The sequence below is a fragment of the Providencia sp. CIM-Carb-044 genome, assembly GCF_033901115.1.
GTDB lineage: Bacteria > Pseudomonadota > Gammaproteobacteria > Enterobacterales > Enterobacteriaceae > Providencia > Providencia hangzhouensis.
In genome coordinates this window covers 1-57,671 of sequence record NZ_JAXADV010000012.1, presented here as the reverse complement: position 1 = coordinate 57,671, position 57,671 = coordinate 1, and the positions used below count along the sequence as shown (strand labels likewise).

Annotated in this window: 55 protein-coding genes (1 of these 55 running past the window's edge); 24 read left to right on the top strand and 31 right to left on the bottom strand. The window is 40.3% G+C overall.

What is annotated here, in order from left to right; translation table 11 throughout:
- The 20 genes from SJ312_RS18900 to SJ312_RS18805 form a co-directional block, all read right to left on the bottom strand.
- Window positions 1-110 carry the 5' portion of an efflux transporter outer membrane subunit gene (locus SJ312_RS18900; RefSeq protein ID WP_110592556.1) on the bottom strand. The gene continues 1,303 nt to the left of window position 1, outside the view, so the window shows 110 of its 1,413 coding nt (coding positions 1-110); the start codon lies at window positions 108-110; the stop codon falls past the left edge of the window.
- Between the two features lie 2 nt (window positions 111-112).
- A complete protein-coding gene (locus SJ312_RS18895; protein ID WP_094962370.1) occupies window positions 113-2,086 on the bottom strand; it encodes an ABC transporter permease in 1,974 nt (657 codons plus the stop codon).
- A complete protein-coding gene (locus SJ312_RS18890; protein ID WP_004259542.1) occupies window positions 2,086-3,267 on the bottom strand; it encodes an efflux RND transporter periplasmic adaptor subunit in 1,182 nt (393 codons plus the stop codon). Before SJ312_RS18890 ends, SJ312_RS18895 begins: the two co-directional genes overlap by 1 nt.
- Window positions 3,264-5,465, bottom strand: a complete 2,202-nt coding sequence (locus SJ312_RS18885; protein WP_319868194.1) for a peptidase domain-containing ABC transporter — start codon at window positions 5,463-5,465, stop codon at window positions 3,264-3,266. Before SJ312_RS18885 ends, SJ312_RS18890 begins: the two co-directional genes overlap by 4 nt.
- A gap of 6 nt (window positions 5,466-5,471) precedes the next feature.
- Window positions 5,472-6,428 carry an ABC transporter gene (locus SJ312_RS18880; protein WP_036958073.1) on the bottom strand — a complete coding sequence of 319 codons (957 nt, stop codon included), beginning with the start codon at window positions 6,426-6,428 and terminating at the stop codon, window positions 5,472-5,474.
- Window positions 6,425-7,111, bottom strand: a complete 687-nt coding sequence (locus SJ312_RS18875; protein ID WP_036958248.1) for a thiol:disulfide interchange protein DsbA/DsbL — start codon at window positions 7,109-7,111, stop codon at window positions 6,425-6,427. Before SJ312_RS18875 ends, SJ312_RS18880 begins: the two co-directional genes overlap by 4 nt.
- A gap of 79 nt (window positions 7,112-7,190) precedes the next feature.
- The gene (locus tag SJ312_RS18870) at window positions 7,191-7,388 is read right to left on the bottom strand and encodes a DUF4762 family protein (protein WP_004259555.1); all 198 of its coding nucleotides are present in this window, start codon (window positions 7,386-7,388) and stop codon (window positions 7,191-7,193) included.
- 110 nt (window positions 7,389-7,498) lie between these two features.
- On the bottom strand, window positions 7,499-9,169 hold the full coding sequence (locus SJ312_RS18865; protein ID WP_319868193.1) for an O-antigen ligase family protein: 1,671 nt from the start codon (window positions 9,167-9,169) through the stop codon (window positions 7,499-7,501).
- An 11-nt stretch (window positions 9,170-9,180) separates the two neighbouring features.
- Window positions 9,181-9,744, bottom strand: coding sequence for a fimbrial protein (locus SJ312_RS18860; protein WP_071585866.1), 564 nt, complete (start codon window positions 9,742-9,744; stop codon window positions 9,181-9,183).
- Window positions 9,745-9,752: 8 nt separating this feature from the next.
- Window positions 9,753-10,874: a fimbrial protein gene (locus SJ312_RS18855; RefSeq protein WP_004259569.1), complete on the bottom strand. Its 1,122-nt coding sequence runs from the start codon at window positions 10,872-10,874 to the stop codon at window positions 9,753-9,755.
- Between the two features lie 2 nt (window positions 10,875-10,876).
- Entirely contained in the window at window positions 10,877-11,491 is a 615-nt protein-coding gene (locus tag SJ312_RS18850; RefSeq protein WP_181488749.1) for a fimbrial protein, read from the bottom strand.
- Between the two features lie 10 nt (window positions 11,492-11,501).
- Window positions 11,502-12,254, bottom strand: a complete 753-nt coding sequence (locus SJ312_RS18845; protein WP_004259578.1) for a molecular chaperone — start codon at window positions 12,252-12,254, stop codon at window positions 11,502-11,504.
- Window positions 12,255-12,295: 41 nt separating this feature from the next.
- Window positions 12,296-14,773 carry a fimbria/pilus outer membrane usher protein gene (locus tag SJ312_RS18840; RefSeq protein WP_094962364.1) on the bottom strand — a complete coding sequence of 826 codons (2,478 nt, stop codon included), beginning with the start codon at window positions 14,771-14,773 and terminating at the stop codon, window positions 12,296-12,298.
- Between the two features lie 74 nt (window positions 14,774-14,847).
- On the bottom strand, window positions 14,848-15,387 hold the full coding sequence (locus tag SJ312_RS18835; RefSeq protein WP_004259587.1) for a fimbrial protein: 540 nt from the start codon (window positions 15,385-15,387) through the stop codon (window positions 14,848-14,850).
- Between the two features lie 83 nt (window positions 15,388-15,470).
- On the bottom strand, window positions 15,471-16,013 hold the full coding sequence (locus SJ312_RS18830) for a fimbrial protein (protein WP_004259591.1): 543 nt from the start codon (window positions 16,011-16,013) through the stop codon (window positions 15,471-15,473).
- Between the two features lie 187 nt (window positions 16,014-16,200).
- Window positions 16,201-16,521: a helix-turn-helix domain-containing protein gene (locus tag SJ312_RS18825; RefSeq protein ID WP_004259596.1), complete on the bottom strand. Its 321-nt coding sequence runs from the start codon at window positions 16,519-16,521 to the stop codon at window positions 16,201-16,203.
- A 680-nt stretch (window positions 16,522-17,201) separates the two neighbouring features.
- On the bottom strand, window positions 17,202-17,810 hold the full coding sequence (locus tag SJ312_RS18820; RefSeq protein WP_153674152.1) for a sulfite oxidase heme-binding subunit YedZ: 609 nt from the start codon (window positions 17,808-17,810) through the stop codon (window positions 17,202-17,204).
- Window positions 17,810-18,817 (bottom strand): protein-methionine-sulfoxide reductase catalytic subunit MsrP, encoded by a 1,008-nt coding sequence (gene msrP / locus SJ312_RS18815; RefSeq protein WP_036958075.1) that lies wholly within the window; start codon window positions 18,815-18,817, stop codon window positions 17,810-17,812. Before msrP ends, SJ312_RS18820 begins: the two co-directional genes overlap by 1 nt.
- An 88-nt stretch (window positions 18,818-18,905) precedes the next feature.
- The gene (locus tag SJ312_RS18810) at window positions 18,906-20,270 is read right to left on the bottom strand and encodes a heavy metal sensor histidine kinase (protein WP_004259604.1); all 1,365 of its coding nucleotides are present in this window, start codon (window positions 20,268-20,270) and stop codon (window positions 18,906-18,908) included.
- Window positions 20,267-20,938 carry a heavy metal response regulator transcription factor gene (locus SJ312_RS18805; RefSeq protein ID WP_004259607.1) on the bottom strand — a complete coding sequence of 224 codons (672 nt, stop codon included), beginning with the start codon at window positions 20,936-20,938 and terminating at the stop codon, window positions 20,267-20,269. The genes SJ312_RS18810 and SJ312_RS18805 overlap by 4 nt, the downstream gene beginning before the upstream one ends.
- A gap of 442 nt (window positions 20,939-21,380) precedes the next feature.
- Between SJ312_RS18805 and SJ312_RS18800 the strand changes: the two genes are divergently transcribed.
- The 14 genes from SJ312_RS18800 to SJ312_RS18735 all read left to right on the top strand — a co-directional run bounded on the left by SJ312_RS18800 (window position 21,381) and on the right by SJ312_RS18735 (window position 32,612).
- A complete protein-coding gene (locus tag SJ312_RS18800; RefSeq protein WP_014657972.1) occupies window positions 21,381-21,929 on the top strand; it encodes a tyrosine-type DNA invertase in 549 nt (182 codons plus the stop codon).
- A gap of 419 nt (window positions 21,930-22,348) precedes the next feature.
- Window positions 22,349-22,663, top strand: coding sequence for a helix-turn-helix domain-containing protein (locus SJ312_RS18795; protein ID WP_004259612.1), 315 nt, complete (start codon window positions 22,349-22,351; stop codon window positions 22,661-22,663).
- Between the two features lie 10 nt (window positions 22,664-22,673).
- A complete protein-coding gene (locus SJ312_RS18790) occupies window positions 22,674-22,904 on the top strand; it encodes a helix-turn-helix domain-containing protein (protein WP_110591112.1) in 231 nt (76 codons plus the stop codon).
- Between the two features lie 168 nt (window positions 22,905-23,072).
- Complete coding sequence (locus SJ312_RS18785) at window positions 23,073-23,609, top strand: fimbrial protein (RefSeq protein WP_004259621.1); 537 nt, start codon at window positions 23,073-23,075, stop codon at window positions 23,607-23,609.
- A 67-nt stretch (window positions 23,610-23,676) separates the two neighbouring features.
- Window positions 23,677-24,213, top strand: coding sequence for a fimbrial protein (locus tag SJ312_RS18780; RefSeq protein WP_004259625.1), 537 nt, complete (start codon window positions 23,677-23,679; stop codon window positions 24,211-24,213).
- A 92-nt stretch (window positions 24,214-24,305) separates the two neighbouring features.
- Entirely contained in the window at window positions 24,306-26,975 is a 2,670-nt protein-coding gene (locus SJ312_RS18775) for an outer membrane usher protein (RefSeq protein WP_110591111.1), read from the top strand.
- Between the two features lie 58 nt (window positions 26,976-27,033).
- Window positions 27,034-27,822, top strand: coding sequence for a fimbria/pilus periplasmic chaperone (locus tag SJ312_RS18770; RefSeq protein WP_036958076.1), 789 nt, complete (start codon window positions 27,034-27,036; stop codon window positions 27,820-27,822).
- Window positions 27,823-27,861: 39 nt separating this feature from the next.
- A complete protein-coding gene (locus SJ312_RS18765; RefSeq protein ID WP_004259635.1) occupies window positions 27,862-28,470 on the top strand; it encodes a fimbrial protein in 609 nt (202 codons plus the stop codon).
- Window positions 28,471-28,480: 10 nt separating this feature from the next.
- Complete coding sequence (locus SJ312_RS18760) at window positions 28,481-29,017, top strand: fimbrial protein (RefSeq protein ID WP_228677414.1); 537 nt, start codon at window positions 28,481-28,483, stop codon at window positions 29,015-29,017.
- 10 nt (window positions 29,018-29,027) lie between these two features.
- A complete protein-coding gene (locus SJ312_RS18755; protein WP_243154724.1) occupies window positions 29,028-29,525 on the top strand; it encodes a fimbrial protein in 498 nt (165 codons plus the stop codon).
- A gap of 2 nt (window positions 29,526-29,527) precedes the next feature.
- On the top strand, window positions 29,528-30,040 hold the full coding sequence (locus tag SJ312_RS18750; protein WP_004259643.1) for a fimbrial protein: 513 nt from the start codon (window positions 29,528-29,530) through the stop codon (window positions 30,038-30,040).
- Window positions 30,041-30,058: 18 nt separating this feature from the next.
- A complete protein-coding gene (locus tag SJ312_RS18745) occupies window positions 30,059-30,589 on the top strand; it encodes a fimbrial protein (protein ID WP_110591110.1) in 531 nt (176 codons plus the stop codon).
- A 6-nt stretch (window positions 30,590-30,595) separates the two neighbouring features.
- Window positions 30,596-31,462: a hypothetical protein gene (locus tag SJ312_RS18740; RefSeq protein ID WP_319868188.1), complete on the top strand. Its 867-nt coding sequence runs from the start codon at window positions 30,596-30,598 to the stop codon at window positions 31,460-31,462.
- 616 nt (window positions 31,463-32,078) lie between these two features.
- Window positions 32,079-32,612 carry a MarR family winged helix-turn-helix transcriptional regulator gene (locus tag SJ312_RS18735; protein ID WP_004259653.1) on the top strand — a complete coding sequence of 178 codons (534 nt, stop codon included), beginning with the start codon at window positions 32,079-32,081 and terminating at the stop codon, window positions 32,610-32,612.
- A 74-nt stretch (window positions 32,613-32,686) separates the two neighbouring features.
- On the opposite strand, the gene SJ312_RS18730 is transcribed toward SJ312_RS18735, so the two are convergent.
- Complete coding sequence (locus tag SJ312_RS18730) at window positions 32,687-33,628, bottom strand: DMT family transporter (RefSeq protein WP_112307639.1); 942 nt, start codon at window positions 33,626-33,628, stop codon at window positions 32,687-32,689.
- 220 nt (window positions 33,629-33,848) lie between these two features.
- Here SJ312_RS18730 and dcuC point away from each other — a divergent pair, with 220 nt between their 5' ends.
- The 3 genes from dcuC to SJ312_RS18715 all read left to right on the top strand — a co-directional run bounded on the left by dcuC (window position 33,849) and on the right by SJ312_RS18715 (window position 37,636).
- A complete protein-coding gene (dcuC, locus tag SJ312_RS18725) occupies window positions 33,849-35,213 on the top strand; it encodes a C4-dicarboxylate transporter DcuC (protein ID WP_004259659.1) in 1,365 nt (454 codons plus the stop codon).
- Window positions 35,214-35,239: 26 nt separating this feature from the next.
- A complete protein-coding gene (locus tag SJ312_RS18720; protein WP_004259661.1) occupies window positions 35,240-36,514 on the top strand; it encodes an amidohydrolase in 1,275 nt (424 codons plus the stop codon).
- A 72-nt stretch (window positions 36,515-36,586) separates the two neighbouring features.
- Window positions 36,587-37,636, top strand: coding sequence for an asparaginase (locus SJ312_RS18715; RefSeq protein WP_004259666.1), 1,050 nt, complete (start codon window positions 36,587-36,589; stop codon window positions 37,634-37,636).
- Between the two features lie 205 nt (window positions 37,637-37,841).
- On the opposite strand, the gene SJ312_RS18710 is transcribed toward SJ312_RS18715, so the two are convergent.
- From SJ312_RS18710 to dpaL, 5 genes are all read right to left on the bottom strand, one after another.
- Window positions 37,842-39,188, bottom strand: a complete 1,347-nt coding sequence (locus SJ312_RS18710; protein ID WP_004259669.1) for a cytosine permease — start codon at window positions 39,186-39,188, stop codon at window positions 37,842-37,844.
- Window positions 39,189-39,215: 27 nt separating this feature from the next.
- Complete coding sequence (hydA, locus tag SJ312_RS18705) at window positions 39,216-40,622, bottom strand: dihydropyrimidinase (RefSeq protein ID WP_110591107.1); 1,407 nt, start codon at window positions 40,620-40,622, stop codon at window positions 39,216-39,218.
- Window positions 40,623-40,692: 70 nt separating this feature from the next.
- Entirely contained in the window at window positions 40,693-42,291 is a 1,599-nt protein-coding gene (locus SJ312_RS18700; protein ID WP_319868187.1) for a D-aminoacylase, read from the bottom strand.
- Window positions 42,292-42,343: 52 nt separating this feature from the next.
- Window positions 42,344-43,534, bottom strand: coding sequence for a YgeY family selenium metabolism-linked hydrolase (locus SJ312_RS18695; protein WP_110591105.1), 1,191 nt, complete (start codon window positions 43,532-43,534; stop codon window positions 42,344-42,346).
- Between the two features lie 14 nt (window positions 43,535-43,548).
- Window positions 43,549-44,766, bottom strand: a complete 1,218-nt coding sequence (gene dpaL, locus SJ312_RS18690; protein WP_096865086.1) for a diaminopropionate ammonia-lyase — start codon at window positions 44,764-44,766, stop codon at window positions 43,549-43,551.
- Between the two features lie 347 nt (window positions 44,767-45,113).
- On the opposite strand from dpaL, the gene SJ312_RS18685 reads away from it, so the two are divergent.
- Window positions 45,114-46,868: a sigma 54-interacting transcriptional regulator gene (locus SJ312_RS18685; RefSeq protein ID WP_110591104.1), complete on the top strand. Its 1,755-nt coding sequence runs from the start codon at window positions 45,114-45,116 to the stop codon at window positions 46,866-46,868.
- A 260-nt stretch (window positions 46,869-47,128) separates the two neighbouring features.
- Here the strand turns inward: SJ312_RS18685 and SJ312_RS18680 are convergent, their stop codons facing one another.
- Complete coding sequence (locus SJ312_RS18680) at window positions 47,129-47,344, bottom strand: YccJ family protein (RefSeq protein WP_110591103.1); 216 nt, start codon at window positions 47,342-47,344, stop codon at window positions 47,129-47,131.
- Between the two features lie 181 nt (window positions 47,345-47,525).
- Here SJ312_RS18680 and rhaB point away from each other — a divergent pair, with 181 nt between their 5' ends.
- The 6 genes from rhaB to rhaM all read left to right on the top strand — a co-directional run bounded on the left by rhaB (window position 47,526) and on the right by rhaM (window position 53,727).
- Complete coding sequence (gene rhaB / locus SJ312_RS18675; protein ID WP_319868186.1) at window positions 47,526-48,974, top strand: rhamnulokinase; 1,449 nt, start codon at window positions 47,526-47,528, stop codon at window positions 48,972-48,974.
- Window positions 48,975-49,018: 44 nt separating this feature from the next.
- Window positions 49,019-50,269: an L-rhamnose isomerase gene (locus SJ312_RS18670; RefSeq protein ID WP_136135313.1), complete on the top strand. Its 1,251-nt coding sequence runs from the start codon at window positions 49,019-49,021 to the stop codon at window positions 50,267-50,269.
- Between the two features lie 10 nt (window positions 50,270-50,279).
- The gene (gene rhaD / locus SJ312_RS18665) at window positions 50,280-51,101 is read left to right on the top strand and encodes a rhamnulose-1-phosphate aldolase (protein WP_004259698.1); all 822 of its coding nucleotides are present in this window, start codon (window positions 50,280-50,282) and stop codon (window positions 51,099-51,101) included.
- Between the two features lie 74 nt (window positions 51,102-51,175).
- A complete protein-coding gene (gene rhaT, locus SJ312_RS18660) occupies window positions 51,176-52,210 on the top strand; it encodes an L-rhamnose/proton symporter RhaT (RefSeq protein WP_004259701.1) in 1,035 nt (344 codons plus the stop codon).
- A gap of 39 nt (window positions 52,211-52,249) precedes the next feature.
- Window positions 52,250-53,401: a lactaldehyde reductase gene (gene fucO, locus SJ312_RS18655; RefSeq protein ID WP_136135314.1), complete on the top strand. Its 1,152-nt coding sequence runs from the start codon at window positions 52,250-52,252 to the stop codon at window positions 53,399-53,401.
- A gap of 11 nt (window positions 53,402-53,412) precedes the next feature.
- Window positions 53,413-53,727, top strand: coding sequence for an L-rhamnose mutarotase (gene rhaM / locus SJ312_RS18650; protein ID WP_096865089.1), 315 nt, complete (start codon window positions 53,413-53,415; stop codon window positions 53,725-53,727).
- Between the two features lie 36 nt (window positions 53,728-53,763).
- On the opposite strand, the gene SJ312_RS18645 is transcribed toward rhaM, so the two are convergent.
- The 4 genes from SJ312_RS18645 to SJ312_RS18630 all read right to left on the bottom strand — a co-directional run.
- Window positions 53,764-54,621 carry a helix-turn-helix domain-containing protein gene (locus SJ312_RS18645; protein WP_272574945.1) on the bottom strand — a complete coding sequence of 286 codons (858 nt, stop codon included), beginning with the start codon at window positions 54,619-54,621 and terminating at the stop codon, window positions 53,764-53,766.
- Window positions 54,622-54,663: 42 nt separating this feature from the next.
- Entirely contained in the window at window positions 54,664-55,473 is an 810-nt protein-coding gene (gene rhaS, locus SJ312_RS18640; RefSeq protein WP_165880652.1) for an HTH-type transcriptional activator RhaS, read from the bottom strand.
- A gap of 639 nt (window positions 55,474-56,112) precedes the next feature.
- On the bottom strand, window positions 56,113-57,087 hold the full coding sequence (locus SJ312_RS18635) for a hypothetical protein (RefSeq protein ID WP_272525328.1): 975 nt from the start codon (window positions 57,085-57,087) through the stop codon (window positions 56,113-56,115).
- Window positions 57,084-57,671: molecular chaperone (locus SJ312_RS18630; RefSeq protein WP_319868183.1), on the bottom strand; the 588-nt coding region annotated here is incomplete at its 5' end. The genes SJ312_RS18630 and SJ312_RS18635, both read right to left, overlap by 4 nt.

The window sequence follows — 57,671 nt, the reverse complement described above, 5'->3', positions numbered from 1 at the left end:
TCATCCCACTGCTGTGGCAAAGTGAGCTCAGGGCGTTGGTATTCCGTACGCGTAAAACTGCCGCAACCATTTAGCAAAAATAAAGCAGAAATAATATAAAGTGATTTGATATTCATTCGCGTGCCAATGCCTCCGTTGGGTTGAGTTTGGCAGCCCGACGAGCAGGAAAATAACCAAAAACCAAACCAATTAGAGCGGAGAAACCGCACGCTAATAAAACGGGGAACAGGGTAAATACCATCGTAAATTCAGTGGTGAAATAAGAGAAAACCCACCCCGCTAACCATGCACCGACAATACCAATTAACCCGCCAAGCGAACAAATCATCACGGCTTCTATCAAAAATTGGTTCATAATATCTTGAGGACGCGCTCCGACGGAAAGGCGGATCCCGATTTCATGAGTTCGTTCCGTCACAGAAACCAACATGATATTCATCACCCCAACGCCCCCAACCAATAAGGAAATAGCGGCAATCGAAGTGATCAGTAATGACATTGAGTCGGATGTTTTTTGTAATGCATTTGCGAGCTGGTCATCCGACTCAATAAAAAAGTCCTTTTTACCATGTTCGCGTAATAACAAACGCTCAACCTGTAATTCAGCTTGTTGAGAAGTTAAGTTTTCAGGGAAGCGCAACGAAATAAATTCAATGGGTTTGTCCCCGACCACACGTTGCTGTAACGATGAGTAAGGTACCCACCCCATAACAAAGCCGCTCGACATTTTGGGCCCCGGTTTACGGGCAATACCAATAATTCGCCATGGTGAATGACCAATCTGCACAATTTGCCCTAACGGCTCTTCTTCTGGCTGAAAAAGTACCTCTCGGCTTCCTTCATCCAACACAATAACGGGTTCGCTGTCTGCCATATCGAGCGTACTGAAGAAACTGCCATGTAAAAGCTGAAACCCTTGTGCCGCAAAATACTCTTCTGAAACGCCATTAAGCATGATGGAGTTATCCAAGCCTTTATTAACGACCATCGTCATGCTGCTCGCGACGGGGGAAACAGACTCAATCCATGGCAACTGCTTTAGACTTTTAACATCATTTAACGATAATGCACGCTCCATATCAGGCCGCTTAGCCCCCCACCCAGTACCAGGGCGAATTTCCAGAGTCGTGCTGCCAAGCTTCCCAATTTCATCCATGATGGAGCGTCTTGCCCCTTCCCCCACGGCCATTGATGACACCACAGAAGAAATACCGATGATAATTCCCAACATCGACAAAAATGCACGCATGCGATGACCGAGTAAGGCCCGCCATGCCATACGAATAGACTCAATAATATTGCGCCACACCGATGCACGGCCATTATCTTCAACAGAAGGAAGCTGGTTCCGTTGTTTTGTGTCTGTCTGAGCTTGGTTCTGCTTATCAGAAACAATTTTTCCATCACTAATTTCAATAATTCGCTGAGTTTGCTGAGCGATATTTTTATCGTGGGTCACAATCACAACAGTGTGACCATCGAGATGAAGTTGATGTAAAATATCCATCAATGCGTGGCCACTAGCGCTATCTAATGCCCCTGTAGGTTCATCCGCAAGAATGATTTGCGCACCATTAACCAAGGCGCGGCAGACACTGACACGCTGCTGTTGCCCACCAGATAATTGATAAGGTTTGTGATCCAAGCGCGTTTGTAACCCTAACTTTTCTGCTAATAAAGCAACTCGAGCGCTCCGCTCATCTTCTGGCATCGCCGTATATAAAGCTGGGATCGCAATATTTTCTTCTGCAGTCAGGTAAGGCATTAGGTGATAACGCTGAAAAATAAACCCAAGATATTGGCTACGTAATTCTGCCAACTGATCGCTATTCACCTCATGAACCGCAATCCCATTGATCAACACTTCTCCTTGAGAAGGCTTATCTAAACAACCAATGATGTTCATCAGAGTCGATTTACCTGAACCTGATGCGCCAATGATAGCGACCATTTCCCCTTGGTTAATTGATAGCGAAATATCATTCAAAACAGGAATAGTTTGCGTACCGGCTGAAAACTCACGGTAAACATGATGAAGTTCAATCAGAGGACGGGTAAAAGATACATTTCGTGTCGTCGCCATCATTAACTCGCCACATTATCTGATTGAATAACAACTTGTTCGCCCTCGCTAATGCCCTCAAGTACTTCGACGAAATGGCGATCATTAATCCCCACTTTGATGGTGCGAGTTTCCGGTTTTTCATTGTTGATCACGGTCACTTCATATTGGTTTGCACCTACAGCTCGCCCCAGAGCACTAACGGGGAGTCGTAAAGCATCTTTCGCTTGTGCAACACGAATAAATACTTGCGCTGTCATTGATGTCTTTAATGCACGATCGGCGTTATCAACCTCGAACGTTCCGTTGTAATAAATTGCACTGTTCTGTTGCCCCCCAGAATTATTATTACTTTCATCAAGTGCTTCGGGGGGAATGGGTTGAACATATCCCATCGTACTTTCGTAGTGCGTTTCAGGGTCCGCAATCACATAGAATGTGAGGGGTTGGCCTGGGTGGATTTTTTGAATATCTGCTTCCGAGATTCGTGTCTGAACCTGCATTTTATCTAGGTTCGCCAACACTAAAATGGTCGGTGCCGTCTGTGAAGAAACGATGGTTTGCCCTTCGTTCGCCACAATACCCAGTACTTCGCCACTAATCGGCGCGATGATTCGTGTAAAATTGAGGTTAGCTTGTGCAGTTTGTACATCCATTTCTGATTGTGTGATTAACGCCTCATTGACATTAACCTGCTGTAATTGCGCCTCATATTGTGCTTGCGCTTGTTCATATTCACTGCGAATACCAGAACCATCTCGCTGCATCACTACCTGACGCCGATAGGCTTTGATGTACTGTATTAAAGTTGCTTCCGCAGCCCGTTTTTGCGCCTGAGCACTGGATAACCGGGCGGTTGCATTTTTGAGCTCAGACTGCTGGATAGTTGGGTCGATTTCTGCTAATAACTCCCCTTTAACCACTTTGTCGCCTTGTTTTACATATAATTTTCTGATTTGCCCGTTAACCTGAGCACCTACGTTAACTTGCATTGAGGGCTTTAATGTCCCCGTTACCATGACGACTTTTTCAATATCGCCACGTTCCACCGATAAAATTACGTTTTCATGCAATGCTGGGGCGGGTGATTGCCACACAAAACGACCGATCACCACGACCAGCACAAGCAATGCCACTAACCCACCTAAAGTGCGTAATCGTTGGGTCGTTAAACCCAATTTTGGTGCTACATGGCGGGAGGTCATAAGGAAGTTCCTTCCATTGCCGCTAACAAAGAAGGTTCAGATTGAGGCGTGCCTGCTGTGACACAAGGGGCTTTATTGGTGCTGTTCTCAAGACTTAATTCCCCATCCACGATTCGGTAAAGTGCATCGAAATTAGCCGCCAACTCTTCACTGTGAGTGACAACAATCAATGTTTTACCTGTTTTCTGGCAATGTGACTGAATGGTTGCCATGACTATTTTCGCCGTTTCTTCATCCAAATTGGCGGTGGGCTCATCCAATAACAAAATAGGGCGGGCACTGTACAACGAACGAGCCAATAACAAACGTTGACGTTGCCCAAGTGACAGCGCCGCATGGCTTTCTCTTATTAACGCATTAACCCCACCAGGTAATTGAGTAATCACTGCGCCGAGTGCCAATTTATCAAGCAGCACTTCGACTCTTTTTTTATCTTTTTCGCGGAAGTTAGGGTCAAATAGCGTAATGTTATCTAAGACGGTCGCATTAAATAAAATATCTTCTTGGCTTTGCAAGCAAACCAATTGCGTAAGCTGCTGCACACTGACGGCTTCACCATTGGATTCGCATACTCCTTGCTGTGGGCTGAATAAACCCGCAATGGTACGTAATAACGTGCTTTTTCCTGCCCCTGACTCCCCAACAATGGCAACCTGCGTGCCTGAAGGTAAGTCTAATGACACATTATTTAAAATCGGTTTTGCAGGGTCATAACTGAAATGGATCCCCTTGAAAGATAAGTGTGGTGCTTTTCCTTGTACTGAGGTTTGTTTTTCGTGGAATGGTGCGGTGTCCTGCTCGCTTTTCTTAGGGAATAAAGAATGGGCGCGTGTATCAATAATATGCAGTTGCGACTTATGTATAATCGCATAAAAAATACGCGTCACATAATTGGTAAAGATTTGACGCAAGAAACTATAAGCAAAGAAATCCCCCAACGAAATTAACTCATTGGCCACCATGGGTAAAACCACCAACATAAAAATGACCATCTCCAAACTACCAGTTAATTGATAGATGCCATCTTTAATTTGTTGATACACATTTCTGCGTTGTATACAGGTAAACAATTCACGGCTTAGCCATGCAAATTGCGCCTTACGCTGATTTTCTATCCCTGCTGTTTTTATGGTCAGAATGCCTTGCAGCGTCTCCATAAAAAAGTCATTTAATTCTGCCGATTTTAGCTGTAACTGCTGGGTATACCACCGATCACGAATAATCGCCCATACACTAATTAAGCCCATCACGGTAACACCCACAGCTGAAATAGCCGCTAATACGGGAGCAATCCAAAACATGGTACCTAATGCTATCGCACAAATAACCCAATCCGTTCGTAGCCCGTTATCCAGCTCAATTTTTTCGGTTAATGCCCCCTGACAAGCGACAAAACGGCTAAAAACATCCCCGGGTGCGCGTTTTTCAAAAAATCGCAATGGATTACTCAATAAACGAGAGAAACCAACCCCACTTTTAATCAACACAAAGTGTTTTACGAATCTCTCACTCAGCATTCTCACACCAAGGGCTAATAGTGTTGCAACCACAAAGGCAACAATAAACCAGCCATAAGGGAAAATGGCATTTTTGGCGTCGGAAAAGGCTTGGTTGATTGCATTGCTCACCATGGCTGGCATTAAAAATAGCGTTAAAGAAACCAAAAAAGCGAATATCATCAACCAATAAACACCGCGAATCTCTGAGGTTTCTTTCAGGCTCATTGCATGAGGGGCTTTTTTCCCTGCCCCATCATTTTTGTCTTCCGGTGCTAATGATTCAATTTTTTCCAGCGCGGTATCCGGTTCTAAAATTAATGCATAACCGCTGATTTCCGCTTTTAATGCAGAGAAAGGTAGCCACTGCTGCCCAATTGCAGGGTTCATCACACACACGTTATTTCCCTTGCGATAAGCAAGCAGCACAAAATGGCTTGCTCCGTAATGTAAAATAGCGGGAAGTGGTAAACTATTGAGCTCTTGGTGCTCAAATAACACCGGTGTCGTCGCAATACCGTAATTGGCTAAAATGGACGAAAGGTCAATCAAAGAAGTTCCATGATCCGATGCTGGATAGACCTCTCGCAGAGTTTCAAGAGAAACGTTGAGACCTTGGGTTTGTGCTAACATCGCAATACATGCTAAGCCACATTCATTGGTTTCTTCTTGAGAAACAAAATTTGGAATAATATTTTTCATTATTATTTAATGGCTAATAAAATAAAGTGAATGGCTATGCCATAAAAGCCAATCATTGGGATAATGACGAACCGCATTTTCAATGATGGCTGGCATTTGAGTTGCAACGTCTTTTGCTGCAACAGGCGGATAAACTTTGATTTGTAAACCGTTTTGGTAGTACAGATGATAAAAAACTACCTGTGCCGAAATCGCACTAGACAAACGCACGACACCATTGTGTAGCTTTGCTGCACGGTTAAATAAATGGCACGATAATTTGCTCGACGCCCCTTCCTCTGTTTGAACCGTGTAATCAGGGGTAATATCAGGGAAAACAATCATATTTTTTTGCCCTGCCGCCGTTTCTGTCATCGCAGTCATTAATTGGCTAGCTAATACTTTATTTCCCTGATGAATAGAACAATAAGATAAATTCACCTGGCCTAACTCACGTGCCGAAGCGTTATACTTTTGCTGCTCTGCGCTCGACGAAACCACCACCGTCGCATTCCCAGGAGTCACCCCCGCCCCAACCATGGTGGCTAAAACATCAGAAACCATATGCAACGGAGCAAGTACAACGGGTTTATTTTGTTGGTGTAAGGGCGCAACGACGCTATCAAGTTCAAGTGTACAAACTCGAACTTGCGCCATGATTTTTTGGTTTTGTCCCCATGTGGCTGCCTCTTCCAAAATGAAGCGTCGAACGGCTATCCAGCCCATATTAATATGCCCTTTCGTTTCCATTAAACTACGAAAGTTTTCCGTGGCGACTTTATTCCGATTACGATATTGACGACCTAATAAACCTACACGACATAATAAATTAGAAACAAATAATACCGATGTGATATAGCCTCGGCGCAATAACAACCGTAAAAAGGCAAGTCCACTATGATTGAGTTTTTGATATCCTTTTTTAAACGGCATCAAACAGTTTTTCGCTGTAAATACCGTCCAGACAATGAAAAACCGGATCACCGTAACTCCTTATTACTTTTATCTAATAACTCAAGCATATAGGCAGTAAAGTCTGCAAAATCACGGTCTTGGTAAACAACATAGCGTTTATTGATAATAAAGGCAGGTGTTCCAGTAATTTGATAAAATTTGCTAATTTCAAGCATATTTTTTAGACGTTCTTGAACGGCTTGGCTTTCACTGGTTTTTAGGTATTGGGTTGAATCAATATTATGCCGTTTTAACCATTGGTTTAAGACATCTTTATTAGCTAAATCAAGCTTATCGTTGATAACGGCAGTATAAAGATCCTGACGTAATTGAGATTCCACCCCCATCTCTTCCAATGTCGCAAAAATAGGCGCATAGGCAGCCAGCCCCATATTATTATCCATGGCTAAATGAACGACTTTAAAGTTGACATTCTCAGGGAGTGTTTTTTCGAATTGGCTGACATTGTCATGATTTACTGCACAATAATGGCAACCATAAGAAAGGACTTCTATGATGCTATTATTTTCTTTTATTGGACTCAACAGAACTTGTTCACTATTAAATTCAATAAAAGAAGAGCCTTGTGCATCATCATTTGAGAAAGTATTAAAAACAAAAATATGATAGAACAAAACCGTCATGAGTGAAGAAGCAATAATAACAAATAGAGTATAAAGTGTGATAGTTATTGGTTTAAAACGAGTATTCATAACAGTTAATTCCATTCAGGTACGAAAAATACATGGGGATAACTCCCCATGTATCAATTAATAAAAATTAAATTTAATACTATGGAGCTGTTACATCACAGTTTGATGCACCAACAGCTTTCGCTTTGTATGTTTTGTTACCGTGCTTATCAGTACAAGTCGTTACTAATTGGCAAGATTTAACACCACCAACAGTGATGCTCTCGTAAGAATCAGTACAAACTTGTTTTGTTCCACCAACTACAGCAGCAGCTTCGATAGCATTTAACTTTTTCATGTTATTTCCTTTAATATAGATTTTAATTAATAAAACGCCCTATTTATTGATAATTAACACCAATAAATCCTTTAGATTTTTAATTAACACACGAATTACCACGTGAATAATTAAAAATTCAATCCTTCTAATTTCTCATTATTATCAAATAAAAAAATCGCTTTTCCTTTGACGCTTTTTGCTTTCTCTTTCTCACCTAATTCATTTAAAACAAGGATCCAAGAAAAATAAACATTAATATCTGGGCAAGAACGAGAATAGCTTTCTGCCCAAGACGAAAATAAATTCAAGTAATAGGGGTTCTGTGTCTCGTTATAGCGTAACAAATACCCCATGTTGAGATCCAATTTATAACGATCATTGATTAAGTAATATTTCCACTCGCTATAATCGGGCTCATTCATAGAAAGAAGAAACTGTTGCCCTGTTTTTTCGATATACGTTAAATATTGCTGCGTTTGCAAAGTAAAATACAGCAACCCCATGGATAACAAACCACCTAACGCAATAATTGTTTTCGAACAATACCCTACAATTTTATTTAAATGATATTTTTTAGTTGGAATATCGGCACAACGTATTAGTAGTATCAATACCACCCCATGAGGTATTGATAGCCACAATGGAAACTCTGTCATCATATGAAAAACAATTGGTAACGCAATAACTAAAAAAACATAATTATTATTTTTATTTTTTAATGAAGAATAAAGTAGATACCCACTACCAATAATAACTAACAATATCGCAGCAATGCCAACTACCCCACCTTCAACCATCCAACGTAATATCTCATTATGTGGATGTGATATGACCCTTTCACTGGTTCCAAGTAACCCACCACCAAAGCGCTCTAAAAATACAGATTCAAAACTACCAACACCCGTACCAAATAAAATATTTTCACTAAATAAATATAAACTATGCTGCCATAACACCCATCTAATGTGCGATGTCTGTAATTTACTTTCAGAAAAGTCAGAAATATTAAAACCAATTTTTATTCCATAGCCAATAATAAGACCGATAACAATCGACATTAAAGAATAAAAAATATATTTACGATGATACTTTGCAAAAAAATAAAAAACAATAACAATTAATAATAAATTTAAATATCCAGTTAATGATTGAGACAATGGCAATACCACGCTCATTAAAACGAGACTCACAATGATAATGGCTGACGCATACCATGTGACAGTTCTCATTAAAATAAACATACCTATTGCACTGGCAATGCCAACACAAATAAAACTAGAGAGAACATTAACTTGTTGGAATACGCCATATGGCCTATCCCCTGATATCGGAAAAAAATTAAAAATTTGTGCTATTGAAAATAGGCTCTCAACAATAGCAGAAAATAATATACTGCAAACAATTATTTTCAATACAGTTTCTGAAATATTTATTTGCAGTAAAGCTTGATAAAAAAATAACGCGCCCAATAACCAATATGCTGTCAAGTATGCATTAAACTGGTAATCTTTAGGCGCAAAAAAACACAAGCCTAATAATAAGACCAATCCAATCGTAATATAATTACTCGACTTAGAGTAATATAAGCTTGAATTTTTAATTTGTGTAATACTAACCACTACAATAAAAAAAGCAATAAAAAAACCACTAATTATATTGAATGGTAATGACAAACCTGTTCCGCCCATATTCGGCAGATAAATATGCAATATAATGCCAAAAAATATAACGACAAAACTTAAAAGAACCCATGGATAACGTTCTTTTTTATTATCTTTAATTTTGATTGCAAACATCATGTTTTCATTCGTTATTGATAATTTAATGTATAGTACGCAGTACTATAAAAATTCCCATAGGTAATCGTTTGGTTAATTCTCGCTTCAGGCTCAGCCTCGACATAAGCCTTAAATTGAATTTCCGTATTATTTGTTGCCAGATTTTGTGCTAATGATGGCGTATTCAATTCTATGGGTGTTTCATTTAAGTTTAATAACCCAATACCGATTCCGCTAGCTTCACTTTGGTCACTAATCGCAAGATGGTCAGGAAGATTCTTATTTTCAATTCCATTAAAAGTCACTGTCACCGATTTAAATATAGTCGTATTACAATTCGTTAAATGAATTGAGAAATTTAAAGGTTTCGATTTGCCTTCTTTATAAAGATCTTTGACCGAGATTTGTTGAAAATCAACAGGGACCTTCTCACTTCCAGGCGCTATCTGACATGGCGTAGCAATAACCATGCCTCTGAATGAATAGCTTCCCATATTAGTTGGGATCACACTCGCACTCATCGGCCCCGAGACTAATAAATATAAGCCAATCGACAATAAATATTTTGTACGCTTTATCTGATTATTATTTCGCATGATCGGCCTCATTGGAATTCAGCAAGGATTGTCCCGGTACTTGTAAATTCACCTTCTTCCACACTACTACCAGGCGCAGCTATTGGCGCAGCCGTTAGGTTCCAGGTACCTTGGTTATTAATAAAGTCAGGCACTTGGTATGCTTGATTTGGTTTTACCAATGTACCCGCCACATTATCAGTCACCACAATGCCAAGATTTGTGCGTTTCACGCCGTTTTTTAACGTACCGAAATAATCAGGGTTAAAATCCGCACTGCCTGACGCCCCCGGTAAGAGTGACAGCTTGATATTTAAATCACCTGTCGTAAAACTTCCACCGGTACATTTAACTGGGATCTTAAAGGGCTGAGCATAATTAATTCCATTTAACTGTTCACTCGTATTTGCTACATCAAGAAAATCAATATTAATTGGGTTACCTTCATTAATCGTACACTCATCAGCAACTGTGATAATCCCTGCTCCTAAAACAACCCGAGTTGAAGGGATTGGCGCATAAGCTGTACTGCCATTCGCTGGGCTGCCTTTTTTGGCAAAAACCTGTACCAGCTCAGCTTGGTTGATGGTAATGCCATTAATAATCGGTTTTTTCAGCCTAAACGTGATTGTTCCACTCGACCCTGTCCGTAGCTCGACACCATAATCACGGCTATTAACACTCGGTGGTGTACACTCTATTGGGTCAGATCCCCCATTCCACATATCCTTCACTGGGACAGTAACTTTCTGACCAACCCTTCCCCCTATTTGAATTTCAACTTTTACATCAAAATATTCATTAAGGTTCAGGTACCCTGGGTTTTGCATTGATGTAGGAATGGTTGACATTAAATCAAATGTCATTCCTGAATCAGGATCTGAATTTCCAGGACCTCCTGGCTTCATATAACTTTGGCAGTAAATATCGAAAAAAGGCCAGTTACCCACATCAAAATTGAATACTGTTTCAGCATCTTTCTCATTGACCAGTAGCTGATTATTCATTGTCGCTTCGAATGTGTAAGTCCCCCCATCAGGTATAGCGGAGCCGTGAGGAAAGCCTAAAGCAGATAACGGCATTAACCCTATTGTGAGTAGACCGGCCACAATAGTCATATCTTTTAGTTTTTTGTTGTTGGATACAAACATGGTTATAAATACTCCAGTTTTAGCCTAACTAATCCGCTAAAAGTTCCCGCTGAAACAGACTGTGCTGTAGATTCCAATGAGGCATTAAGTGTAATGTTGTTATCACCAGGTTTGATCACCCATGAACTTGTTGGCTGATTGACCATTAAGTTTTGATGATCTTTACTGGAAATACGTAATCCTGCGCCTCGAACATCGCCTGTAACTCGCACAAGTTCAGGGTTAAAAAAATCCGTATCTCCCGCAATACTCAATGAAACTGCGCTTTCTCCCGTCAAGTAATAACGCTGAGCATTTTGAGTTGCCTCTCCAGCAGCATTCACAAATGACTTGGATGCCCCGCGTTGGCAATCTTTGAGCCGAATATTAAATGCAACAGGAGTACTTCTATCGCCAATGCGGTGAAATTCTCTGGCATTGATGTCACCTAAATCGACATACTGCTCTTGTGTTTCTAATTCAAGAACACAAGGTGATGCATAAACGCTCCCTGTCAAATGCACAGTACTATGTACGTCTAGCAATGTTTGGCGAGACAGCTTTTCATCCGCAATTTCTGCAACTGCGGAGAAACTTCCTAATCCCAATAACACGATCCCTAAGCACCTAATGTTCATATCAATACTCCTAGCGAATCTGTTGCTCTGGTGGTAACGCTTTACACGTATTTCCGCTACAACTGTATTTAAGTTCTGGATGACCACCATAATCATTCACATACATCATGGTGAAACTCTCGCCTGAACTATTGACCTTAATATCGAGATGCGATTTAGGGGCAATCATCACCCCTGGGAAATCGGTTAGTTTTTTTCCACCTTCTGCCACTGGTTTATTATTAAGGCTAATAATGGTTACAAAATAAGGTGTTGGGTTTTCAGCACGCCAGTTATTTCCCTGTTTATAAAATATGACTTGGTCTTGCCAAACCGCACTTCTAGATTTAGGAATAATGGCTGTCGGCCGATAAAATAATTTAATACGCGATTGCATCGCTAACTGTAAAACATTCGGTTTATCGGGTTTTGGCGGAACTTCGCGCACATTTAAATAAAATAGACTTTCACGATCTTGAGGTAACTTATCTATCTCGGCTGTTTTTGAAACACGAGCAACCCCTTTTTGCCCCCCATTAATGCGCTGTAATGGTGGCAATACAACTAATGGCGATGTAATTTTTTTTCCATTGGCATCTTCAACCCATGACTGAGCAAGAAAAGGAATACTTGAGCTGGTGTTTGATAAATTAGCACTCGCAGAATTTTCATCGCCTGTAATAATCAGTCGCGTTCTATCCAGTGAAATACCTGCATATGATTGCCCTACGCCAACCATCATAACTAGCAAACCACCTACCCATTTATTTATACGAATCGCCATTTTCTCTACCTTATAGAATACTTTTTCAAACTGTCATTACATTATTGGCAAGGCAGCAAAACTGACATGCCCGAATTTATTTTTTCAGGCAGTTGAATTTTACATTGCGCTTTTCCACCCCAAGATACTGTTAACGTTTCTTTAGGATTTACTGCCATCAAGTACGCCAACCCATTTTCCATTAACATGGCAATGTTAATGCCATCCGCGTTTGTCACATCAGCACCAAACGGAGGTACTGTATCGTTATAACGAATGGTGGCAATGAGCTTTTCACCTTGTGCAACATCAAATCGCTGATAACCGATTGCCCCTTCTGTTAATGTCGAGGTTGCGATCGCCTTATTGGTATCAACGTTATTTTTTAACTTATCGACATCAATACGTGTGTCGAAGCTGTAATAGCTGACAATATCAGGCACAACAGAGATACCAGCCCAGTTAGTTCGCGTTTTTTCATGGTTAAACGGCACGCCACCAACACCGTTGGTATCGACCATAATTCTTGCTGTATCCGTTGTACCGGTGCTGTTATGCAATGCAGCACCATGCTTAGTAGCAGTGAAGCCACCGCGCAATGTCCCGTTGATCGATGCCGTTTGTCTTTCTTGATAGCTCACATTGGTATTAACTTCAGCAAGTTGCGTCCGTTTTTGATAATATCCATCAAACCGGACGCGATCATCGCTGCTTCGGCCGGCTCTAACTCGCCATAAATTATTCGTATCCCTGTTATCACTGTAAGACAGCATATGGCTGGTCTTACTACCACTATTTTGCAAGTCGTATCCAGCCCAACGGCTATCACCAACAGGCACTGAAACCGAAAGTGAAATGCTATCGTCACGTCGACCTCGATAGTCAGAACGGTAAGCCGCAATATTGGTTGAGACACCATTGATGCCCATTAGACGAAATGTTCGCCCCACGGATAAGCCATATCTATCTTGAGATGTTTGGTCCCAAAAGGTCTGATGGGTATAAGTTAAGAATACTGTCGTTCTCCAATCAGGATCATCCGCCCAAAAAGTTTTATTCCCTGTAACGGTATACATCTCTTTTTGACGGCCAATACCCAGATATTTGTTTTCACGCTCATCTAAATATTGCGACAGCGTTCTAAACTTATCCTGCGAGAAGCGGTAACCCGCAAAAGTAATCGTACTGTTAAGTTCATCAAATGACTTTGAATAACTCAGACGATAAGAAGAACCCGTTTGTGTGTTATCACCCGGCATTCGGCTAATGGATTGTGTGATATCTGCAGAAAGTGCACCAAATATAGATAAATCGCGCCCTAACCCAGCAGATATTGCGGTGTAATCCCTACCCGCAAAAAGTAGGCCTCCAATGAGTGACCAGTTATTGCTCAGCCCCCAAGAGAAATCTCCCGTGGCAAACATTGGCCCCTCAGGCTTGTGATTAAATCGAGATGGCTTACCGACCGAAGCGTTGTAACGCACATAACCCGGGCGAGTTAAATAAGGGATATTTGCCGTATCAACTTGAAAAGTCGATACCTCGCCGTCATCACCTTCAACTTTGACATCCAAGGTTCCACGGATTGAGCTTTGCAAATCTTGAATACTGAATGGCCCCGCAGGTACCGTCGTTTCATAAACGACACGCCCAGCCTGAGTCACAACAATTTTTGAATTGCTTTTCGCAATACCATTAATCTGTGGTGCATATCCTCGTAGATTCGGCGGTAACATACGTTCATCACTGGCAAGGTTAAAACCAGTAAAGCGAATCGTGTCAAAAACCTGAGAACTTAGATAAATTTCACCCAGTGTCAGCTTAGCCGCCATGTGGATCAGAGGACGATATGCATAAAACTGGTTCCAATCGAATTTTCTATCGCCACGCTCATTATAATTAGCTTGATAATCAGCTCTAAAACGCCATGCGCCCAAATTAAATCCCGTTTGGCCATATGCTGATAATGAGTGTTTATTTGTATGTGTCGTCAAAGAACGAGAAACTGACCCGGTCAGGTTATAATCAAATATAAGGCCTGAAACCCCAGAATCCCAACGCTCAGGCGGCACCCAACTAGGATCGGAATATTTCATCCATGCCTGTGGAATAGTGATATCCAGTTTGCCTTCATGATTATTAATTTTAACGCCTGAAATAGGTAAAATATTTGAACATTCAGGGGATATGGCTTGGATTTTTTTTAACGCATCTTCTTTGAGCGCTAACATTTCAATTTGCTTAGGGGTAAAACAAACTAATGATTTTTCACTATCGTGAGGATCGGTAATATAAGTGACCTTCTGCTGAGACAATGATTGTCCATTAATATAGAGATCTAATAAATATGTCCCAGGAAATACGAAATTATCTTTAGAGAATCGAGTTAAATCAATATTGTTACGGTCACCAACATCTAATACGTCAACATTAAACTCAACAAGATCATTTGCAGACATATTTGGTGAATAGCAAAGTACTGCAATATATATTGCAAATAGTTTTTTTATATTATTTATATTTCCATTTAAAATAATCATTTTAGTTACTCAGTATTCACTCATTAGGCTAGAGATTTAGCTCAATTCTCTTTTATATGTAATTATTATTAGCTTTAGAAATAATCCATTCTAAACCTTAGAACTCCAGCGAAATCACCTGCCTTAATATGCTTTTGATAAGCAACTAAAATTGCAGTAAAATCTAATCTATTGCGCCCTTCTAATAATGTGTAATCCGGCATTTTTCTATTAAGTTTAAGTATTTCGCCGTGAGAGTCTCTAAACTGAATTCCAAACCCCTCTGAATCGCCGCTTACTTGTAAAAGTTGATCATCATTAACAGATGTTCCCATCATGGTTATTTGCGCGCGTGATGCACTACCTTTATCATTAGAAGGCAACGTACATCCAACGAGCTTTATAGCAAAATTCTTACTCACCAGCATATTGACTTCAGGAGTGATCTCTCGGGCACTGATTTCACCAAAATTAACCCAAAGTTCTCGGCTTTCAGGATCAATCGTACATGAGGCTTCTATTAATTCACCTTGCATTACAATATCACCGGGGGTGTTATTGGCGGTCATTCCCCAACTTAATAGAGGCCATAGCAAACTAGAGCCTAGTGCTATTTTTGCAACCCGAATAGTCATGGATAATACCATTTAGTTATTGGTAGATTTTATTAATGCGGAGTATTTAACACTCCGCATCTTGGTATAAAATCAATTACAAATTATTGGTAATCAATTTTAAAATTGATGGTTGAATCAAAGCTACCTGGAGTTACTGCATTAGATGCATTATCAGATTTTAAATAAGCAACGAATGGAATTGCAGTTTTACCATCAGTTAAATTAACTGCTGTAGAAGCTTGTCCCCAAACAACATCTTTATTTCCATTGTCTCTTAAACCGATACCAGCACCACTTGCAGTACCTGAAGTGAACGCCGCTAATGTATTATCATTAGGGTTAATAGTTGATGGTGTATAAGTTACAGTTGCAGTTTGTGCAACGGTAGTATCACACCCTTGCAGAACGATATCTTTCTTGATATTACCTGCACGCTCACCATTTTTTAAATTAGAAACAGGGATCTGATAAAAGTTTACTTTTACAGGACTTGATTCTTCACTTAAACCACAAGCAGAATTCACTAATTCACCTGAAAATTCGATAGTACCGTTAGTAGGTGTACCAGTATAAGCAGCCATTGCTGCGAACGAAGCAAAGCCTGATGCAAATACAGCACCCATTACAAATTTATTCAATTTCATGATTATTTAATCCTGTATAATACTCGTATAATGTATGTTTCGCCAAATAGTTGTTAATAACAACTTTAGATAAAAATAATCATTATTTTTAATTAAATTAATGATTATTTTTAATAAAGTTATCATATATACAAGTTATATTTACTGATTACACTTTGTAAAATAGGTTAGATTTTTATTGACTGAATTAACGCCACATTTTTTTAGTGTCTTTATCTAAGATAGCAAAATAATTATTTTCATTTTTTATAATACATTGTAATCTTTCATTATCGTATCTATCTATTACATGATTAAAAAGGTCTCTCCATGACTTATTGAATATCAAAAGGATTGTGTCCATCATTTCAAATGTCAGTTTTGTTTTTCCCGTTTCATATCGAGATATCTGCTGTTGACTAATATTCAATCTTTTTGCCAACTCTTCCCCTGTTAAGTTTCGCTCTTTTCTAATTCCTCTCAGATACTGCCCTATTTCTTTATTTATCTCATTAGAAAAATAAGTCATTTAATTTAACCTTTATATTAAAAATTAATTATAGGCACCAATCTGAACCATAGATACCGTCCTAAAATTTTTGATTATTATATGTCTGATTATTTATTTTGTATAATCGATAGAGCAAATTGATTACTATTAAAAACATTTATCGCTCTATTAATATAGGAGAAATGTAACAAAAAAAAATCACACTTAAATTAATAATATAAATAACAATATGTTATAGATTAAAAATCAAAGCTTACCACCCAAAAAATTACATTTTGATACACTTAAAAATATTAAAACATATTTTTTACTAATGAGATGTATTTTATGGTTAAATTTCGACCACGAAATACAACTTAAAAAAGTAGCTTTACTCAGATTTTGTGTTTGTAAATTATATGAGATTTTTTTAAGATTTATCTTAACCTTGTTATTTACAAACACCAACAAATTAATTATAAATTACCGTAAAATTTATAATCGAAATTATATACCACAGAAATCATCACTAGCACCCAATAAATTCCAACACAGTCTAAAAATCAGGGGATTTATTACACTAATAATGAGTATTAAGAGATTATATTTCACACATGTAATTTTGTGCTTTGATAAAGTGAATGCCTAATACTGAGAAACTTCAGTACCGGCATTTGATAATATCAGGTAGGAATACAATTAAAGCACGTCAACCTTTATTAAGATTTTATTCGTTGTGTTTGCTGGCTCCGCATGCGATAAGTAAACGCACTTCCCACGATGGCTAAATAGATAAATGGTTCAGGTGTTAAGGTTTTTAATGACAAAGTATAGTGGCAAAGCGCCAATATGAGCGTAGGGTAAAGCAGCATATGAATTCTTTTCCACCATACGCCCAAATAAAGGCGTATACGGTTGAATGAACTGACTGCCATCAACAATAAACACAACCAAGCTATCGCGCCAATCACTAAATAGAGCCGCGAAAAAATCTCTTCGAAAAATAGCGCCAAATTATTTACGCCAATTTCAAGTAATAGATAGCTACTTAAATGCAGCACAGCCCAGAAAAAACACCATAACCCCAGTAATTTTCGCGTCTGAAACAAGGCAGTAAATCGCAATAATTTCGCAACCAGTGGGATCAGTACAATAATAACGAGCAAACGTAAAGCCGCTATTCCTGTAAAATGTTGGATATCTTTGGCAGGGTCGGCTCCAAGCCGTTGGGTATCGACTAAAAAAATCAGCCATACCAAAGGGAGCAAAGCAATAAGATGAAAGCTCCCTTTGGTTAATCCAACAATGAACTTATTGTCTTGGGGCATCAATAATATCTCCGCAAATCCATTCCTTGATACAAACTTGCCACTTGTTCGCCATATCCATTAAACAACAATGTTGGCTGGCGGGTCACTTGGCCTAAGCCCCCAGCACCAATAAAACGTTCGGTGGCTTGTGACCAACGAGGATGGCTTACATCTGGATTCACATTGGCAAAAAAGCCATATTCGCTCGGCGCTGATAAGTTCCATGTCGTGTCAGGCATTTGCTCAGTAAGGCGAATTTTGACGATAGATTTAATCCCTTTAAAGCCATATTTCCATGGTACGACCAACCGGATCGGTGCTCCGTTTTGGTTGGGTAATGTTTTTCCATAAACGCCGGTCGCCAGCAAAGTCAGTGGATTCATAGCTTCGTCTAAGCGTAGCCCTTCAACATAGGGGTACGATAAACCACCACCAATATAACGACTTTTTTGTCCTGGCATTTGTTCTGGTGCGTAGCGTGTTTCAAAAGCCACATATTTAGCTTTGCTAGTGGGTTCGACTAAAGCCAATAATTTCGCTAAAGGAAAGCCAACCCATGGAATGACCATCGACCAAGCCTCAACACAGCGCATGCGATAGATGCGCTCCTCTAAGGGAAACTTAGTGTTTATGTCATCTAAATTAAGCGTCAGGGGACGATTCACTTCGCCATCTATTGTCACCGTCCACTCATCCGTGACTAAAGTATGGGCATTCTCGGCAGGATCGGATTTACCGAGCCCAAATTCATAAAAATTATTATAACCAATCACTTTATCTTCAGGGGTGAGGGTTAAAGATGGCTGAAACTCTTCAGGTTGAATAAATGTCAGAGGTTTTCTTGGCGTCATCGGAGGTGTTGGCGTATCGTCATTGAACCAAGAAAACAGCCCTGCATTAGCCGTCGTCGCAACGGTTAAACCTGCAGCTCCAATGCCTAAAGCCTTAAGTAGCTGACGGCGTTTCATAAAAAAGAGGGTTTCATCCGTGATTTGAGATGCGGGAATTTTAGGTAACTTTTTCATCATGCGCTCCATAGCAAAAAGGATATGAAATTAGTTATACCGAAAGTACGACAAAAGTGGCTGACAGTAAGATGACAAATTTGTCATCTTACTTAATTGTAGGAAATTTCAGGGTAATGGTACTGGTTCCTGCATGGTGTTCAAAACTCGCTGATCCGCCATGTAATCCGACTATCGCTTTCACAATCGCTAACCCGAGTCCTGTTCCCTCTGTCGTTCGAGCATTATCCCCGCGCCAAAAACGGGTGAAAATTTCATCACTATTTTGTAGAGGTTCACCTTGGTTAGTAATTTTAATTTCTCGCTGTTGCGGCAGCGCAATAATTTGGGTAACGACGCGAGTGCCTGAGTGAGAATATTTAATCGCGTTGGAGACAATATTCACTAAAACTCGGCTGAGTAATACTGGGTCAGCATCCAGAGTCAGGGATGAGGGCTCACAATACAGCTCAATCTGTTTTTCTTCTGCATAGGCAGAAAAGAGTTCGTAAACATCGTTAACTAACGTATATAAAGAAAGTTTATCTCGATTTAAGGTAATATTTTTATTTTCCGCACGGGCAATAAACAAAGTACTTTGGATCATTTGTGACAGTTTATCGAGCTCTTCAATATTACTGACTATCATCCCTTCATATTCGCTAACACTGCGCGAGCGCTGAAGTGTAATTTCATTTTGTACCCGAATCGCATTAATTGGGGTTCTCAACTCATGCGCCAAGTCATCAGCAAATTGAGTAAGTTTGACAAAATCATGCTTTAACCGCTGGCGCATCGTATTCATTGATTCGCCCAGCTCTTTTAGCTCTTGTGGTAGCTGATCAATATCGATTGGATCATTTAATGCATGAACGTCTGTTTTGACCGTTATCTGGCTCAATGCTTGAATGTCGGATAACCCTTTTTTCAACAGCCATAAGCTAAGTAGCCCCATCAGCAAAATTGAGAGGACAGAAATCACCACGCTTTGGGTGAGATATTGAGCCAACACGCCACTACGGTCGACAGAAACTTTACCAAGTACCACATGGAGCGGCCCTATTGGAGAATTCATCGAAAAATAGACCGCAGAAATAGGGATGCCTTGAGCAGTTTGCCAATGGTTAATGGCATTGATATTTAGCTGCTCAAGATTGACTAACTGAAGAGGTTGGGAGCCCAATAACTCGCGATTGGTTGTGACCAATATTTGCCCTGCTGCATCAGAGATTTGGATCAAGTCTTGGCGCATGTCCATCATGCTTTGGAAATACATGGGAAGTGTTTTGATATCAATGCCACCAGCGATGAGTTTGGCAAGCTGCTCCGCACGGTTAACCAGTAAATTATTATCTTGTTGAGATAGTTCATTTTTGAGTGAATGATACAAAATCCATGTCACCACTCCAGCATTAGTAACCATAAGAATGATAAACAGAGAAATAAGTTTGAATCGAAGTGATTTCTTTTTCATTCTATTGGCCTATTTAAACGGTATCCCATCCCTCGAATGGTTTCGATGAGTTTAACGTCAAATTCATCATCGATTTTTTTTCTCAATCGACGGATAGCCACATCAATAATATTCGTGTCACTTTCAAAATCGATGCCCCAAACTTCGCTAGCAATTAAGGTTCTAGGTAAAATTTCATCGCAATGTAGAACGAAGAACAGCAATAAGGAAAACTCTTGCCGAGTTAAGGTGATTTTCTTTCCAGCCCGCTCAACATCGTGGCGAGTTAAGTCGATTTTTAAATCCGCAATAGTTATGGTGGTTGAGGCTGGCTGGTTAATTTTTAATTGGTTTTTAACCCTAGCTAATAATTCAGAAAACGAAAACGGCTTCACGAGATAGTCATTGGCACCAAGCTCTAAACCTTTAATTCTGTCATCAACGGCATCCCGCGCAGTGAGGCAAATCACCGGTATGTTTTTAGCTGTGCGTAAGATTTTTAAAATTTCCCAGCCATTCATACCAGGCAGCATGATATCGAGGATCACCAATTGATAACTGTTTTCTAAGGCAAAATAGAGACCATCGCGACCATCATTAGTCACATCAACGAGAAAACCCGCTTCTTCTAACCCATTTTTGACCCACACTTGGGTTTTTAGGTGATCTTCAATTAATAGTATTCTCATGGGAACCTAATAGTGACTTTATTTGACTTAACTCCATTTCATCTTAAAGAAATTTTCCCTTTAAAGAAACGGGTAGGAATTTAACCATAAAATACTCGGAGAAAGACAGCGGGAAAAAACAACATGGGGCCATTAAAAGCAACTCGTAGAATGGTGAGTGGGCCGACACGAAAAATGGAAATTAGCTGCTTTCATCGACGAGTAAGTATTGTTTCGTAGGCAAATAATCCCTTTTCCCTCGCATTTATAACACAGAATAAAAATTGATTAACCAAATATAAAACTTTAGTTAATTAGTCTTCAATTACCGACTTGGCGGATAATAAATAATTTTTTATTTCACTCATAGAATAAAGGCATTATATTTATCTAAAAAAATTAATGTGTTAGGTCGATTAATTTAGATATGATTGACCTTTTTTGACTAAATAGGGAAACGTTCATGTCCACTCGTAAGTATTTAACTCAACAGGAAATATCTCGACTTTTAGCTGCTTGTCATTTGTCGCGACATCCCGAACGTAATTCTTGCTTAATTTATATGTGCTTTATACATGGTCTAAGGGCAAGCGAAGCCCTATCGCTAAAATTATCTGATCTTAACTTAGAAAGTAATGAACTTTATGTACACCGTTTAAAGAATGGTTTTTCAGTTAATCACCCACTGATTGATGAAGAGATCCCACTCATTAAAGCTTGGCTAAAAATTAGAAATACATGGAAAGGGAAAGAAAGCCAGTGGTTATTCTTATCTGAAAGAGGGACTGCCATGACTCGCCAGCGCTTTTATCAACTTTTTTCACGACTTGGCGAGCTAGCTGAGCTGACCCTAGGTATTCATCCCCACATGTTACGACATGCATGTGGTTATGCATTAGCGGATAGAGGTGCCGATACGCGTTTAATTCAGGATTATTTGGGGCATACGAATATACAACATACCGTACGATACACAGCAAGTAACCCTGCAAGATTTCGGGGAGTGTGGTAAGAAAGGTGCTATATGGTGGGATAAAGGCGCTAAAAGAGTTGTCAAAATGCACCAAATTGACAAACGTAATGAATTAGGTGCATCTTAAGTTAAATGAAAATACACGTCAAATACGTAGCGTGTAAATAACGCTATGTATACATTACTAAAAATAAGTACATTCCATTATTAAAAGATCATTGAATTTATTAATTTTTTCACACATTCAAACTCTCCATGCCACTTCAAACTTACACATTGTAATATTCTGAAATGCTTTATTTGGAATAATTAACTAATAATTTTAAAAATAAAATACAAAATTAAAATTATTCATTCATTAATGAAATATTTAACTAACAATATACAACTATTGTCAATTTGGTGCATTTTGACAACAGTTAAATTAGTAAATCATTCAGTTTCGTGAGGAAGATTTTATGCAATCTAACTTATCTCCTAAAGAAATTGTCGGGGGTAATATATATAAAGCCCGCCGAGCAAAAGGATTAAGTGGCTCTGAGTTAGCTGATTTACTTTTATGCTCTCAGCAACATGTTTCACGTATTGAGCGCGGAGTTATTCGACTACACCTAGAGCAGATTAAGCAAATTGCGAACTCGCTTGATATTGATATTAATTGTTTATTAGATGGTGTTGGATTTCAAAATAACTCAGTAAATTATATCCATAATATGGAATGTTATTTTAAAGCTGAAGGATGGTTTTCTGGATCTAGTCAATTTATGAAATAGGTTTAACCTTATGTCAGAAAATATAATAAAACCAACATTTAATATTATTGTAGGAAAAAAAATAAAAAAACACAGAAAAGAAATGAAATTAACTGCTGAGGAACTAGGGAGATATATTGGCGTAAGCCAACAGCAAATTTCCCGTTATGAATCAGGAGTTAACCATATTAACATTGATTTTTTATCTCAATTATCTGAGTTATTTAAAGTACCAATTCAAGTTTTTTTAATAGAAGACTAAATATATTTTTTAATTATTAACAATTCAATTTCATTTTTAGTATTTGATTTTTAAATCAAATACTAGTGCTTTGCTTTTTTCCAGTTCATTGCAAATAGAGTGTCTGCAATGAGCAATGAAAACTGACACTCATTCTTTACTTAACAATAAACATAGGACTTTATATTCATGAAAATGAAATCTATTGCAATGGCAACTTTTATGGCTCTGGGATTAGCTTCTGCAGCAAACGCAGCAGATCAAGGCCACGGTAAAGTAACGTTCAAAGGCGCTATTATCGATGCTCCATGCTCAATCTCTCCTAGCTCAATCGACCAAACAGTTGAATTAGGTCAAATTTCTAACATGGCATTAGTTGATGGCGGTAAATCAACTCCACGTCCATTCGAAATCACTTTAGAGAACTGTGATATCACTAAACTGACTAAAGGTGTTCAATTAACCTTCAGTGGTGCTGCTGCATCTTTCGACAATACCAATAAAACACTGGGTATTGTTGGTACTGGCGCAGGCGCTGGTGTTCAGATCACTAATGGTAGCGGCAATGTGGTGACTTTAGGAACAGCAGCACCATTCCAACAAATTCAAAATGGTAACAACACACTGAATTTCGCTGCTTACTTAAAAGGTAATGGTGGCGATATCGACACTATCACTGCCGGTGACTTTAGCTCAGTAGCGGATTTCACTCTGTCTTACGAGTAATTCATCTTGAGCCAACAAATTAATTTGTTGGCTCATTCCGACTGAATTGGGTGTAAGAGAGGGAGCAATGAATAATTCGATAACCAGTGGAGTGTTTTCATTGATCTTAAGTATAGGCACGTTGACTGCGGTATCAACTGCATATGCTCAAGGCTCAGTGAGTATGAATGGAAGCATTATTGAAACAGCATGTGCAATTGATGTCGGCAGCCGTGATCAAACTATTGATATGGGAAGTATTGCGCTGACTCAAATTCGCCGTGATGGGCAAGGACCTGCTCGCCCTTTTGTTATCCGATTAGTGAATTGTGTTCTTGAACGCCAAAATCCCGACAAACCGAATTGGCAATACTTTCGCGTAACATTCGATGGCTCCCATGACAGGGGGTTATTTGGTGTGAACGGACAAGCTCAAGGTGTTGGATTACAAATTCAACGTGAGGGAGATGGTGAAATTGCCATACCTGGCCAAGGAATGTCAGTGAGCTCCCTAACAGCAGGAACAAAAGATCTCACCTATCGGCTACGGTTGGTGGCGAATAACCGCCCATTGGCATCAGGCCAATACTACAGTCAATTACGTTTCAAACTGGATTATGAATAGTCGGTTCCTCTTATAAATGAAACTCCCCTTTGTAGGATGAGCTTCGTGAGCGAAATGACATTACGGATAAAAGAACGCAAAAGAAGGTCGAGATGATGACCCTGAATTTCATTCACACGCCTGTGTTACAGATAACTCGGCCTTGCAGATTAGGGCTTTTAGTCGCGTTGGCTATTAGCTTTGGTGGTCACGCATCCGATATTAAATTTAATATGGATATGCTAGACGTCAATGATCGTAACAACATTGATCTAAGCCAATTTGCGCGTCCAGGCTATCTCATGCCTGGTGAATACAGTTTTACGGTTTTCTTAAACAAGCAAAGCATGCCGGAAGAAACTGTCTTTTACTATGCACCTGAAGGTGAGTCGAATGAAAGCCTCCCTTGCCTGAGCCCTGCTTTAGTTGAAAAATTCGGTATCAAACCTGAATTGATGTCGACGTTAAAGTGGTGGCACGAAGGACAATGTTTATCGCTTGAAAGTTTACCCGGAACTGAAGTTAAAGCCGACCTTGCAACTTCGGCTATGTATATTAGTTTGCCGCAAGCCTACCTCGAATATACCGCTGAGAATTGGGATCCTCCTGCACGCTGGGAAGAAGGGTTACCCGGCGCATTGTTTGATTACAACTTAAATGCACAAGTGGGCCAACAAACCCGCTCAGGACAACAAACCAACTACAGTACCAGCGGTAATGGGGTTGCTGGCGTTAACTTGGGTGCTTGGCGTGTTCGTGCTGACTGGCAAATGCGTATTGATAAGCAGCAAGGGCAAAGCACGACCACATCACTAGATTGGACTCGTTATTATGTCTACCGAGCAATCAAATCCTTAGGCGCAAAACTCACCTTAGGTGAAGATTATTTAACCTCTGATATTTTTGATAGTTTCAGATTTACAGGGCTTAGCCTGATTACCGATACCAATATGCTACCACCTAATCTACGTGGATACGCACCAGAAATTACTGGGGTAGCAAAAAGTAATGCAACCGTCATCGTGAGCCAACAAGGACGCATTATCTATCAAACTCAAGTCGCTGCGGGCCCATTCCGTATCCAAGACCTAAATGATGCATTAGCTGGGCAAATCGATGTTGAAGTTAAAGAACAAGACGGCTCAACACAGACTTTCACTGTAAATACTGCAAGTGTTCCATATTTAACACGCCCGGGGCAACTGCGTTACAAATTAGCCGCAGGGCGCCCAACAAATTGGCGCCATCATGTTAGTGGCGATACCTTTGCAAGTGGCGAATTCTCTTGGGGGGTTAACAACGGCTGGTCACTATATGGTGGTGGAATTGGTGCAGAAAACTATGCATCCGCGGCTATAGGGATTGGTCGTGACTTAATGGTATTCGGCGCATTGTCATTCGATATTACTCATGCTCGGGCGCATTTAACCAACTTAGGTGATATTGGCAATAAAACGTATCGCGGAAGCTCGTATCGTTTAAGTTACTCTAAACGTTTTGATACCTATAACAGCCAAGTGACATTTGCAGGATATCGATTCTCTGAGCAAGGTTTTATGAGTATGTCTGAGTATTTGGATGCGCAGGAAACGGGTGCACGCCAATACAACAGCAAAGAAATGTATACCATCTCTTATAACCAACAATTTTCAGAGTTAGGGCTAAGTGCATTCATCAATTATTACCATCAAACCTATTGGGATCAACCGGATAACGACCGCTATAGTATTTCGTTAGCTCGCTATTTTGATATTGGGAAATGGAAGAATCTTAGCCTCAACTTGACGGCATATCGAAATCGTTATCGTGAAAACAATGATGATGGCGTATACGCGTCACTCACAGTGCCTTGGGGTGAAAAAAGTTCCATTAGTTATAACAGTAGCTGGGATAAAAATGATAACTCACAGCGCGTGAGTTACTACAGCACCATCGATGAAAGAAATAACTATCAGTTAAGTACCGGATGGGCACGTTCAGGTGCACTTGTGAGCGGCTATTACACTCATCAGGGAGACTTAGCACAGCTCAACGCGAACGCAACGTACCAACAAGACCGTTATCGATCTGCGGGGTTCTCTTTACAAGGTGGTTTCACCGCAACGGAGAAAGGTGCCGTACTGCATCGTGGTAGCCAAATTGGTGGTACTCGCATATTTGTTGATACCGATGGAGTACCTAATATCCCATTACGTGGTTACGGCTCGATTGTGCGCACTAACCGCTTTGGACAAGCCGTTATTAGTGACGTGAATAGCTATTACCGTAACCAAATTAGCGTTGATTTGAATGCATTACCAGATGAAGCGCAAGTGTCTCAATCTATAAAGCAAGGCACTTTAACGGAAGGGGCAATTGGCTACCGTCAATTTGATGTTGTCGCAGGAAACAGTGCGATGGCGTTGTTAAGGCTGTCGGACAATAGCACACCACCTTTCGGGGCAATTGTCTTAAATGGTCGTGGTCAGCAAGTTGGTATGGTGGGTGATGATGGAAATACCTATCTCACTGGTTTAAACGCAAAAGATACCTTGCAAGTTCGTTGGGATGACCAAGTGCAGTGTGAAATCACACTCCCTGATACCTTGCCAGAAGATGAATACTTACAGGCAAGCTGGTTATTACCGTGCCACAAACCGGGAGCAAAAGCCACATCGCCAGCGACCATAAAGACACAATCAGCGAGTCGTGCATTAGAAGCAATGCCGAGAGCATCAGAACTCGTTGTGCCTGTTGTTGAAAGAACAGCGCCAAAGGAGTCAAGCCGCTGGTTACAAAAATAATAAAAATGAGTGGTACGCAAAGAGCGATGAGTGCTCCTTAACCATAGAAGATAACAATATGATGAATAACATGATGAAAAACAAATTGATGAACAAAAAAAACGCCCATAAAGCAGTATTCGCATTGGCTGGTGTTGTGTTGATTTCAACAACGCTATCTTCTGCTCAAGCGGCAGTTGCCTTAGACAGAACTCGAGCGATTATTACGGGAGACGAAAAATCGATCAGTTTAAACATCAGCAACGAAAACAAACAATTACCTTATCTCGCTCAAGGTTGGGTGGAAAATGAGAAAGGTGAAAAAATAAGCGACCCATTTACGGTATTGCCACCGGTACAGCGTGTTGAGCCGGGGGCAAAAAGCCAAATCAAAATCCAAGCTCTGCCAAGTGCCGCTTCTCTGCCGCAAGACAGAGAATCCGTGTATTACTTTAATTTGCGTGAGATTCCACCGAAAAGTGATAAACCCAATACGCTGCAACTGGCATTACAGACACGTATTAAATTGTTTTATCGACCAAAATCAATCATTCCAACACGTGAACAAATGGATAACCCATGGCAGGAAAAAGTGACTCTTACGCGTCAGGGTAACCAGTATACGATTAATAACCCAACTGCCTATTACGTTTCTTTTGTCGATGCAGTCCCCAACAAAAATGGACAGACAGTCGCAGGGTTTGAGCCCGTAATGGTTGCCCCCAAAAGCAGCAAAGCACTGAACGTCAGTGCAGACGCATTAGGTAATAAACCTGTGCTGACCTATATCAATGATTATGGTGGTCGCCCAACACTGTCGTTTACATGTCAGGGAAATAGCTGCCATGTGGTACCTGAAAAAAAATAGACTGATCTGAAATGCGCGATGAGATAGCAGGAGAATATCATGGCAAACACAAGCAGGATGCTCCGTTATGTGGGCTTAGGAAGTTTAGCGCTGAATTTATTCAGTAGCATGGCGATGGGAACAGCCCTAAATAAAGTTGATAGCTGGGATGTAGATGGTTCACATGGCACGCTATATGTCCATGGAGCTTTGACGGAAAGTGCTTGTCGTTTAGCAATGTCATCAGCATATCAAACTATTAATTTAGGTACTGTGGGTACAGGACAGCTTCAGCATGTTGGGCAAACTGGTAACCCTGTTGCGATTGAACTGCGTTTAGAAGATTGTCTAAGTGGTGAAAGTCGCAGCCGCACTGCACAGGGGAATCTTTTGTGGAGCCAACAAATGCCGTCAATGAAGATCCGCTTTTTGGCTCCTATAGATACCCAAGACCCGCGCTTGGCAGCTGTTATCGGTGTTCAGGGGATTGGCCTGCAATTAAGTGATGCAGCGCGTTCACCAATTAACTTAGGTGAGTACAGTACACCACAATTGGTTTCACCTGGGCAAAACCAATTAACTTACTATGTAACGCCAGTACGTACCTCTGCTCAACTAAATGCTGGAGCTTATCAGGCGTTAATTAGATTCCAGGTAAGTTATGAATAGGGGCATGGAGATGAGAGGAGCTTATTTTCTTACGATATGCTTTAAAGCACTTGTCCTAGTTGGGGTAATTCTCTTTGGTGCTCTGATTTCACTCAGCTTTTCTTACAAAGCTATCGCTGCAAATCTCAGCACTAATATCCAAATTCGTGTGACGGTATACGGTGAGCCGGAATGTACCCTTGGCGGTGCAACAACGACTTCTGTAGATTTTGGCGATATACATCAGGCAAAGATTGACGGTGCTTATGGGCGCTCACCTATCAATTACAACTTGATATGTAATGGCTTATATAAGAATACATTAAAGATGACGCTGAGATGGACTGATAGGCAAATTAATGGTGAGTCATCCGTGACGACCAATCTCCCGAATTTAGGTATTGCCATTTACCGTGATGGAACCCGACTCAGCAATGGCGCGACACTCAATTTTAATTATGGGAATTCGCCTGCTTTGTATGCCGTCCCCGTTAAACCTACAGGGGTAAACTTAACATCAGGTGGGGATTTTACGGGCAATCTCACGATGGTATTGGATTACCAATAGGATGATATCAATGAAATTATTCCGTTATCTTCTCTCGGTCTGCATGATGCTTAGCCTGTTTAGCCAAAGCCAAGCATCAACACTTGGTATCCAGCTAAAAGGTCGATTATTGGTGACACCGCCCGAGTGTATTTTGAATAATAACCAACAAGAAACTATACATTTTGGCGATATATTGCTTCCACGCATTGATGGAGTTCAATACAAGCGTACTGTACCGATGAGACTCAGCTGCACAAATCTAGCGAAAAACGCTATAAAGCTCACGCTTGTCGGCGATGGAACATCATTTAATAGCAATGGCGCATTGAAAACGAGTAACCCAAAACTCGGTCTTTCCTTTTATGTGAACAATGCTAAGCAAGTTATTAACCAGCCTTTCAATGTGTTATATACAGCGCTGCCAACCTTAGAGGTTGCCCCAGTAAAAAACAGTAATGCCAATTTTACGAATACCGATGGCGGATTTTTTACAGCACTGGCAACACTGAAAATTGAGTATCAGTGAGAATGATTATGTGGAATAACAATCAAATTAAGCATTGGATGGCAGGATTTATAATGGTGATGTCCATATCTTCAGCGCAAGCAAATTGGGCATTTGATGGCACGCTAATTATTCCTCCTGTTTGCCAATTAAGCCATGACGACCCAATAAAAGTTTCATTCGGTAAAGTGGGTGTACGAAAAATCAACGGTACCGCCTTCAAGCAATCTATTCCTTTTCAATTAAATTGTGTTGGCGATATGACACAACCGTGGGATATCAGCTTGATATTCGGAGGAACACCTGCAGGAAGTGGATTTGATAATGCGACATTAAGAACAGTGACACCGTTGAATAATGGCAAATTAGGAATTCAAATTCAAAAAAATGGCCAACCTCAACCATTGAATGAAGCCTTTTTGATTAATGCGGCTTCATTACCATCCCTTTCAGCCGTTCCTGTCATGCGTTCAGGAAGCGAACTTGTAGGGGATAATTTTACTGCATCAGGCACGTTAACCATTATTTTTGAATAGGAGGCGGCAGTCATAACTATGAATATTAAACGTAATATGAGCTTTGCCTTTAGCTTATGGTTTTTGGGTGCCACTGCGGCTTTTTCTGCAGATGTGGAGTTTGATGGCACGCTAATTGAAGATGCTTGTGACGTTTATCCGGGCGACGAATCGATTGAATTAGATTTCGGTACGATAGTGGATAAATACCTGTATCTAAATACTCAAACAAATAGCCAACCTTTTACCATTCGCTTAATCAATTGCGATTTAGCATTAGGCCATGAAGTGAAAGTCACATTTATTGGCGCAGAAAGTTCAGCTTTACCTGGTTTATTGGCATTAGATGCAGGAAGCCAAGCAACTGGCGTGGCTGTTGGTATTGAAAGTATTTCCGGTGCGGCAATCAAAATTAATAGTGGCAGTTATACCCAAGGGTTATATACCGGAAATAATAATGACCTAAGATTTCAAGCGTATGTGAGAGCTGAGCCAGTTGCATTGCAAAATAAATCAATTGTGCTCGGTTCATGGGCTGCGAGTGCCACGTTCAAATTAGATTATGAGTAAATCATTATGTATGCGAAAAAAGCAAAAATATACGGAATGTTAAATACAAGCCTTTTGAGTATTTTATTATTAATCATCGCATTAGCGTCTCTATTTCCTTCTCGCCCAGCCAATGCGATTGCGTATGTAATGCCTGTGAGTATGACCTCTGGAGCCTGGCCTCGTGTTGAGATGGACATTCTTTCTTGGAGTGAAGCAAGTGGTGTCACTAACCCTTGTTATGGGTCAACAGAATGCTGGGTAGGCCCTGATGTTCTGTATGCATCTGGTGCGCCGTCGTTGAGTGGCTCTTGCTTAGATTATGGTAACTGCATTCGAATTAACCAGTATCGAACAGCGGAAGAAGTCGCAGCGGCTTTTCGTAGTGCAAAAGGAATTCCTTATCGTGCATCGTTTGTCATTGATAGCCCAAATGCAACTTGTATTGGGTTATTTTATGTCAACCATAAACCAACCCCGGGAGTTAGGAATGCAATCCAATGGCCAGGTAGCGTTTGTGGTAAAATTCCACCTACAAATCAAACATGTAGTATTTCTTTGCCTTCTTTTGTTAATCACGGGGCGCTCAGTAACACGAGTTTAAATGGTAAAACAAACTCAGTTTCTGGCAATATCACTTGTACACAGGCGACAAATATCAACTTATTTGCTCGCTCAACCACGGGTGAGCGTTATGTATATTTAAATTCGACTTCTAACTTTTATTCAAATCCATTAATTAATAATCAAAATGGCTGGAATGGCGCGAACATGAATATTTCTGGAAACAATGCGGCGAATTCATTTACATTCACTTCTGAATTGCATGCATCAGGAACGGTAACGCCTGGATATTACACAGGAAATGCAGTCGTCATTATTGCATTTAATTAGTTAATCAAAGCCTTCGAACCCAATTCACTAACTTGGTAGTTTAGCAGCGTATTTTTAAATAGAATACGCTGCTTTTATGAATATTAATAAGCTGTAACCTTTTCATTTCAATAATATTTCTAACCCGATAGAAAACTTGAAACCCACTAGCACCGCAAAGTAAATAACCAGTGCATTGCTGGTACTCGATGTGGCACTCTCACTTCACCAAAGGTATATCTGCAAGCTAAACTATTTGGCAAATTTAGCGAAAAAACCAGCAACCACATGATATAATTTGAGTTTAGAATTAAAAGTTCTAACGATATAAACTCGCCTGAACCGGACGGTACCCCCTAATGTAATAAAAAGCCAATCATAGCTATGTATTACCGATTCAAATGTGACAATACATAGCTACCAATGCTAAATTATAAAAAGAACATGCAATCGAAAAATCTTATATTAAGTCAAATGTAAAAATTGAGTTTCTGCTGACACTCCGATTAGTTCAATACTCTGAATAGGGGTAAGTGTGTGAAAAGCTCCTTTTTCATGATAAACTTATATTGAAAATATAAAGAGTTAGGTTGATTCAGACTTAGTATACAAATAAGCTCAATACTGGATTTTAGTCATGAAAGAAATCAAAAAAATGTCAGATAAAGACTTTGTTGATACACTAATACAAGAGTGGCTGGAAACCGTCCCTACATTAGACTTGAGTGGTTTACCTATTATCGCCCGCATAGTACGCATGAGCCATTATATTTCTCAATTTATTGATGCCAATCTCGCTCGTTATAATCTAAATGTGGGTGAGTTTGAGGTACTAGCAGCACTTGCTAGGAATCCTGATCGTCAGCTTTCACCAAAAGAACTTCAAAAAAAAATCCTTATTTCCTCCGGTGGGTTATCTAACCGAATTAATCGATTAGAAGAAAAGAAATTTATTGTTAGAATTCCAGATCCTGCGGATAGACGTGGTGTGATTGTAAAAATAACACCAGAGGGACGAAAGCTAACCCTTGAAGCTGTGGAAACTCACGTCGCGATTGAAAAATCATTAGTTCAAGGATTAGATGACGAAAATAAAGATCAACTCGCAATGCTACTGAAAAAACTTATTCAATCACAAAAATCTGAGCTCAACGAAAAAAATGGGGCTTAATAAAAAACCCCAAAGTTGGAATAAACCTCAGGGTGCAGCTCACATTGAGCTGTCTTCATTTTGCCTTAATCACTTTAGTTAGGTTTTTTACTGACCCGTCCCTCAGACTTTAAAACTAACCATAACCCAGCCAAAATCAAACATAGCCCTACTATAGCAAACATATTAACATTTTCATGGGCAACAACGATCGCCAGGAAAAATGCCACAATTGGTTCAATTAAACCCAATGCCACTCCTGTTGGAGCACTAATATGTTTCAAAGCTTGAGTATATAAAAGATAAGCCACTCCAGTTGTTAATAATCCAAGATAAAATATGACTGCAATGCTCACCCAACTGACAGTTGGCGTTCCCGCTAGTATCCAAGCAATTGGAACCGCGATAAATATAGCAATACTGAATGTATGCTTAGTAATGGTTAATGGAGAATCAATGCTAACCAATTTCTTACTCATCAACGTATAAAGTGCATAGCAAAAGCCAGCACTTAAACAAATAAGTAAGCCCCCCGTATTGATTTGCCAACTGCTACTTTGAGAAAGAACCATCCATGTCCCTCCAGCCGTCGCACAAAAAGTTCCAAGCCACCAAAGTAAAGATGGGGATTTCTTGAGAAGAATCGCCTGCATTAAGCCAGCCCAAATAGGTGCGCTACCAATAGTTGTTGCTGTACCAATAGCAATCCCTGTCGCCTTTATACCTGCAAAAAACGTTAAGTTATATAACCCCATACAAATACCTGCGATAGTAATATATCGCCAATATCTCCTTGACCTATTCGAAGAATTTTCGCTTTGCTGTCGCTCATTTATTTTTAGTGATTGGCGGCTTGCACTACGATAAAAAAACAACAAATGGAAGAATAAACACGCAACAAGTAATCTAAATGCACCAATCCAGTAAGGTGCTGTTGCACCCTGTACAAAGCTTTGAGCCGTCCCCGCAGTACCCCATAAAAAAGCGGCACTTAGCGCTAGTGTGATACCCACTAAAGATACTTTTCTCATCGTCATTGAACTTTTACCACCATTTCAATAAAAATATATCTTCACACTAAGATACTTCACAAGAAGATACAAGTTGGATTAGATTCAAGGTGAAAGAAAAGTAATTGTTCATGATAAAAATCAATTATAGTACGTTTTTTGATTGATATTAAAAAGCGAATTACTAATATTGATATATCTTCTTGTGAAGATACTTCCAATAAAGAAATAATAATGAGAGGCAGCTATGACTGTTATATTTATCAGTGTAATAGTGTTGATACTGGCGGGTTATGCAATTGCGAAGAACTACGAAGCAAAGATTGTATTGTTCACTGCTGGTATTGCGCTGATGCTCAGCGCAGCAATGTTAGGGATGCCCATTTTAGATATAAAACAAAGTACAGGGAATATTTGGCTTGATCCACTAAAACAAATACAGCTAGGGTTTATAAAACAGTTTGGTGGCGCAGGGATCATAATCATGGTCCTATTTGGTTTTTCTTCTTATATGTCACGCATTGGTGCAAACGATGCAGCCGTTCATTTAGTCGCAAAACCTATTTCAAAAATTCGTTCTCCTTATATCCTAGTCCCAATCGTTTTTTGGTTAGGAAACTTACTATCATTAGTGATCCCCAGCGCAGCTTCATTAGCCGTTATTTTAATGGCGACCTTATATCCAATATTAAGAGCTGCCAAAATGTCATCAATGACAGCGGCAGGTATTATTGCAACTACGGCGACAATTATGCCAACACCACTAGGGGGTGATAATGTTGTTGCGGCTCGATTACTGGGTTTTGAACATGTTGTCGACTACGTCACGTTACACCATGCTGTTGTCTCACTTCCTGTTTTATTATTAATGGGATTTGCACACTATTTTTGGCAAAAGTATATGGATAAGCGCCAAGGTGCATCCGCATTTACTGAAGTTGATGAAAGTAAACTCGAAGGTAATAAAGAACTACCCCCTGCCTACTACGCCTTATTTCCGCTCGTTCCACTTATTCTAATTATCGTTTTAGGACTCTGTTTTCGAGAAATTAAAGTGGGGCTTGTTGAAATCACACTCTTCTCTTTTATTCTTGCATTTGCCACTGAACTTATCCGTAAAGGCAATCCAAAAGAACAAATGGTTCAAGCTGGACTCTTTTTTAAAGGCATGGGTGAAGGCTTTTCTCAAGTTGTTGTTCTGATTGTTGCCGCAGGTACGCTTGTTGCTGGCCTTAATGCTATTGGCATCATCGATATGATTTCGGGCGTGGTCAAAAACGTGAATAATGCAGGCGTTGGATTAATGTTTATTTTCTCCGGCTTAACAGCATTAATCACCTTTATTAGCGGTAGTGGTAATGCGGTATTTTATTCTTTCATTGAATTAATTCCATCTATAGCGAATCAAGCCCATGTTGATCCAATTATGGTTGCTCTTCCAATGCAATTTACGTCTAACTTAGTTCGAGCAATCTCTCCAGTCTCAGCTGTCGTCATTATTGTCGCATCGGTTATCAAAGTGAGTCCTGTTGAAGTAGTGAAAAGAACCTCTGTACCTTTAGCGGTAGGCACGATAGCAACGTTAATTTATGCATATTTTCTGTATGCGTAGAATGGGTTATTAAAAGGAAAATAAAAATGACTACAATAGATAATGCCTCATTAGTTACGTGGCGACGTCAATTCCACCGTTACCCAGAAACGGGTTGGGGGGAGTTTTATACCACGGCGACCTTAATTAAAATACTTGAAGAAATGGGGCACCACGTATTAACAGGGGAGCAGATCATCAATCCTGATTTTATTCGTGGGCGCAATCCATCCATTGTTGAAAAAGCCAAGCACGCAGCCAAAGAACGTGGAGTCGATGATGCGCTACTCGAAAGGATCGGCGACTACACAGGATGTGCAGCAATCTTTGATACCGGACGGCCGGGGCCCACTATCGCATTTCGTTTTGATATTGATTGTGTCAATGTACAAGAAACCGATACGGCAGAGCACATTCCAAATCAAGAAGGATTTAACTCTACTAATCAAGGCTATATGCATGCTTGTGGCCATGATGGGCACATGGCTATCGGCCTCGGTGTCGCAAAATGGTTGATGGAAAATAAAAATAGTTCACTAAAAGGTGTTATTAAACTCATTTTCCAGCCAGCTGAAGAAGGTGTACGCGGAGCAAAACCTATCGCCGAAAGTGGCATTCTAGATGATGTTGATTACTTTGCTTGCGGGCATCTTGGCTGTGATATCCCAAGTGGAGTGATTGTAGCCGCACCGGAACGTTACCTTTCGACATTAAAAATGGATCTACGTTTTAAAGGTAAAGCCGCGCACGCAGGTATGGAGCCACATGCCGGAAAAAATGCATTACTCGCCGCTTGTAACGCGACTATCCAGATTTTAAGCCTACCTACCCATGGTGAAGGAATGACCCGCGCTAATGTCGGGGTATTAAATGCAGGAGAAGGCCGTAATGTGATCCCTTCATACGCACAAATGCAAATTGAAGTACGTGGCGAAAATGAAAAAATTAACAATTACATGACCGAAGAAGCCTTAAGGCGTGCACGTGGTGTAGCACTCAGCTTTGATGTTGAACTCGAAACTGAGGTCATGGGGGAAGCCGTTGATTTCATTCCTGACGATGAAATGACTGACTATATCACCGAAGTAGCCCAAACTATTCCAGCCGTAAAAAAAGTACAGCGCACCATGAATTTTAATGGCAGTGATGATGCCACACTGTTGATTAAACGCGTACAAGCTCATGGCGGAAAGGCCGCTTATTTTGTGATTGGATCTGATATCAAAGCTGGCCACCATCAAGCCAAATTTGATATCGATGAAGAACAGCTATTCACTGGTTTTTCAATCTTTACAGGGTTACTACAACGTTTATCCGTATAAAAACAGCAAATCAATATAAGCCAATTATGAAACCTTATAGCTGATGATGTTATAAGGTTTTTTTAAGGAAATATGATGAAAAAGACATTATTAAATACACTACTTTCTAGCCTGATCTTATATACCTCTGTTTCACTCGCAGCTGATGCCATTAAACCCAACGTAACTATTTTAGCCACTGGGGGGACCATCGCAGGAAGCTCCAAATCCAACCTTGATACCACCGACTATAAAGCGGGCTCACTGGGTATTAATGTGTTAATCAATGCCGTGCCAGAAATCAACGATGTTGCTATCGTCAAAGGAGAACAGATTTCTAACACCATCAGCGGCAATATTAGCAGCGAGATCCTATTAAATCTCAGTAAACGTGTTAATCATTTACTGAATGAAGGAAAACAACAAGGCGTCGTTATCACCCATGGGACGGATACAATTGAAGAAACAGCGTTCTTCTTAGAGTTAACCACCCAAAATAAACAGCCTATCGTTATTGTCGGAGCCATGAGACCAGCAACCGCTATCAGTGCAGATGGCCCAATGAATCTGCTTGAAAGCGTCGTACTTGCTGCGGATAAGAAAGCTGAAAATCGCGGAGTCATGGTAGTTTTAAACGACCGCATTGGTTCTGCTTTTTATACCACCAAAGCAAACTCAACCACTCCTGATGCATTTAAATCTTATGAACCTGGCTATCTTGGAGTCTTTGTCAGTGGAAAACCCAAATTCTACTATACCCCTGCACAGCCTGTTGACCGTACTTTTTTCGATGTTAGTAAGGTAGATAAACTCCCTAATGTCGAAATTATTTATGCCTACCAAGACCAGACCCCAGCTATGCTTCATGCCGCTATCAATAACGGAGCCAAAGGGATTATTGTTGCGGGCAGTGGTAATGGAAATGTCTCAAGTAACATGGAGGAGGCAATTAAGCAGCTCAGTGACAAAGGTATTCCTGTTGTGATGGCAACCCGAACAGGCTCTGGCTATGTGAGTAGTAAATCATTTGCTATCGGGTCTGGCTTTTTAAACCCACAAAAGTCTCGCATTCTCTTACAACTCGCCCTTGCAACTGGTGCCAATCTTAAACAAATATCGAATTACTTTGATAGCCAACGTTAATTAAATATCTTCATTGTTAAAGGCGTCTAAAATATAGACGCCTTTTTAGCATTCATCATACTTATTTCTAGGATAATAAATAAATTATAAAAACAAGTTTAAATTTATTATATAGATAATCAATATTCAGATAGCGTTAGTGCCCCACTTAGTTAAATGGCTAATATTTGAATAATTAAAATTTGGCTTTATTTTATTACTATTTTTAAATATTGGCTTTCTTTGCTAGTAGATAATAAATAATTGCTGTAATCGGAAATGCAATAAAGAATGCAAAATTATAACCTATCATACCTGATACCAACCCAATCACTAGCGCAGTAATACCCGGTTTTCGCCAGTTAGGAATATCATCGCTGTACAGGTTTTCTAAATTAAGATGACATTTACGAATAAGGTAATAATGTACTAGCATAATCGCCAATATGGGAGCGAGTATTGCAGAGAAAATCATTTGCACATAATCAAGGTAGCTTAATAATAACCATGGCATCATTAAAATACTAATCAACCCAACTAGCCATGTCGCTTTTGCGAAAGTTAATTTAGGGAAGAAATTAAGCATAATTAATGTTGCGGGAAAAATATTCGCACAGGTATTGACGGTCCATTGTGCAAATACAATGATAATACAGCTAATAATTAATATGGTTGCGTTATCAGCAAAAGCAATTTGTAGCATCCCAATAGGGTTATCGCTTTTCGTCAGATAAGCACTAATCAACCCTGCAAGAGTGAGCAATAAGCCTGTACCAACAAACCCAAGCCCAAAACAAAAGATAGTGCGTTTATTACGAGCAAAGAAGCTACTTGATGCACTGTTTTCAGGTAATTTTAGCTTTCTGGTTAAGTCACTGCCATTTAGAGCTTCAGATAACCATCCTCCACTAAATATAGCAATAACAGTAATAAAGCTGAACCCGGTTCCTTCTAATGGAGAAGCCGTCACAATATCGGGTAAAGAAATTTGGTGTTCTTGTAATAACCAAGCAACCAATGACACCAATCCGCATGCCAAAATGGGGACTGCCAATGTGCCAAACTTACTCATACTGTCTACGTTACGGCTTGCATTGAATAGCTGTAAGGATGCATAAGTGATGAATATCACCCAAAACATGGAAACCCCAGTGACAATTTCGATAATCGCATTAATCGCCTGTGTCCCTAAAAATAAAATCACACCGCACCATGTTAAACAGACGATGGCTCGACATATCGCACCAATTTTCGCCCCTTGTTTTCCTAAGCAGTCGCGAATAAAAATGGTGAAAGGAACACCGTAACGTGTACCGATATCACCAGTTAACGTAATTAACACGGTGACTAATAAAAAACCGAAAAAACAAGCAATTAACACTTCAATAGGGGAATATCCTCCTCTTAAAAGTACTTGAGCGGGGATCACCAACCCCACAACGTTGATCACCATCGATGAACAAAGCACCAGCAAGTCGCGCGTCTTTAACGTTCTGTCTTTTTCCTGTGTAGGTAGCAATTCCTGATTGGCTTTAGCAAGCAATTCCTGTGAAATATTTTGTCCATTATTCATGAGTCTAGCCTCATATTTATTGTCGTTTTAGTTTAATTTCAAAGTACGTTTAATAAATTTCCCTTGGCCTTTACTTCCCATAAAGGTGTTGTTATCCATAATGATTTCGCCACGTAAAAGGGTTGTTTTAACTTTTCCTTTCGCTTTATATCCTTCATGTAGGCTATAGCCAGCACCACTGTGTAAGTTATTGGCTGAAATAACCCATTCCTCATTCGGATCAAAAATGACAATGTCAGCATCAGCTCCAGGTAATAGCGTCCCTTTTTGTGGATAACATCCCATGGTTTTCGCAATGTTAGTGCTACATAGTGCAACCGCTTGGTTCATAGTGATTTTTCCGCTCTCTACACCTTCGGTTACCATCAAATTAAAACGGATTTCGAGGCCAGATAACCCATTCACCACCTTAGTAAAATCGGGGATAATTTTGCCATTGGCATCGCGCTGTAAAGCCTTTTCCTTTTCCTCACGAGTGAAAGTGCAATCATCGGAACCAATCAAGGTGATCGTACCGTTCTTAATGCCATCCCAAAGTTCATCCCGCTCTTTACGAGTGCGCAGTGGAGGCGAACAAATGGCCAGATGCCCATTTTCAATATCATCATAGAGTTCATCGAACAGCGTTAAATAGTGAGGGCCCGTTTCGATATACAGTTTTTGGCCTCGCTCTTGTGCTTGTTGTGCAATGTTTAGACAAGGACCATTTGTGGTATGAACAATCAGAAGAGGAACACCAACTGATTCAGCGAGTTTAGCCACGCGGCCAAAGGCTTCTGTTTCACAAATAACGGGCTTACTATTGGCAAAGTCACGCCAAGTTAGGGTGTTATTTTTGATGCACTCATCCACCGCGGTTTCTGCTATCGCATTACTTTCCGCATGGATCAATGGCATACAGTTATTTTCTTTTGCACGTTTAAAGACCTGCATCAGAGTCATATCATCTGCCATCACACCTTCTTTACGGTAAGTCATAAATAATTTAAATGTTGGGCACCCTTTTGCCGCAAGAAGTGGAATTTCATCTAATAGCTGCTCGTTAGCTTCAACAAATTTGCCATGTACACTAAAATCAATCGCAGACTCAGTCATTTCCTCAATACGGTCATCTAGCGCCTGAAGAACACTTGAGCCTTTCCAAGTATTGGTAAAATCCATATAGGTTGTGACACCCGCAAATGCGGCGCAAATACTTTGCTGATAAAAGGTAAGTTGCGGGGAAATCCCTTGAAATGGAGCCTGTGTGTGCATATGCGCATCAATTAAACCCGGTAGAACTAATCGGCCTTGCGCATCAATTTCTTTTTGGCATTCAGCGGGCTCATCAGGGCCAAGTAAAGCAGCAATTTTGCCTTTTTTAATTGCCAAATCGGCGCGAACCGTACCCTCTTCAAGAACTAAATGCCCATTTCTAATAATTGTGTCAAACATAACTATCTCCAACGATTTTTATGTCACAACACAGCGAAAAAGAGACTGTGTTGCAGCTATTATTGATTGATCAACTCAGCGTTCCTTTCCGTAAAACTTGTCCACTGCAGGCATAACTTTCAATGTGATTAAACAGCGCAATTCGACCATTAACCATCACAAGCTCGATACCTTCAGGGTATTGATTTGGTTCAACAAAAGTACCTTTGTCTGTAATGGTCTGTGGGTCTAACATTACGATATCGGCTTGGTAACCCTCTTTAAGTAATCCCCTATTGGTTAATCCCAAAACCTCTGCTGGTTTGCCGGTCATTTTGCGAATCGCTGCTTCCCAAGTTAAACAAGCTTCTTCGCGTACATACTTCCCAAGTACTCGAGGAAATGCTCCAAAAACACGGGGATGAGGCTTACCTGCCCCCATTAAGCCATCCGTACAAACATTCTGCTCTGGGCGGCACAAAAATTTAATCACATGCTCTTCTGTCCCATAAAAATCCACCATTCCAACAGCGTTATCTTCCTCATATAACAGGTCAAAAGTGGCGTTATAAGGGTCTTTACCACGTAACTCTCCAAGTTGAACTAAGTTTAAACCTACTGCATCTTGGTTTTTCTGTTGCTTCACACTGGTAATGAAGATTTGATCTAACCCAGCGAAATCAATGAAGTTATCCCACCCAGGGATCCCTTTTTCGATATCGTCAATCATACGTTGGCGTAATTCAGAAGATTTCAGGCGTTCGAGTAGCTTTTCCGTACCACCTGCATGCACCCACGGCGGTAAAATCACCCCTAACATGGTGCTACCAGCAACATAAGGATATTGGTCGAAAGAGATGCGTATTCCTTCTTGCTGTGCTTGTTCAAGCATCGATAGCATTTCATCGATCAGTGACCAGTTTTTCTTACCACAGACCTTCATATGAGAAATATGTAGCCAAACTCCGGATGCATGAGCAATATCAATAAGTTCTTGAGTCGACTGAATGATGTCATCCGCTTCACTGCGCTGATGAACCACAAAAATCCCATTATATTTGGCTGTCACTTTGCAAAGTTCGGTGATCTCAGCGGTATCGCCAAAAGCACAAGGCATATAGATAAGGCCTGTAGATAGCCCATAGGCCCCTGCTTGTAACTCTCGCTCAAGAATCTGGCACATTTTGGCGACATCTTCCTGCGTCGATGCCTTACCATCTAATCCCATGGCTTCCATACGGATATTACCGTGGGGAACAAGATAAGCGAGGTTCGTAGCGCTTCCTCGCGCCTCTAACATGTTGAGATATCCCGCTGTATTTTTGAAGTGCCAGTCAATCTCATCAGAGTCACCATCGAGGCCAGCAATATTTTTACGCCACGCGGAAATATATTGTTCAGGCAAAGGTGCCAATGCAACGCCGTCTTGCCCCAACAACTCAGTCGTGATCCCTTGGCGAATTTTTGCGGAAACTACGGGGTTTAATAACACCGATAAATCAGAGTGAGTGTGCGTATCAATAAAACCGGGACAAATGATTTTACCGGTTGCATCAATAACCTGGTCCTGAGTGTTGGCGCTAATATCGCCGATTTGAATAATTTTACCTTCATTAACAAGTAAGTCGCTGTGATACTGACTTTCTCCTGTACCGTCAATGATGGTGGCATTTTTAAATAGTGTTTTCATTGTTCTCTTCCTTTATCAATGCCTTAGTAGTCACTAAGGCATCAAAAGATAACTATTTGTTATTATTGTAAATACTAGAAATTATGCTGTAGTAGCCTTTGACTGAGCCTGTTAATTGTCCAATTTCGATATATTCATCAATGGTGTGAGCCAGATTTTCTCTGGAAGGCCCAAAGCCAATCGTAGGAATATTGGCTTCCCCCGCATAGTGGCTACCGTTGGTACAAAATGAATATTGGGTAATGGTTGGGTTAATACCGACTTTTTTGAGTCCCGATAAAACACACTGCACAAATTCATCCGATTCATCTAACACCCAACCGGGAAAGAAACGCTCTCCTTCAATGGTACTACCGGTATAGCAAGATTCCGTACCATAGGCATAAGACACCCGCGCTTTAAATTCGGGGTCCAACTGAATCATTTCTTTCAACACTTTTTGGATAGGTTCAATTACGCTATCTTTGCTTTCACCAACCAATAACCTACGGTCATAAGTCGCGCGGCAATATTCAGGGACAACCGATGCGCCGGGATATGGTGAAGATTTAATATCCGTTAATTCAAGGATCCCTAAACCAAGAACGGGGTGAACAGGCGGAGTTAATGTTCTAATTTTTTCAACCAATGCCGCCATTTTATAAACCGCGTTAATACCCGCTTGCGGGTTTGCGGAGTGGGCTGGCTTACCAAATGTTTCTACCACCACCTCTGCGCGACCACGTTGGCCAATTTTCAGGTTAAGCTCAGAAGCCTCGCCGATAACCACATAATCAGGATGATAATTTTCAGTGACTAGGCGTGCCGCTACACCTTCAAAACATTCCTCATGTACGATGCAGGAAACATAAATTTTCCCAGCAAACTCACGCAGATAGTCTTGGCCGAAAAAACCAATGGCTGAAATCATGGCAGCAACTGCACCTTTCATATCGGTCGTACCACGACCATAAATTTTGCCGTCATTAATTTCTCCGCCAAATGGGTCTTGCGTCCATTGGCTTTCATCGACTGGAACCGTATCGATGTGTCCATCAAAAACCAGCGTTTTTCCAGGGTATTTCCCTACAATTCCACCAATGATATTGCCGTATCTATCAACATGAATATCATCAAATTCATAATCTTCCATCATGGATTTAATAACACGGACAACATTGCCCTCTTCACCGGAGTAACTTTTTTCACGAACTAAAGCCTGACAATTCTTGATGACTTCGTTAAGACGATTTTCTGAAAACATATTTTTCACCCCGATTAAAATTGGCCAAAGCTTGGGAACTCACCATCCCAAACAATATCCCGATAACGTTGAATATCCGTGTCGCCCTCAGTACTGATAAGCAAAATGCGTGAATTTTCATTCAGTTCCAGCCTGTTGCGCACATCAGCATAATTTTGGGACTGCATTAAAATAGAAAGTAACCCTGTAGTGACAGCACCAGATTCACCCGAAACAATCGGAGGGTCAGTCGGTAATGGGTTACCTAATATCCGCATCCCTCGCGTTGCGACAAAATCAGGGCAAGAAAAGAAAGCATCGGCGTAGTCTCGTAATAATTGCCAACCTGCAATATTGGCTTCACCACATGCCAGCCCAGCCATAACTGTTTGTAGATCGCCTCCAACAGAGATCGCTTCTTCATTTTCAGCAACCGCTGAACGGTAAAGGCAATCCGCAATTTGAGCTTCAGCAATAATCACTTTCGGTCTATCCTCTCCATAAAGCGCCGTTAACATCCCCTGCACCATGCCAGCAAATGAGCCAACACCAGCTTGAACAAAAACGTGAGTCGGTTTCACTTCATGTAACTGTGACAAAGCTTCAAACATTAACGTGCTGTAACCTTGCATAATCCACTGCGGGATCTTTTCATAGCCAGCCCAAGCGGTATCTTGCACCACCACCCAGCCATATTTTCTTGCCATTTCGGCTGTCATACGTACCGCATCGTCATAATTCATATCTACAATTTCTGCGGTCGCACCTTCATTCAAGATGGCATCTAAGCGTTCATGGGAAGAACCTTTAGGCATATAAACTACTGATTTTTGTTTAAGTTGACGTGCCATCCACGCCACGCCTCGCCCATGATTGCCATCCGTCGTGGTGGCAAAAGTAATGCCATTTAATTGTTCTCTAACCTCATTGCTGACCATTACGTTATAAGGAAGCTCAGAGATATCTCTCCCCAACTCTTCGGCGATATGGCAGGCCATTGCATAGGCGCCACCTAATGCCTTAAATGCCTTGAGGCCAAAGCGTTGAGACTCATCTTTTAAGTAAATCTGTCCGACATTTAATGACTTGGCGAGTGCAGGTAAATGATAGAGCGGTGTTGGTGCATACTCAGGAATTGAGCGGTGAAATTGCCACGCTTTATGTAATTCAGCTTGCGAAAAAGAGGCAAGGTTCGCCGTAGGTTTCTGCTTAAAACGGCTGTGATTAATGTAGTACTTTAATTGCTCCTGCATGGAAAACCTCATGAACTTATTATTAATAAACAAGACAATTAAGTCTTAATAAAAAATAGGTTTACAGCTTAGGTAGCAATACACATGCCAAGATCGGCATTTACGTATAATTATAATGAGAAAATAATGTAGCCAGTTGATATAAAACAAAATTTAAAATAAACCATATAGAATTGCTTTTACTAAATTCGATATCATTGATTTACCTCATTGATAAATTATCAAATATGATAAATAGTGTGATGGCGATATATAAATAATTTAATATATTGATTTAAAAATAAAATTATAATTATCATCTCAATTAAATTTATTAATATTTATCAATTTTGATAACAAGGGAAAAAATGACATCCATTCTGAGTACTATCCAAAATGAAATTTGCCATTACGCAGAAGCTATTTCTGGCGTGACCGGAACAGATGTCGAAATTATTGATGAATATCTGATCCGTATTGCAGGAACGGGTTATTACAAACACATGCTTAATCAAAACGTTTCACGTAACGGCTATATTTATCGTCATGTTTTACGAGTACAAGAAACCGTATTAATTAAAGATCCTGGGGAAAATAACCTCTGCCATCTATGTGAAAATAGAGAAACCTGTACGGAAGAATTAGACCTTAACGCACCGATTTTTTTAAATGGTAAAGTCATTGGTGTCATTGGCATTATTTGCTCGACCAAACAACAGCGAGCCGTATTACTTCAGCAACTCAATAAATTCATCACATTCATCGAACAAATAGCCGAAATGATATCGAGTAAGGTATTTGAGTGTCTTGAACGCTTGAGAGCCCAAGAATCTTTACATGCATTTCGACGATTAATTGATGCTATGGATAGAGGCGTAATAGCCATTGATAGCCAACAAAAAATTTGGCATACCAACCGCTCTGCATCCCGCTTTTTTAATAAAGATATTATAGGCCTATCACTGTCCTTTGAACTTACAGGGGATATTTTATATGGCGATGAAGAAGCATGGTTAGAATTAGAAGGCCAGCGCTATCATGTACTCTGCCGTAATGTTACTTTTACTTCACTGGAAAATGATACGTTAACCATGATCATTTTTCAGGACGCCCGTGATTATATTACTCATGTCAATCAATCATCCGTTGAAATCAGCGAAGCCCCTTCACAGTTAATCGGTAATTCATTGACTATGATGAACCTCAAACAAACCATCAAGAAGGTCGCTGTCAGTCATGCAAATGTACTGATCACGGGGGAAAGTGGCTCAGGAAAAGAGGTCGTCGCTTATGCTCTACATACACAAAGTGCTCGACATGCTCAGCCCTTTGTCACCATAAACTGTGCGGCAATACCAGAGCAACTCCTTGAAAGCGAGCTCTTTGGCTATATCAGAGGCGCATTCACCGGAGCAGATCCTAAAGGGCGTATAGGTAAGTTTGAATTAGCCCATGGAGGTAGCCTATTTCTCGATGAAATTGGTGATATGCCTTTGTTATTACAGGCTAAGCTACTGCGTGTTTTACAAGATAAAACCATCACCCGAGTTGGTTCAAATAACCAAATACCTACCGATGTCCGCATTATTGCAGCCACAAACAAAAATTTATTAGAGATGGTCGAACACAAAACGTTTCGAGAAGACCTATATTACCGATTAAATGTTGTGCCGATCCCTGTTCCTGCATTACGGGAGCATCGTGAGGATATTGCTGATTTAGCGAAATATTTTTCTGACCAATTTTCAATGCAATATGATAGAGAAAAGCAAAAGATCCCTGATACAGTAATGAATTATTTATATGGCTATCATTGGCCGGGTAACATACGTGAACTGCGTAATGTCATCGAGTATATTTATGTAATGCAAGGCGATCTGCCTGAAATGAACCATAGCCATTTACCTGAGTATATTACAGAAACAAATTCATCAACAGAATCAATACATTCCATTACAAAAATCGCTGCGCTGCCTGTACACCATTATGAGAAAGAAACCATACAACACGTACTTGAAAAAACGGGTTACTCCATGGGAGGAAAGAAAGAAGCGGCACAAATATTAGGTTTAAGTATTGCGACACTGTATCGCCGATTAAAAAAATACGATATTTCCAGCTGACCTTCATATCTAGGCACTAATATTTCTCTCAGTGCCTGACTTATCGTACTTATTACTAATAATCCAACCAACTGTTACTGCTATACAAATAGTCACAAAGCGAATGGTCATTTTGTGATGGCTATCTTACTTTTGTTTTTACGCCCTTCTCAAAATATCTCATCTTTTAATGGCAAGTAAGATAAATTAACACCTTATGATCGCCAATAAAAACCTCGCCAACGCGAGGTTTTTATCTCTTCAGAAGAACACAAAACGAATTATACATTTTTCCTTTCGATGGTTTCTTCCCCCCAATATAGCCTATCCGCGGTGGTCTTCGAGAAGGCCAGAGGTAAAACTTCATCAGAACCTTCTTCCCAAATTTGTTCCGCTAATACTTCATCATTATTCGCTAATTCAAAAATAGCTTGAGCAATTTCAATTGAGGTTTCTCTAACTTTAGCCCATTCGGCTATTTGGTGAGGGTCTTTCATTATTCGCTCCTGATTAAATGGTTCTGGTAAAAACACTGAGAGATTTCAAGTCTGTGAATAAGATCACTACGACTTTAAATATATTGCCATTTTTCCTTTTTAGTGACGCTCTATTAAACGCGCTCACTATTCACTATCTCTAGTATATGACTATAAGTTAAGTAATAGAGATTAAAAAGTCATGAATATTCGCCATGTTGTTGCTATTGATTTAGGCGCATCTAGCGGTCGTGTCATGTTGGCTTGCTATGATGTGCATAATAAAAAATTATCATTAGATGAAATTCATCGTTTTACAAACCATTTGATCACTGAAGGTGATCATTGTTATTGGGATCTGGATGATCTTGAGACTCAAATACGGATTGGCTTACACCATGTAGAGCAATCTGGCATCCATATTGACAGCATTGGCATCGACACTTGGGGCGTTGATTATGTTCTACTTGACCGTGATGGTGCCACCGTCGGTCGCAATTTCTCTTACCGTGATAACCGCACCCAAGGTGTCATGGAGCAAGTCCAAACCGACCTTGGTGTTCAAAATATCTACCAAAAAACAGGGATCCAATTTCTCCCTTTCAATACCTTATATCAATTGAAGTCCTTGCAACAATCACACCCTCAATGGCTGGAACAAGCACACCATTTATTATTGATCCCTGATTATTTCGCATACCGTTTGACTGGGCAAATCAACCATGAATATACCAATATTTCCACCAGCCAAATGGTTAACCTGGAAACAAGTGATTGGGATGATGAGTTAGTCGAGTATCTACAAATACCACGCCGTTTATTAGGTGAAATCAAGCAACCAGGTAATATCATTGGCCACTGGCAAACGCCCAAAGGTAAAAAAATTCCGGTGATTGCCGTAGCAAGCCATGATACGGCCAGCGCTGTTATTGCGGCGCCGATAGCCGATAGCCATAGTGCCTATTTAAGCTCAGGAACTTGGTCATTAATGGGCCTCGAACGTACTACTCCTTGTACTTGTGAATACGCATTTGCTGCCAATATTACCAATGAAGGTGGAGTAAATGGCCACTACCGTGTCCTAAAGAATATTATGGGGCTATGGTTATTCCAACGCATTTGTCTTGAACATGACGTGCAAGATATTTGCAGCCTAATTGCATCAGCAGAAGCTATCCCTGCCTTCACTTATCTTATTAACCCCAATGATAACCGCTTCTTAAACCCTGAGTCGATGAGCCAGGCCATTAAAGAGGCTTGTCAGGAAAACCAACAACCCGTCCCAAATACTATCGCTGAGCTAGCTCGCTGTGTTTTCGACAGCTTAGCACTGCTTTATCGTCAAGTGTTTCTTGAATTACAGCAAATAAACCATGCCCCATTACAACAGCTGCATATCGTCGGTGGTGGTAGCCAAAATGCCCTACTTAACCAACTCTGCGCCAACACTTGCGGAGTCCCTGTGAGCACAGGCCCGATTGAAGCGTCCACCTTAGGAAACATTGGATATCAGTTGATTGCCCTAAACACCATTCCAGATGTACCAACCCTGCGCACCATTATTGCAGAAAATACCGAGCTTTGTTGGTTTCAACCTCAAAGCATCGCGCTGGATGAACCTTGGAAACGATTTAAAACCATTACGGCCTAACTCAGGTTATTAACCGTATATCGATAAGTTATAAGGAAAATTTCATGTCTAATTACAAAGAAAGTTATCTTATTGCCAAACAACGTTTTGCTGACCTTGGTATCGATACTGAACTGGCGATGCAAGCCATGGCTGACTTGCCTGTATCGATGCATTGCTGGCAGGGAGATGACGTAGCTGGCTTTGAAAAATCTGCAACCGCTTTAAGCGGTGGTATTCAAGCTACAGGTAATTACCCCGGCAAAGCGACCAATGCGATTGAATTACGCGCAGACATGGATAAAGCAATGAGCTTAATTCCTGGCCCTAAACGCGTTAACCTGCACGCTCTTTATCTCGAAGCTGATACCGCCGTCGAACGTAATGAAATTGAACCTCGCCATTTTGCCAATTGGGTTGATTGGGCGAAAAAAAACCATATCGCGCTCGATTTTAACCCTTCTTATTTTTCCCATCCACTCAGTAGCGAAGCGACGCTAACTCACAGTAATAAGGAAATTAGAGACTATTGGATTGGCCATGGACAAGCTTGTCGCCGTATTTCTGCGTATTTTGGCGAGTCATTAAATAGTGCTTCCGTAATGAATATTTGGATCCCTGACGGCATGAAAGATCTCCCCGTCGACCGCTATGCGCCACGCCAACGGTTAGTCGAGTCATTGGATGAAATTATCCGGGAAAAAATTGATATCAAATATCATATCGATGCCGTCGAAAGTAAGTTATTCGGTATTGGTGCCGAATCTTACACCGCAGGCTCCAGTGAGTTTTATTTGGGCTATGCCATCACACGTAAAACCGCATTATGTTTAGATGCCGGCCACTTCCATCCAACCGAGGTTATTTCAGACAAAATTTCAGCCGTCATTCCTTATGTTGAACGCCTATTATTGCACGTCAGCCGTCCTGTGCGTTGGGACAGTGACCACGTCATTTTACTTGATGATGAAACTCAAGCGATTGCCAATGAAATCATTCGCCATAACTTAAAAAACCGTGTGCACATTGGTCTCGATTTCTTTGACGCATCGATTAACCGCATTGCTGCGTGGGTCATTGGGACTCGCAATATGAAAAAAGCGTTACTACGCGCCTTACTTGAACCAACCGCAAGACTGCGTCAACTCGAAGCAGAAGGGGACTTCACAGCTCGCCTCGCGCTATTGGAAGAACAAAAATGCCTGCCATGGCAAGCTGTTTGGGATGAATACTGCGAACGCAACAATGTTCCTGTAGGCGAAAAATGGTTAGATGAAGTTAAACAATACGAAAAATCAACATTATTAACACGTTAAGGTGAATTGTATGCAAGATATTCTGACATCTTGGTTTGTCCAAGGGATGATAAAAGCCACCAGCGATATGTGGCTCAAAGGCTGGGATGAACGTAATGGCGGTAATGTGAGCTTACGACTAACTGAAGACGATGTTGCTCCATTTAAACACACTTTTCACGCTGACCCGCGTTATATCGAAACAACTGAACCGGTTAAAGAGCTAGCAAACCAATATTTTATTGTCACAGGTTCTGGTAAATTTTTCCGTAATGTTGCCTTAGACCCTGCAGATAACTTGGGTCTAGTTCGTATCGATAATGAAGGTCAGGGTTACCATATTGTTTGGGGCTTTGTGAATGGTGCAATACCAACCTCGGAATTTGCTGCTCACTTTCAATCACATATCACACGTATGCAAGCCACTAATGGCGCTAACCGCGTCATCATGCACTGCCATGCAACCAATATCATTGCGCTAAGCTATGTTTTACCGCTCGATAGTGCATCCATCACGCGTCATTTATGGGAAATGAGTACCGAATGTTTGGTTGTTTTCCCTGATGGTATCGGTGTGCTGCCATGGATGGTGCCTGGCACAGATGGCATCGGCTTAGAAACAGCGGAACAAATGAAACAACATGGCTTAGTACTTTGGCCATTCCATGGAATTTTTGGTTCCGGCCCAACCTTAGATGACGCTTTTGGTTTAATTGATACCGCAGAAAAATCCGCTGAGATACTTGTCAAAGTTCTCTCGATGGGCGGTAAAAAACAAACTATTTCAACAGAGAATCTGATTGCGCTTGCCAAGCGATTCAATGTCACACCAATGTCTGATGCATTGAAATAAAGCCTGTTTCTCTGTGGATAGGCCTTCCCTTCCACAGAGAAATTAAAACGATAATAAACAGTGAGGAATAGTTCATGGGCAGTGGAATTTTACTCGGTATTTTTTGGCATTTTGTCGGCGCAGCTTCGGCGGCTTGCTTCTACGCACCATTAAAAAAAGTTAAAAACTGGTCATGGGAAACTATGTGGTCCATTGCCGGGATTTTTTCTTGGATTATTTTACCTTGGACCATCAGTTATATTTTACTTCCTGACTTTTGGGCCTACTACAGCTCTTTTAGTGCAAATATTCTGATCCCCGTTTTTTTATTTGGTGCTATGTGGGGGGTGGGTAATATTGGCTATGGTCTGACTATGCGCTATTTAGGTATGTCAATGGGCATCGGAATTGCCATTGGTATTACGCTCATTGTTGGTACATTAATGACCCCAATTATTCAAGGCACATTTGGCGAATTGATTGCCTCTACGGGTGGAAAATTAACAATTCTTGGCGTCCTTGTGGCTGTTCTTGGGGTTGCCATCGTTTCCTATGCCGGGTTACTGAAAGAAAAAGCGACCGGAGTGCAAGCCGAAGAGTTCAACCTGAAAAAAGGCTTATTACTGGCAGTCATGTGCGGCATTTTCTCAGCCGGTATGTCATTCGCAATGAGTGCAGCCGTCCCTATGCACGAGGCGTCCGCTGCCCTTGGCGTTTCTTCTCTTTATGTGGCATTACCAAGTTACGTCATCATCATGGGTGGCGGTGCATTAATCAATTTAGGCTATTGTTTTATTAGACTTATTTATCGTAAAGATATCTCTTTCAAATCAGATATCTCTGTCCCCAAAGCCCTACTGGTCAGCAATATTTTATTTGCCATTTTGGGTGGCGCTATGTGGTACTTCCAATTTTTCTTCTACGCATGGGGACATGCAAATATCCCATCACAATACGGCTTTATGAGCTGGATGCTACATATGAGTTTCTATGTTCTGTGTGGCGGTATCGTGGGGTTAGCGCTAAAAGAATGGAAAGGCACCGGCAGAAAACCCGTTCGAATTTTATGTTTAGGCTGTTTAGTGATTATCTTAGCGGCAAATATTGTTGGCTTGGGAATGGCCGCCTAGTGTAACAGTTTTTTATTTTAATTGATTGGGAGGTCAGCGATGACCCATAGAATGATACTTAATGAAACCTCATACTTTGGCGAAGGGGCAATTAACCACCTTGTCGAGGAAATTCAAAAACGCCAATTTAACAAAGCACTGATTGTCACGGATGCGGATCTGGTTAAATATAATGTAGTCAGTAAAGTCACCCAATTATTAGATGACGCTAAGTTGGACTACGCCATTTATGATGGTGTTATTCCTAACCCAACCATTGATACCGTCCAACAAGGGCTAAAACACTTCAAACAATCTAATGCAGATTGTCTTATCGCTATCGGAGGAGGTTCTCCACAAGACACCGCTAAAGCGATTGGGATTATTATCAATAACCCACAATACGAAAATGTGGTGAGCTTAGAAGGTGTCGCTCCAACCCAAAACCCAGCAGTTCCTATTATCGCAATCCCAACTACCGCAGGAACTGCAGCTGAAGTCACGATTAACTATGTCATCACAGATAACAAGCTGTGCCGTAAATTTGTGTGCGTTGACCCCCATAGTATTCCGATTGTTGCCATTATTGATCCATCAATGATGGCATCCATGCCTGCAAGCTTAAAGGCTGCAACTGGCGTTGATGCTCTCACCCATGCTATTGAAGGCTATATCACGAAAGGGGCTTGGGCACTTACCGATGCTCTACACCTTAAATCCATTGAGTTGATCAGCAATTCGTTACGGCAATCCGTTAAGGGCGACCCGCAAGGTGTTGAAACGATGGCACTAGCACAATACATGGCAGGAATGGGCTTTTCTAACGTTGGCTTGGGGTTAGTTCATGGTATGGCTCATCCCCTTGGAGCGTTTTACAATACTCCACACGGTGTCGCTAACGCCATTTTATTACCTCATGTTATGTCGTATAACGCTGATTATACTGGGGAAAAATATCGAGATATCGCTCGTGCTATGGGTGTAAAAAATATCGATGCCTTTTCACTTCAAGAAGCCAGAAATACCGCCATTGCTGCTGTTTTTGCGCTAAACAAGGACGTTGGTATTCCTGAAAAACTGCGTGAGATCGGCATGAAACTGGAAGATATTCCATCCCTTGCTCAAGCCGCCTTTGATGATGTGTGTACTGGAGGTAATCCACGTGACACCACATTAGAAGACATCACTGAATTATATCAAGCGATTTATTAGAGGGTGATATCATGATAAAAAAAGCATTTGTGATGCAAATTGCTCCTGACGCCCACCAAGAATATCAGCGCCGACATGATGAAATTTGGCCTGAATTAGTGCTGACACTCAAAGAACATGGCGCACATCACTATTCTATTTTCTTAGATAACAAACGAAATTTATTATTCGGCTACGTGGAAATTGAATCACAGGAACGCTGGGATAGCGTTGCACAAACGGAAGTGTGCCAAAAATGGTGGAAATATATGTCGGATATTATGCCATCAAACCCTGACAATAGCCCAATCAGTGATGAGTTAAGGTCGGTATTTTATTTAGACTAATCTCCCCCTAGGCAGTGCTAGTCTATTGGCTAGCACTTACCTCAATTTATCTTTTTGTAAAAAACAACGGCGATATGCACTTGCTGTCATTTTCATTTTTTTATGGAACACACTCGAAAAATAATTACTGTCTTCATAACCACATTGCCCAGCGACTTCACTAATCGACAACGAGGTACTACGCAATAATAACGCCGCTTGGCACAAACGTAATTGTTGCAGATATTCCATTACCGTCATTCCTGTTTTCGACTTAAATAAACGCTGCAATGAACGCGCAGACATCTGATGCTCCTGAGCAAATTTTTCTAATGAAAATGGCGTATTGATACTTAAATTTAAACAGTTTATTAGCTGATCCATTTGGTGTAATAAACTTATTGGAGCTTGATCTGGCTGATAACGTAAACGATAAATATAAATAGCTAACTGTAAAAATAGGCCTTCGCAAAGATGAATAGATGGAATATCCGGTTTTTGGCATTCTAATGCCATTTTCTCAATAATGGGCGTCAACGTTGATAAGCTGGAAGGCGGCAATTTCCAGTGCCTAGATGTTATCGGCTGATAACTTAATGGAACATACTTTTCAATAGATTTTTTAATGAGAAACTCATTAGGTTTATATAATACATTAACCAGTTTTAAATTATTTACTGAGTGATAGCCATGACAATCTTCCGCATTAATATAAAACAGATCTCCACAAGTAATTGGATAATCAATACCATTCCAATGGTGTAAACCATTTCCTGAAAAAACAATCACAAACTCATTAAAATTATGGCTATGAACAATAAAATCTTCCTGAGAATCCCGCATTTCTATCGTCACGGTATTTTCAGGCCTAATAAAATAATCACTGCTGTTGATCGAAAGAATGCGTTGTATCATGATCACCTCAAAAAAGTGTAGGGATGATCATTACGATCTTTTTTAATTACTGCAATGACGCAGGTCACGGGGTGTGAAATTATACTCACTTTTAAAACACGTCGAAAAATATGCACTATCATTAAAGCCACTTTCCAATGCAATATCCGTAATGGTTTTATTTGAAAAACGAATTTGGTAATAAGCTTCTGATAGCCTCAACTTTATTAAGTAATTTTGTGGTGATATGCCTAAATTATTTTTCATATAACGATGAAAGGTCCGTAATGACACTGAAAATTGAGTGGTTAAATGCCCCCAATCGACATCTTCGGTAAAGTTCATATTTAGCCAGCGTAACATCTGGATAATACGTTGTTCATTATTCCCTTCACCAATATGGTTATAACGGCCATCTTGTAAATTAACAATTAACTGCAAAAAAAGGCTTTCAGTATAAGCAAGATCAGAGCCATCGCTTTCGTTGAGTTTATCAATAATTTGTTGTGCTTTATTGTAATGCTCTTTATTTAAGAGCCAATGTGAAATGTTTTTTTCAGCATCTGTCGGAAAAAAATGACTGATATTATTTAAATAGGTAAAACTGGAGTCTGAGCGATAAAGTACATTGGTTAAATTGAGGTTGGAAACATTATCAAATAAGTGATAATCACAGGATTTTATATAGCACACCATCCCAGGACATAATGTATAAGGCCTCCCATTAAGTACATGTAGGCCAATACCCTGAGTTACCAAAAAGATCTCACTAAAATCATGTGTATGTTCAGGAAAAATAGGCTGAGGTACCCTTGGCTCAACTGTAATGTGCTGCTGCGGTGTGATAAAAAAATCTTCGCTATATAATTTCATGAAAGATCTCCTAATAAACACTTCTCGCCCGTAAAACTGACCATGGTTTATTTATCGTTCGTGGGATTATCGTAAATACCCTTATATCCCTATTCTATTGATCTCATCCAAAATCGCCTTGAAATTATGACCAAGTAATCACGCGTTATTGGCGATATTTTCAAGAGTTAACCAAGTAAATGTACAAAATGTGACCCTGGATACATAAAAGCCACTCTATCTAAGAACACCGTCTCTGTAGCACATAGCGTATAATAACGATCACACGTTGTTGTAAGCGAGCCACAACATAAAAGGGTACAGATTCTCTACGGCTTTAATTGAATCAAGAGATACCAATAACAGATACTTGATGTAGGATGAGTTGGATTGAAATGTATTAACGGAAAAGTAGAAAATTTCTTATAACATATTGATTTAAAACATAAAAAAGACGCCTTTAGTATCTCAAACTGCTGACCCTAAATAGTCATTAGGGAATTATTGAATACTACCCTAAATTAAATAATTCCATCAAAAACAACACAAAATGCCTGTGTAATTTTAAACCAGAAAAACCTCATTATCTCTCCGCCATTTTAGGCTAAGCCAATACCACCGCATAGAAGTGATATTGACTTAATACAAACCTGAAACTTACTAACGATAGCTAAATAAAACATTCACGGTATTACTGAATTGCCCTGATTTAATGGCTTCGGCATCTTTCTTGGATAATTCGACACTGTAAGGGAAGTAGCCAGGCTGCTGTTTACTGATACTCCCTTTATAATAATACTGATCAAATGCGACCTGCTGGTTATTGGTTCTGTCTGTAATTGCAGCTTGTAGGCCATTGTCAAAGACGATGTACTTTTTATTTACCACGCCGCTGTTGCTTTGGAATGCAACACTAACTTCTAATGCTGCTTCACATGTTGAATCGGGCACTAAATCTAATGAAAAGTTTTCTCTAACTATTTGACCATTTTCAAAATTCTCAGCAGTGAGCTCTTTAAAATCAACCACTTTATCGCTCATGCGGACAATCGGTGTTGGGCAATAGTTCACCAGTTTTCCCACAATCTGGGCGCGGTATATATCGCCAAAATTTCGGCCTGTTCCATCAACATGATAGCCCACAGTAAATAAACCTGTATCAAACGATTTTAACGGCCCTACACCTCTTTTGAGCTCATAGATATATATGAAAGCAATATTATACTGACCTGGACTCCAATACCCCACTTCTATCCTAGGTGTGTTTGTAGCGGTAATTTCTACGGGTCTATTTGGGTCCGTATATTGATAGAGCCGAACACCGTTTGACAATAAATACGCTTTTGTTGTTGCTGGTGTTTGATTAACAAAATAAATCATTCTATCTTGTGTATTTCCACTAAAATTACATCTCCATGAAAAAAAACCTGTCGATGCCGTTCCTAGTAGCGTACCCGCAGGGACTGAACCAGGCGTCGTGTTCATATCTATATTTATCAGCGGTGAAGGGTTCCAGTTGTGTCCGCCGTTAGGGACACAATCCGCGCCTGCATAGACATCATGACCAAAGGCTAGAAGCATTATCCCTAATATACCTTGCAGTGCTTTTATTGATTGTTTTTTGTTATTTTTCATTTGTTTTTCGCCTGTGGCAATAATTGGCAAGGCTGTGCTGCGGCGCACTGGTATTTATTAAATTTCAGACCACCGAAGTCATCAATATAAGCGACTTCAAAACTATTCCATGCCGGGTTTTTCAATGTCACGGTTGAATCACTAAACGGGGCGACAAGCACTTCAGGAAAATCTTTATCTTTACTTTGGTCAACATTGATATTGGTGATCACAATATTAAACGGGGTTGGATTCGACAACGTAATCTGTCCACCTTGTTTTGTGACTTTTAAATCGCGCTGAAAATCTTTCTCGGCAGAGACTTTGTAGTCAATACCTTTTGGGCGATAAAACAGTTTTAAGCGTGATTGGATAGTAAACTGAACCGCATTCGCTTCTTTACCTTGCGGTGGAATACCTAATACATTGAAATACAACAGACTCTCCCTGTCCGTGGGTAAGGTATTTTGCCCATCCATATACGCAATTTTGATTTGTTTTTTCTGTTTAGGGCCAATTTTTTGTAAAAAAGGTAATGCCACTAGTGAGTTAGTCAGCTTTTCACCTTTTTGGTTTTCTATCCATGTCTGCGCTAAAAACGAAGA

Excerpts from the sequence above, each read along its gene's own strand:
- SJ312_RS18895 (WP_094962370.1), bottom strand. The coding sequence starts at position 2,086 with ATGATGGCGACGACACGAAATGTATCTTTTACCCGTCCTCTGATTGAA.
- SJ312_RS18890 (WP_004259542.1), bottom strand. The coding sequence starts at position 3,267 with ATGACCTCCCGCCATGTAGCACCAAAATTGGGTTTAACGACCCAACGA.
- SJ312_RS18885 (WP_319868194.1), bottom strand. The coding sequence starts at position 5,465 with ATGAAAAATATTATTCCAAATTTTGTTTCTCAAGAAGAAACCAATGAA.
- SJ312_RS18875 (WP_036958248.1), bottom strand. The coding sequence starts at position 7,111 with ATGAATACTCGTTTTAAACCAATAACTATCACACTTTATACTCTATTT.
- SJ312_RS18870 (WP_004259555.1), bottom strand. The coding sequence starts at position 7,388 with ATGAAAAAGTTAAATGCTATCGAAGCTGCTGCTGTAGTTGGTGGAACA.
- SJ312_RS18865 (WP_319868193.1), bottom strand. The coding sequence starts at position 9,169 with ATGATGTTTGCAATCAAAATTAAAGATAATAAAAAAGAACGTTATCCA.
- SJ312_RS18860 (WP_071585866.1), bottom strand. The coding sequence starts at position 9,744 with ATGCGAAATAATAATCAGATAAAGCGTACAAAATATTTATTGTCGATT.
- SJ312_RS18855 (WP_004259569.1), bottom strand. The coding sequence starts at position 10,874 with ATGTTTGTATCCAACAACAAAAAACTAAAAGATATGACTATTGTGGCC.
- SJ312_RS18850 (WP_181488749.1), bottom strand. The coding sequence starts at position 11,491 with ATGAACATTAGGTGCTTAGGGATCGTGTTATTGGGATTAGGAAGTTTC.
- SJ312_RS18845 (WP_004259578.1), bottom strand. The coding sequence starts at position 12,254 with ATGGCGATTCGTATAAATAAATGGGTAGGTGGTTTGCTAGTTATGATG.
- SJ312_RS18840 (WP_094962364.1), bottom strand. The coding sequence starts at position 14,773 with ATGATTATTTTAAATGGAAATATAAATAATATAAAAAAACTATTTGCA.
- SJ312_RS18835 (WP_004259587.1), bottom strand. The coding sequence starts at position 15,387 with ATGACTATTCGGGTTGCAAAAATAGCACTAGGCTCTAGTTTGCTATGG.
- SJ312_RS18830 (WP_004259591.1), bottom strand. The coding sequence starts at position 16,013 with ATGAAATTGAATAAATTTGTAATGGGTGCTGTATTTGCATCAGGCTTT.
- SJ312_RS18825 (WP_004259596.1), bottom strand. The coding sequence starts at position 16,521 with ATGACTTATTTTTCTAATGAGATAAATAAAGAAATAGGGCAGTATCTG.
- SJ312_RS18820 (WP_153674152.1), bottom strand. The coding sequence starts at position 17,810 with ATGCCCCAAGACAATAAGTTCATTGTTGGATTAACCAAAGGGAGCTTT.
- msrP (WP_036958075.1), bottom strand. The coding sequence starts at position 18,817 with ATGAAAAAGTTACCTAAAATTCCCGCATCTCAAATCACGGATGAAACC.
- SJ312_RS18810 (WP_004259604.1), bottom strand. The coding sequence starts at position 20,270 with ATGAAAAAGAAATCACTTCGATTCAAACTTATTTCTCTGTTTATCATT.
- SJ312_RS18805 (WP_004259607.1), bottom strand. The coding sequence starts at position 20,938 with ATGAGAATACTATTAATTGAAGATCACCTAAAAACCCAAGTGTGGGTC.
- SJ312_RS18800 (WP_014657972.1), top strand. The coding sequence starts at position 21,381 with ATGTCCACTCGTAAGTATTTAACTCAACAGGAAATATCTCGACTTTTA.
- SJ312_RS18795 (WP_004259612.1), top strand. The coding sequence starts at position 22,349 with ATGCAATCTAACTTATCTCCTAAAGAAATTGTCGGGGGTAATATATAT.
- SJ312_RS18790 (WP_110591112.1), top strand. The coding sequence starts at position 22,674 with ATGTCAGAAAATATAATAAAACCAACATTTAATATTATTGTAGGAAAA.
- SJ312_RS18785 (WP_004259621.1), top strand. The coding sequence starts at position 23,073 with ATGAAAATGAAATCTATTGCAATGGCAACTTTTATGGCTCTGGGATTA.
- SJ312_RS18780 (WP_004259625.1), top strand. The coding sequence starts at position 23,677 with ATGAATAATTCGATAACCAGTGGAGTGTTTTCATTGATCTTAAGTATA.
- SJ312_RS18775 (WP_110591111.1), top strand. The coding sequence starts at position 24,306 with ATGATGACCCTGAATTTCATTCACACGCCTGTGTTACAGATAACTCGG.
- SJ312_RS18770 (WP_036958076.1), top strand. The coding sequence starts at position 27,034 with ATGATGAATAACATGATGAAAAACAAATTGATGAACAAAAAAAACGCC.
- SJ312_RS18765 (WP_004259635.1), top strand. The coding sequence starts at position 27,862 with ATGGCAAACACAAGCAGGATGCTCCGTTATGTGGGCTTAGGAAGTTTA.
- SJ312_RS18760 (WP_228677414.1), top strand. The coding sequence starts at position 28,481 with ATGAGAGGAGCTTATTTTCTTACGATATGCTTTAAAGCACTTGTCCTA.
- SJ312_RS18755 (WP_243154724.1), top strand. The coding sequence starts at position 29,028 with ATGAAATTATTCCGTTATCTTCTCTCGGTCTGCATGATGCTTAGCCTG.
- SJ312_RS18750 (WP_004259643.1), top strand. The coding sequence starts at position 29,528 with ATGATTATGTGGAATAACAATCAAATTAAGCATTGGATGGCAGGATTT.
- SJ312_RS18745 (WP_110591110.1), top strand. The coding sequence starts at position 30,059 with ATGAATATTAAACGTAATATGAGCTTTGCCTTTAGCTTATGGTTTTTG.
- SJ312_RS18740 (WP_319868188.1), top strand. The coding sequence starts at position 30,596 with ATGTATGCGAAAAAAGCAAAAATATACGGAATGTTAAATACAAGCCTT.
- SJ312_RS18735 (WP_004259653.1), top strand. The coding sequence starts at position 32,079 with ATGAAAGAAATCAAAAAAATGTCAGATAAAGACTTTGTTGATACACTA.
- SJ312_RS18730 (WP_112307639.1), bottom strand. The coding sequence starts at position 33,628 with ATGACGATGAGAAAAGTATCTTTAGTGGGTATCACACTAGCGCTAAGT.
- dcuC (WP_004259659.1), top strand. The coding sequence starts at position 33,849 with ATGACTGTTATATTTATCAGTGTAATAGTGTTGATACTGGCGGGTTAT.
- SJ312_RS18720 (WP_004259661.1), top strand. The coding sequence starts at position 35,240 with ATGACTACAATAGATAATGCCTCATTAGTTACGTGGCGACGTCAATTC.
- SJ312_RS18715 (WP_004259666.1), top strand. The coding sequence starts at position 36,587 with ATGATGAAAAAGACATTATTAAATACACTACTTTCTAGCCTGATCTTA.
- SJ312_RS18710 (WP_004259669.1), bottom strand. The coding sequence starts at position 39,188 with ATGAATAATGGACAAAATATTTCACAGGAATTGCTTGCTAAAGCCAAT.
- hydA (WP_110591107.1), bottom strand. The coding sequence starts at position 40,622 with ATGTTTGACACAATTATTAGAAATGGGCATTTAGTTCTTGAAGAGGGT.
- SJ312_RS18700 (WP_319868187.1), bottom strand. The coding sequence starts at position 42,291 with ATGAAAACACTATTTAAAAATGCCACCATCATTGACGGTACAGGAGAA.
- SJ312_RS18695 (WP_110591105.1), bottom strand. The coding sequence starts at position 43,534 with ATGTTTTCAGAAAATCGTCTTAACGAAGTCATCAAGAATTGTCAGGCT.
- dpaL (WP_096865086.1), bottom strand. The coding sequence starts at position 44,766 with ATGCAGGAGCAATTAAAGTACTACATTAATCACAGCCGTTTTAAGCAG.
- SJ312_RS18685 (WP_110591104.1), top strand. The coding sequence starts at position 45,114 with ATGACATCCATTCTGAGTACTATCCAAAATGAAATTTGCCATTACGCA.
- SJ312_RS18680 (WP_110591103.1), bottom strand. The coding sequence starts at position 47,344 with ATGAAAGACCCTCACCAAATAGCCGAATGGGCTAAAGTTAGAGAAACC.
- rhaB (WP_319868186.1), top strand. The coding sequence starts at position 47,526 with ATGAATATTCGCCATGTTGTTGCTATTGATTTAGGCGCATCTAGCGGT.
- SJ312_RS18670 (WP_136135313.1), top strand. The coding sequence starts at position 49,019 with ATGTCTAATTACAAAGAAAGTTATCTTATTGCCAAACAACGTTTTGCT.
- rhaD (WP_004259698.1), top strand. The coding sequence starts at position 50,280 with ATGCAAGATATTCTGACATCTTGGTTTGTCCAAGGGATGATAAAAGCC.
- rhaT (WP_004259701.1), top strand. The coding sequence starts at position 51,176 with ATGGGCAGTGGAATTTTACTCGGTATTTTTTGGCATTTTGTCGGCGCA.
- fucO (WP_136135314.1), top strand. The coding sequence starts at position 52,250 with ATGACCCATAGAATGATACTTAATGAAACCTCATACTTTGGCGAAGGG.
- rhaM (WP_096865089.1), top strand. The coding sequence starts at position 53,413 with ATGATAAAAAAAGCATTTGTGATGCAAATTGCTCCTGACGCCCACCAA.
- SJ312_RS18645 (WP_272574945.1), bottom strand. The coding sequence starts at position 54,621 with ATGATACAACGCATTCTTTCGATCAACAGCAGTGATTATTTTATTAGG.
- rhaS (WP_165880652.1), bottom strand. The coding sequence starts at position 55,473 with ATGAAATTATATAGCGAAGATTTTTTTATCACACCGCAGCAGCACATT.
- SJ312_RS18635 (WP_272525328.1), bottom strand. The coding sequence starts at position 57,087 with ATGAAAAATAACAAAAAACAATCAATAAAAGCACTGCAAGGTATATTA.